Origin of the sequence: Lentzea sp. NPDC051208 (assembly GCF_040682435.1) — a bacterium.
In the GTDB taxonomy this organism is placed as follows: Bacteria; Actinomycetota; Actinomycetes; order Mycobacteriales; family Pseudonocardiaceae; genus Lentzea; species Lentzea kristufekii.
The window spans coordinates 203,725-258,948 of record NZ_JBFBAW010000004.1 but is presented as its reverse complement, the minus strand read 5'-3'; the positions used below and the strand labels follow the sequence as shown (position 1 = coordinate 258,948).

General features: G+C 67.8%; 62 protein-coding genes and 1 pseudogene (1 of these 63 only partly in view). 30 read left to right on the top strand and 33 right to left on the bottom strand.

Annotation, left to right across the window (positions count from 1 at the left end):
- On the top strand, positions 1-621 hold the 3' portion of the coding sequence (locus tag AB0M48_RS11570) for a PIG-L family deacetylase (protein ID WP_363839230.1). 9 nt of this gene lie to the left of the window's left edge; only the last 621 of its 630 coding nucleotides appear in the window; the start codon falls outside the window, past its left edge; its stop codon occupies positions 619-621.
- Positions 622-1,313: 692 nt separating this feature from the next.
- Complete coding sequence (locus tag AB0M48_RS11565) at positions 1,314-1,922, top strand: hypothetical protein (protein ID WP_363839227.1); 609 nt, start codon at positions 1,314-1,316, stop codon at positions 1,920-1,922.
- Positions 1,923-1,977: 55 nt separating this feature from the next.
- Here the strand turns inward: AB0M48_RS11565 and AB0M48_RS11560 are convergent, their stop codons facing one another.
- The 7 genes from AB0M48_RS11560 to AB0M48_RS11530 form a co-directional block, all read right to left on the bottom strand.
- Positions 1,978-3,369, bottom strand: coding sequence for a helix-turn-helix transcriptional regulator (locus AB0M48_RS11560; protein ID WP_363839224.1), 1,392 nt, complete (start codon positions 3,367-3,369; stop codon positions 1,978-1,980).
- Positions 3,370-3,589: 220 nt separating this feature from the next.
- Positions 3,590-3,841 (bottom strand): hypothetical protein, encoded by a 252-nt coding sequence (locus AB0M48_RS11555; RefSeq protein WP_363839958.1) that lies wholly within the window; start codon positions 3,839-3,841, stop codon positions 3,590-3,592.
- Positions 3,757-4,401, bottom strand: a complete 645-nt coding sequence (locus tag AB0M48_RS11550) for a phosphotransferase (RefSeq protein WP_363839221.1) — start codon at positions 4,399-4,401, stop codon at positions 3,757-3,759. Before AB0M48_RS11550 ends, AB0M48_RS11555 begins: the two co-directional genes overlap by 85 nt.
- A 71-nt stretch (positions 4,402-4,472) precedes the next feature.
- On the bottom strand, positions 4,473-4,832 hold the full coding sequence (locus AB0M48_RS11545; RefSeq protein WP_363839218.1) for a hypothetical protein: 360 nt from the start codon (positions 4,830-4,832) through the stop codon (positions 4,473-4,475).
- 14 nt (positions 4,833-4,846) lie between these two features.
- Positions 4,847-6,130: a helix-turn-helix transcriptional regulator gene (locus AB0M48_RS11540; protein ID WP_363839215.1), complete on the bottom strand. Its 1,284-nt coding sequence runs from the start codon at positions 6,128-6,130 to the stop codon at positions 4,847-4,849.
- A 470-nt stretch (positions 6,131-6,600) separates the two neighbouring features.
- A complete protein-coding gene (locus AB0M48_RS11535) occupies positions 6,601-7,329 on the bottom strand; it encodes a GntR family transcriptional regulator (RefSeq protein WP_363839212.1) in 729 nt (242 codons plus the stop codon).
- 30 nt (positions 7,330-7,359) lie between these two features.
- Complete coding sequence (locus AB0M48_RS11530; RefSeq protein WP_363839209.1) at positions 7,360-7,893, bottom strand: UTRA domain-containing protein; 534 nt, start codon at positions 7,891-7,893, stop codon at positions 7,360-7,362.
- Between the two features lie 271 nt (positions 7,894-8,164).
- Between AB0M48_RS11530 and AB0M48_RS11525 the strand changes: the two genes are divergently transcribed.
- The 9 genes from AB0M48_RS11525 to AB0M48_RS11485 all read left to right on the top strand — a co-directional run bounded on the left by AB0M48_RS11525 (position 8,165) and on the right by AB0M48_RS11485 (position 15,344).
- Positions 8,165-8,854: a 6-carboxytetrahydropterin synthase gene (locus AB0M48_RS11525; protein WP_363839205.1), complete on the top strand. Its 690-nt coding sequence runs from the start codon at positions 8,165-8,167 to the stop codon at positions 8,852-8,854.
- On the top strand, positions 8,851-9,555 hold the full coding sequence (locus tag AB0M48_RS11520) for a 7-carboxy-7-deazaguanine synthase QueE (protein ID WP_363839202.1): 705 nt from the start codon (positions 8,851-8,853) through the stop codon (positions 9,553-9,555). Before AB0M48_RS11525 ends, AB0M48_RS11520 begins: the two co-directional genes overlap by 4 nt.
- Positions 9,556-9,712: 157 nt before the next feature.
- The gene (gene folE, locus AB0M48_RS11515) at positions 9,713-10,339 is read left to right on the top strand and encodes a GTP cyclohydrolase I (protein ID WP_363839198.1); all 627 of its coding nucleotides are present in this window, start codon (positions 9,713-9,715) and stop codon (positions 10,337-10,339) included.
- Positions 10,339-11,154 carry a hypothetical protein gene (locus AB0M48_RS11510; protein WP_363839195.1) on the top strand — a complete coding sequence of 272 codons (816 nt, stop codon included), beginning with the start codon at positions 10,339-10,341 and terminating at the stop codon, positions 11,152-11,154. Before folE ends, AB0M48_RS11510 begins: the two co-directional genes overlap by 1 nt.
- Positions 11,154-12,221, top strand: a complete 1,068-nt coding sequence (locus AB0M48_RS11505; RefSeq protein ID WP_363839192.1) for a hypothetical protein — start codon at positions 11,154-11,156, stop codon at positions 12,219-12,221. The genes AB0M48_RS11510 and AB0M48_RS11505 overlap by 1 nt, the downstream gene beginning before the upstream one ends.
- A gap of 18 nt (positions 12,222-12,239) precedes the next feature.
- Positions 12,240-12,935, top strand: coding sequence for an AAA family ATPase (locus AB0M48_RS11500; protein ID WP_363839189.1), 696 nt, complete (start codon positions 12,240-12,242; stop codon positions 12,933-12,935).
- Positions 12,936-12,964: 29 nt separating this feature from the next.
- The gene (locus AB0M48_RS11495; RefSeq protein ID WP_363839186.1) at positions 12,965-13,885 is read left to right on the top strand and encodes a DUF2797 domain-containing protein; all 921 of its coding nucleotides are present in this window, start codon (positions 12,965-12,967) and stop codon (positions 13,883-13,885) included.
- Between the two features lie 71 nt (positions 13,886-13,956).
- Entirely contained in the window at positions 13,957-14,796 is an 840-nt protein-coding gene (locus AB0M48_RS11490; protein ID WP_363839183.1) for a class I SAM-dependent methyltransferase, read from the top strand.
- A complete protein-coding gene (locus AB0M48_RS11485) occupies positions 14,793-15,344 on the top strand; it encodes an NUDIX hydrolase (RefSeq protein ID WP_363839179.1) in 552 nt (183 codons plus the stop codon). Before AB0M48_RS11490 ends, AB0M48_RS11485 begins: the two co-directional genes overlap by 4 nt.
- A 20-nt stretch (positions 15,345-15,364) precedes the next feature.
- Here AB0M48_RS11485 and AB0M48_RS11480 read toward each other — a convergent pair whose 3' ends face one another.
- Positions 15,365-15,880, bottom strand: a complete 516-nt coding sequence (locus tag AB0M48_RS11480; protein ID WP_363839176.1) for an NUDIX domain-containing protein — start codon at positions 15,878-15,880, stop codon at positions 15,365-15,367.
- A 340-nt stretch (positions 15,881-16,220) separates the two neighbouring features.
- Here AB0M48_RS11480 and AB0M48_RS11475 point away from each other — a divergent pair, with 340 nt between their 5' ends.
- Positions 16,221-17,153 (top strand): aminoglycoside phosphotransferase family protein, encoded by a 933-nt coding sequence (locus tag AB0M48_RS11475; protein WP_363839173.1) that lies wholly within the window; start codon positions 16,221-16,223, stop codon positions 17,151-17,153.
- A 62-nt stretch (positions 17,154-17,215) separates the two neighbouring features.
- A complete protein-coding gene (gene fxlM / locus AB0M48_RS11470; protein ID WP_363839170.1) occupies positions 17,216-18,439 on the top strand; it encodes a methyltransferase, FxLD system in 1,224 nt (407 codons plus the stop codon).
- 76 nt (positions 18,440-18,515) lie between these two features.
- On the opposite strand, the gene AB0M48_RS11465 is transcribed toward fxlM, so the two are convergent.
- Entirely contained in the window at positions 18,516-19,379 is an 864-nt protein-coding gene (locus AB0M48_RS11465; RefSeq protein WP_363839167.1) for a hypothetical protein, read from the bottom strand.
- A gap of 172 nt (positions 19,380-19,551) precedes the next feature.
- On the opposite strand from AB0M48_RS11465, the gene AB0M48_RS11460 reads away from it, so the two are divergent.
- Entirely contained in the window at positions 19,552-20,196 is a 645-nt protein-coding gene (locus tag AB0M48_RS11460; protein WP_363839164.1) for an HAD family hydrolase, read from the top strand.
- 15 nt (positions 20,197-20,211) lie between these two features.
- On the opposite strand, the gene AB0M48_RS11455 is transcribed toward AB0M48_RS11460, so the two are convergent.
- Positions 20,212-21,492: a helix-turn-helix transcriptional regulator gene (locus AB0M48_RS11455; RefSeq protein ID WP_363839161.1), complete on the bottom strand. Its 1,281-nt coding sequence runs from the start codon at positions 21,490-21,492 to the stop codon at positions 20,212-20,214.
- A gap of 439 nt (positions 21,493-21,931) precedes the next feature.
- Between AB0M48_RS11455 and AB0M48_RS11450 the strand changes: the two genes are divergently transcribed.
- The 6 genes and pseudogenes from AB0M48_RS11450 to AB0M48_RS11425 all read left to right on the top strand — a co-directional run.
- On the top strand, positions 21,932-22,417 hold the full coding sequence (locus tag AB0M48_RS11450) for a 6-carboxytetrahydropterin synthase (RefSeq protein ID WP_363839158.1): 486 nt from the start codon (positions 21,932-21,934) through the stop codon (positions 22,415-22,417).
- 112 nt (positions 22,418-22,529) lie between these two features.
- Positions 22,530-22,979: an NUDIX domain-containing protein gene (locus tag AB0M48_RS11445; RefSeq protein ID WP_363839155.1), complete on the top strand. Its 450-nt coding sequence runs from the start codon at positions 22,530-22,532 to the stop codon at positions 22,977-22,979.
- A gap of 60 nt (positions 22,980-23,039) precedes the next feature.
- On the top strand, positions 23,040-23,918 hold the full coding sequence (locus AB0M48_RS11440) for an inositol monophosphatase family protein (protein ID WP_363839151.1): 879 nt from the start codon (positions 23,040-23,042) through the stop codon (positions 23,916-23,918).
- On the top strand, positions 23,915-24,208 hold the full coding sequence (locus tag AB0M48_RS11435; protein WP_363839149.1) for a hypothetical protein: 294 nt from the start codon (positions 23,915-23,917) through the stop codon (positions 24,206-24,208). The genes AB0M48_RS11440 and AB0M48_RS11435 overlap by 4 nt, the downstream gene beginning before the upstream one ends.
- Positions 24,209-24,224: 16 nt before the next feature.
- Positions 24,225-25,493 (top strand): hypothetical protein, encoded by a 1,269-nt coding sequence (locus AB0M48_RS11430; RefSeq protein ID WP_363839147.1) that lies wholly within the window; start codon positions 24,225-24,227, stop codon positions 25,491-25,493.
- 150 nt (positions 25,494-25,643) lie between these two features.
- Positions 25,644-25,913: pseudogene (locus AB0M48_RS11425) on the top strand (transposase); the annotation flags it as partial.
- Positions 25,914-25,916: 3 nt separating this feature from the next.
- Here AB0M48_RS11425 and AB0M48_RS11420 read toward each other — a convergent pair.
- Positions 25,917-27,041 (bottom strand): IS30 family transposase, encoded by a 1,125-nt coding sequence (locus tag AB0M48_RS11420; protein WP_363839144.1) that lies wholly within the window; start codon positions 27,039-27,041, stop codon positions 25,917-25,919.
- Between the two features lie 117 nt (positions 27,042-27,158).
- Here AB0M48_RS11420 and AB0M48_RS11415 point away from each other — a divergent pair, with 117 nt between their 5' ends.
- Positions 27,159-28,076: an IS3 family transposase gene (locus AB0M48_RS11415; RefSeq protein WP_363839141.1), complete on the top strand. Its 918-nt coding sequence runs from the start codon at positions 27,159-27,161 to the stop codon at positions 28,074-28,076.
- A 978-nt stretch (positions 28,077-29,054) separates the two neighbouring features.
- On the opposite strand, the gene AB0M48_RS11410 is transcribed toward AB0M48_RS11415, so the two are convergent.
- Positions 29,055-29,864, bottom strand: a complete 810-nt coding sequence (locus AB0M48_RS11410; protein ID WP_363839138.1) for an NYN domain-containing protein — start codon at positions 29,862-29,864, stop codon at positions 29,055-29,057.
- 1,038 nt (positions 29,865-30,902) lie between these two features.
- On the opposite strand from AB0M48_RS11410, the gene AB0M48_RS11405 reads away from it, so the two are divergent.
- Together AB0M48_RS11405 and AB0M48_RS11400 are read left to right on the top strand one after the other, a co-directional pair.
- Positions 30,903-31,133, top strand: a complete 231-nt coding sequence (locus AB0M48_RS11405) for a hypothetical protein (RefSeq protein ID WP_363839135.1) — start codon at positions 30,903-30,905, stop codon at positions 31,131-31,133.
- Complete coding sequence (locus AB0M48_RS11400) at positions 31,130-31,936, top strand: hypothetical protein (RefSeq protein WP_363839132.1); 807 nt, start codon at positions 31,130-31,132, stop codon at positions 31,934-31,936. The genes AB0M48_RS11405 and AB0M48_RS11400 overlap by 4 nt, the downstream gene beginning before the upstream one ends.
- Before the next feature lie 120 nt (positions 31,937-32,056).
- On the opposite strand, the gene AB0M48_RS11395 is transcribed toward AB0M48_RS11400, so the two are convergent.
- The 6 genes from AB0M48_RS11395 to AB0M48_RS11370 all read right to left on the bottom strand — a co-directional run bounded on the left by AB0M48_RS11395 (position 32,057) and on the right by AB0M48_RS11370 (position 37,256).
- Positions 32,057-32,455, bottom strand: a complete 399-nt coding sequence (locus AB0M48_RS11395) for an RNA polymerase-binding protein RbpA (RefSeq protein WP_363839129.1) — start codon at positions 32,453-32,455, stop codon at positions 32,057-32,059.
- 67 nt (positions 32,456-32,522) lie between these two features.
- Entirely contained in the window at positions 32,523-32,744 is a 222-nt protein-coding gene (locus AB0M48_RS11390) for a helix-turn-helix domain-containing protein (protein ID WP_363839126.1), read from the bottom strand.
- A 22-nt stretch (positions 32,745-32,766) separates the two neighbouring features.
- Positions 32,767-34,881 carry a helix-turn-helix domain-containing protein gene (locus tag AB0M48_RS11385; protein ID WP_363839123.1) on the bottom strand — a complete coding sequence of 705 codons (2,115 nt, stop codon included), beginning with the start codon at positions 34,879-34,881 and terminating at the stop codon, positions 32,767-32,769.
- The gene (locus tag AB0M48_RS11380; RefSeq protein ID WP_363839120.1) at positions 34,878-35,711 is read right to left on the bottom strand and encodes an SAM-dependent methyltransferase; all 834 of its coding nucleotides are present in this window, start codon (positions 35,709-35,711) and stop codon (positions 34,878-34,880) included. The genes AB0M48_RS11385 and AB0M48_RS11380 overlap by 4 nt, the downstream gene beginning before the upstream one ends.
- Before the next feature lie 276 nt (positions 35,712-35,987).
- The gene (locus AB0M48_RS11375; RefSeq protein WP_363839117.1) at positions 35,988-36,575 is read right to left on the bottom strand and encodes a hypothetical protein; all 588 of its coding nucleotides are present in this window, start codon (positions 36,573-36,575) and stop codon (positions 35,988-35,990) included.
- Complete coding sequence (locus AB0M48_RS11370) at positions 36,576-37,256, bottom strand: hypothetical protein (protein WP_363839115.1); 681 nt, start codon at positions 37,254-37,256, stop codon at positions 36,576-36,578.
- 500 nt (positions 37,257-37,756) lie between these two features.
- Between AB0M48_RS11370 and AB0M48_RS11365 the strand changes: the two genes are divergently transcribed.
- Positions 37,757-38,065, top strand: a complete 309-nt coding sequence (locus AB0M48_RS11365; protein WP_363839112.1) for a hypothetical protein — start codon at positions 37,757-37,759, stop codon at positions 38,063-38,065.
- Here the strand turns inward: AB0M48_RS11365 and AB0M48_RS11360 are convergent.
- Together AB0M48_RS11360 and arsM are read right to left on the bottom strand one after the other, a co-directional pair.
- Entirely contained in the window at positions 38,040-38,525 is a 486-nt protein-coding gene (locus tag AB0M48_RS11360; protein WP_363839107.1) for a hypothetical protein, read from the bottom strand. The genes AB0M48_RS11365 and AB0M48_RS11360 overlap by 26 nt on opposite strands.
- Positions 38,526-39,049: 524 nt before the next feature.
- Positions 39,050-40,036, bottom strand: a complete 987-nt coding sequence (gene arsM / locus AB0M48_RS11355) for an arsenite methyltransferase (protein WP_363839104.1) — start codon at positions 40,034-40,036, stop codon at positions 39,050-39,052.
- Between arsM and AB0M48_RS11350 the strand changes: the two genes are divergently transcribed.
- Together AB0M48_RS11350 and AB0M48_RS11345 are read left to right on the top strand one after the other, a co-directional pair.
- Complete coding sequence (locus AB0M48_RS11350; RefSeq protein WP_363839100.1) at positions 40,025-40,378, top strand: metalloregulator ArsR/SmtB family transcription factor; 354 nt, start codon at positions 40,025-40,027, stop codon at positions 40,376-40,378. The two genes, arsM and AB0M48_RS11350, sit on opposite strands and share 12 nt — an antisense overlap.
- A 135-nt stretch (positions 40,379-40,513) precedes the next feature.
- Positions 40,514-42,583 carry a PhoX family phosphatase gene (locus tag AB0M48_RS11345; protein WP_363839098.1) on the top strand — a complete coding sequence of 690 codons (2,070 nt, stop codon included), beginning with the start codon at positions 40,514-40,516 and terminating at the stop codon, positions 42,581-42,583.
- Positions 42,584-42,668: 85 nt separating this feature from the next.
- Here the strand turns inward: AB0M48_RS11345 and AB0M48_RS11340 are convergent, their stop codons facing one another.
- Both AB0M48_RS11340 and AB0M48_RS11335 read right to left on the bottom strand, forming a co-directional pair.
- Entirely contained in the window at positions 42,669-43,304 is a 636-nt protein-coding gene (locus tag AB0M48_RS11340) for an arsenate reductase ArsC (protein WP_363839095.1), read from the bottom strand.
- On the bottom strand, positions 43,301-44,026 hold the full coding sequence (locus tag AB0M48_RS11335; protein WP_363839092.1) for a helix-turn-helix domain-containing protein: 726 nt from the start codon (positions 44,024-44,026) through the stop codon (positions 43,301-43,303). Before AB0M48_RS11335 ends, AB0M48_RS11340 begins: the two co-directional genes overlap by 4 nt.
- Before the next feature lie 22 nt (positions 44,027-44,048).
- On the opposite strand from AB0M48_RS11335, the gene AB0M48_RS11330 reads away from it, so the two are divergent.
- Positions 44,049-44,747 carry a DUF5677 domain-containing protein gene (locus tag AB0M48_RS11330; protein ID WP_363839089.1) on the top strand — a complete coding sequence of 233 codons (699 nt, stop codon included), beginning with the start codon at positions 44,049-44,051 and terminating at the stop codon, positions 44,745-44,747.
- Here the strand turns inward: AB0M48_RS11330 and AB0M48_RS11325 are convergent, their stop codons facing one another.
- The 10 genes from AB0M48_RS11325 to AB0M48_RS11280 form a co-directional block, all read right to left on the bottom strand.
- On the bottom strand, positions 44,748-45,704 hold the full coding sequence (locus AB0M48_RS11325) for an ArsO family NAD(P)H-dependent flavin-containing monooxygenase (protein WP_363839086.1): 957 nt from the start codon (positions 45,702-45,704) through the stop codon (positions 44,748-44,750).
- 4 nt (positions 45,705-45,708) lie between these two features.
- Positions 45,709-46,785 carry an ACR3 family arsenite efflux transporter gene (arsB, locus tag AB0M48_RS11320; RefSeq protein ID WP_363839082.1) on the bottom strand — a complete coding sequence of 359 codons (1,077 nt, stop codon included), beginning with the start codon at positions 46,783-46,785 and terminating at the stop codon, positions 45,709-45,711.
- The gene (locus AB0M48_RS11315; RefSeq protein ID WP_363839079.1) at positions 46,782-47,075 is read right to left on the bottom strand and encodes a metalloregulator ArsR/SmtB family transcription factor; all 294 of its coding nucleotides are present in this window, start codon (positions 47,073-47,075) and stop codon (positions 46,782-46,784) included. Before AB0M48_RS11315 ends, arsB begins: the two co-directional genes overlap by 4 nt.
- A 54-nt stretch (positions 47,076-47,129) precedes the next feature.
- Positions 47,130-47,480, bottom strand: coding sequence for a metalloregulator ArsR/SmtB family transcription factor (locus AB0M48_RS11310; RefSeq protein WP_363839076.1), 351 nt, complete (start codon positions 47,478-47,480; stop codon positions 47,130-47,132).
- A 22-nt stretch (positions 47,481-47,502) separates the two neighbouring features.
- Positions 47,503-48,318: a response regulator transcription factor gene (locus tag AB0M48_RS11305; protein WP_363839073.1), complete on the bottom strand. Its 816-nt coding sequence runs from the start codon at positions 48,316-48,318 to the stop codon at positions 47,503-47,505.
- Positions 48,319-48,321: 3 nt separating this feature from the next.
- Entirely contained in the window at positions 48,322-49,221 is a 900-nt protein-coding gene (gene pstB, locus AB0M48_RS11300) for a phosphate ABC transporter ATP-binding protein PstB (RefSeq protein WP_363839068.1), read from the bottom strand.
- 25 nt (positions 49,222-49,246) lie between these two features.
- Positions 49,247-50,140: a phosphate ABC transporter permease PstA gene (gene pstA, locus AB0M48_RS11295; RefSeq protein WP_363839065.1), complete on the bottom strand. Its 894-nt coding sequence runs from the start codon at positions 50,138-50,140 to the stop codon at positions 49,247-49,249.
- A complete protein-coding gene (pstC, locus tag AB0M48_RS11290) occupies positions 50,140-51,123 on the bottom strand; it encodes a phosphate ABC transporter permease subunit PstC (RefSeq protein ID WP_363839062.1) in 984 nt (327 codons plus the stop codon). Before pstC ends, pstA begins: the two co-directional genes overlap by 1 nt.
- Entirely contained in the window at positions 51,120-52,082 is a 963-nt protein-coding gene (locus AB0M48_RS11285; protein WP_363839059.1) for a PstS family phosphate ABC transporter substrate-binding protein, read from the bottom strand. The genes pstC and AB0M48_RS11285 overlap by 4 nt, the downstream gene beginning before the upstream one ends.
- Before the next feature lie 171 nt (positions 52,083-52,253).
- Entirely contained in the window at positions 52,254-52,619 is a 366-nt protein-coding gene (locus AB0M48_RS11280; RefSeq protein ID WP_363839056.1) for a metalloregulator ArsR/SmtB family transcription factor, read from the bottom strand.
- A gap of 85 nt (positions 52,620-52,704) precedes the next feature.
- Here AB0M48_RS11280 and AB0M48_RS11275 point away from each other — a divergent pair, with 85 nt between their 5' ends.
- From AB0M48_RS11275 to AB0M48_RS11265, 3 genes are all read left to right on the top strand, one after another.
- Complete coding sequence (locus tag AB0M48_RS11275) at positions 52,705-53,346, top strand: arsenate reductase ArsC (protein ID WP_363839053.1); 642 nt, start codon at positions 52,705-52,707, stop codon at positions 53,344-53,346.
- The gene (locus tag AB0M48_RS11270; RefSeq protein WP_363839050.1) at positions 53,346-53,483 is read left to right on the top strand and encodes a hypothetical protein; all 138 of its coding nucleotides are present in this window, start codon (positions 53,346-53,348) and stop codon (positions 53,481-53,483) included. The genes AB0M48_RS11275 and AB0M48_RS11270 overlap by 1 nt, the downstream gene beginning before the upstream one ends.
- Before the next feature lie 102 nt (positions 53,484-53,585).
- Positions 53,586-53,987 carry an arsenate reductase ArsC gene (locus tag AB0M48_RS11265; protein ID WP_363839047.1) on the top strand — a complete coding sequence of 134 codons (402 nt, stop codon included), beginning with the start codon at positions 53,586-53,588 and terminating at the stop codon, positions 53,985-53,987.
- Here AB0M48_RS11265 and AB0M48_RS11260 read toward each other — a convergent pair.
- On the bottom strand, positions 53,984-55,120 hold the full coding sequence (locus tag AB0M48_RS11260) for an MFS transporter (RefSeq protein ID WP_363839044.1): 1,137 nt from the start codon (positions 55,118-55,120) through the stop codon (positions 53,984-53,986). The genes AB0M48_RS11265 and AB0M48_RS11260 overlap by 4 nt on opposite strands.
- Positions 55,121-55,224 lie beyond the last annotated feature (104 nt).

The window sequence follows — 55,224 nt, the reverse complement described above, 5'->3', positions numbered from 1 at the left end:
ACGGCGTTCATCCCGCCCGGCTCGGTGTTGACCGTGATGGCGCATCCCGACGACGCCGAACTCTGGGCAGGCGGCACGCTCGCCCTCTGCACCGCCGCTGGAACCGACGTCACCATCGCCGTCCCACGCCACCCCGAGCCCCGCGCCAGCGAGGCCGCCGCCGGGGCCGCCGCACTCGGCGCCGGACTCCACCAGATCAACGAGCCCACCGTGGCGGCCGTACGCGAACTGCTGCTGGATACCCGCCCCGAGGTCGTCCTCACCCACCCGCTGCGCGATGTGCACCCCGACCACCGACGCATCGCCGAAGCCGTGCTGGAGGCACTTCCCGAGGTCGTCATCGCCACCGGACACCCTCGCCGGGTCTACACCACCGACACCTACAACAGCCTCACCCTCGACGGCCCCGTTCCCGCCCACACCACCGTCGACATCACCACCACCTGGGCCACCAAGCAACACGCGCTGGCCGCGCACGCCTCCCAGCCCATCGCCGAACACTTCGCGCCGATGGCCGAGAACCTCGCCCGGCTGTGGGGCGCACGCATCGGCGTTTCGCACGCCGAGAACTTCGTCCCACTACCCGTCCTCGGACGCCTCCCCGCAGCCATCGCTCTGTAGGGCAGCTCGCCGCGTAAACGGCCTCGCCAAGGGGAGGATCCTGCGAGCCCCCGGTACTGTGAGCCGGACGGCGCGGGTCTTGCGTCACGCCGCCAGCAACGACCGGTGACCAGTTCGAGGTGTTTGTTCGGGTGACGGCAACAAGGGGTGGATCACGCATCTCTGCGGCGGTGCTTGCGTGCGAAACGCAGAGTGAGCACCTCCGAGTCAAAGACGCTCAAGCGGCGGCCGAAAAGGAGGCCGCCGCGGAGCAGGCCAGGCAGGATGCTCGCTCCTGGCCACGATTCCTGCCTGCCCGCCGCCCTCGAACGCCGTACGTGCCGTCCGAGCTCCCCGTCGAGTACGGTCGTCGGAGCTACTCACCAGTCTCAAAGTACGCTGACGGTATTCGAGCTGGCGACTACGTCACTTTTTTCGACTCGGCGAAAGCGATTCAACACCACCGCGACCCATGCAAGCCGAGCTACGACTACGCGTACGCGCAGACCCTTTCCCGGCAAGGACCGCCTCCCGGAGTAAACGTCGGTCATGTCGTCGCAACGTTTCAACATTTCGGACGTGACGGCGCTCCAGTCCAGATAGCGCTGCATACCGGCGTCGTGCTCGATAAGCGCTCCTCAGACAAGCTCTGGATTGAGGAAAATTCTGGACGTGGGTGCGACTTCGACGGGGACTGCAAAGCTGGCCGAGCCTTGGTCGACCTGATCTCGCTGCTCATGGAGCAGGACACCGGTTGTCACTACCGCCGCCCGGCTGTCGACTTCGCTCGAAAGCTCTTGACGATCGGCCATGACGACGAGGCGGCTAAGCTTGCCTGGGACACCGCCGCCAGGTGGGGCCTCATGTCCAACGGCCGCATCAGCGGCGCTGGCAGGACGTGGTGGTACGCAGAGCGGCGCCACCAAGGGGTCGAGGTGTTGAAGGATGCGATGCCGGTCGAACAAGCTTCAAGCCGTCAGGTGATCAATATTTCGCGATCCACTGTGAACGGTTCATCCTTCGCGGCCGGTCCTCACGCGCAGGCCACCACAACCGTCGCTGCGCCCGGTGATATTTCGGAGGTCGTCGCCAAGGTAGTCGAGATGGTCAAAGCAGGACGTGAGGACCTCGACCTGTCGGTCGAGCAATCCCGCGAACTGGACGATTCGCTTGAAGTCTTGGAGGAGGCAGTCACGTCTCCGGAAGGTAGAGGGGCCGGTTTCCGAGTGGCTGTCCGGTCCGTTCTTAAACTGGCTGGCGCTCTTGCCATTGGCGCTTCAGGCAATGCAGTGTGGGAAGCATTCAAGACACTCGCGGGCTGAGTTCGCAAAGTAAAGCTGCGTTACTTTGTGAGCCCTCGAAGCGGACTTGCTCGCTTCATGGTCCGAGTAGATGCTGACGATCCCGCCATGCGAGACGCAGCAATGTCAAAGAACTGGCTGACAGACGGGGTTCGAGCCGGTCGATCGCCTCACTGGTGAACGGCATGTCGGTCCGGCCGCCCTCACCGACGACGTGCCCCTCGTCGTTCGTCGCCACCAACCCGGTGAACAATCGGTCGAAGACTTCGTCGTCGACCACAGCGACGGTCCGCTGGCTCGCGCCCAGGGTGAGGGCGTCCATCACCAAGCCGTAGTGCCATAGCCGAAATCGGCCGTCGGCGCGAGCCCGCTCGAAAGAGCGGAACGGCTCCTGCTCGGCGTAGTTGATGGAGCCAGCTCCGGCCCCGTCGTGTTCGGGGTTGCCGAGGAACTCCTCGGAATATTCGCGCATGATGTTGCGCCACAGGGAGAAGTCATTGTGCACGTCGACCGCGGCGAGCGATGAGGGCTGGAACTCTCCGGAGGGCATGACGGTGCACATGCCGCCGCCGTCGGCGACGGCGCGGCCGTCGCGCTGGTGCATCATGAACCGGTGCTCACCCCGCCGGTCCTTGCGGATCGTCAGAGTGCTGATGCCAGGTGACATCAACATCCGGGAGGGGTCGAACGGGTCGCCAATCGTCGAGCGCAGCGGCAGTGCGCTCCAGTCTGGAACCGACCCACCCGATGCCAGCCAGGCGGCCTTGAACTCGTGAGCGAGACACTCCTTGATGTCGAACACCTCGAAGAACGTGGTGGTCCCAAACGTCAGCTCCAGCCCATCGCGCTGGGACACCTCCAGCAGCCGGTAGCTGAGTCGGTTCTCCAGCAGCCGAGGCCGTACGAGGTCCCGCACGGCCCGGCTGTAGCCGGCATAGCGCTCACCGCGAGCGGTGAGCGGCAAAACGTGGTCCACCGGCTCTAGCTTCGACACCGGACGCTCGGCCTCGGAGAACTTCAGCCGCACCGAGTCCAACTCCACGGGCGTGTCCAACAGCCAGCCCGGACCGGTCAATACATGGCCGCCGGGTGCACGTTTGCTGACCGGGTACAGCCACGCGGCCAGTTCCGCCAGTTCCCGCCCCCGCACGCCCGCAGCGCGACGGACCCGAAGCCACTCCGCCTGGCTCTGACGGACATGTTCGGCGATCTCAGGACCAAGTGCGTTGCTCGCATCAACCGGATCGGCAGACCGCAACGCCTCTCCGGACAGGAGGGCGGCGAGCTCGTCGACCGATACCTTCAGCGCCTTCGCGATCTTGGGGCGCATCCACGGTTGAGGATCCTGTGTCCCTCGTTCCCATCGACCGACCGTGGACAGCTCGACGCCGATCTCACGGGCGAACGACTCCTGGGTGAACCCCAACGCTTCCCGCCGCCCCGCAAGCCGCTCTCGCCGGTCCGCCATTCCAGTCACCCCCAGGTTGGATCATCACCATAGCGAGGACACGATCCGAGCAGGTCAGAGGCCATAATGCATCACCCAGACGGGGCCAAGCCTGTGGCGGTTCCGATCATGGTCAGGCACGGAAAAGGCACATCGCGATGTACTCGACCGTCCGGGGACCGTCGACCGGACGAGTCCTGCTCCGGTGAATGACGATCTTGGTGGGTCGGTTGGTTCGCACCTAGAAGGCTGACCACGACCAGGGCCGGTCGATCTCGCCCCGCAAGCAGGCGACTCGATGCTGTGCCTCTTCCGCCGCTTTTTGGTCGGTCGTGGCTTTGCCGAGAACGAAGGCGGTCCATCGCAGTTCTCTGGCTGTGGCCATTGTGCGGTAGCCGGACCAAGTGGTCATGTCGAAGCCTCCGTATGCGCGCACGAAAGCCTGATAGTCCGACTTCGTGATCCTGGCGAAGTCGGTGTAGTCGACGGCCAAGGAGACCAGTCCCATTCGCGAGGTCCGACTCCGATGTGGTCGAGGTCCAGCAAGATGGCATCGCCACCTGTATTCGGAACGACAACGTTGCCCTGCCAGGCATCACCGTGGATGACGCACCGAGTCAATCCAGGAACCAACTCCGCGTACTCGGTGCGCAAGCGGTCCAAGAGGTCTCGAAGCCACGTGCGGTCATTCTCGGATACCGCCGTTCCAAAGTCGATTGCCTCTCGCAAGCCTTCAAAGGGGTCGACAACCGTGCTGGGAAGTAATTCAGGAACGTCCAAGGCGTGAAGTCGTGCCAGTACCGTGCCCAGTTCAGCTGGCGTGGCATGGCGGTGATCAGGCAGCCTCGCCCACCAGGTGACTGGCCGATCCTCGACCATCGTAGGCTGGTTGATGTGGTCGAGCGCGCGCACGACGGGGATTCCGCCCTCGGCCAGCCACTGTGACGCCTGGACCTGGCGAGCAGCGACGACCCAAGACCCCGGCGGACCGACCCGAGCGACGACATCGCCCGCCAGCTGGTAGAGGACGTTCGCGCCATCACGGATCAGCACGGCCCCTGCGGTTGATACACCTGCCCTCTTACCCGCTGCCTCCAACACCCTGCGCGGATATGTCCGCACCTTTAGAGGTCTTGTTCGATGCGCTCGAAAATGTCGGTATCCGTCGCCTTCTGCCAGTCCGGCAATGCGTCCCAGTCCGCGACGTAGGACGGCTTCGGGTCGGGGAAGTGCTTGTAGATCTGGCCGATCCAGCACAGCGCGACGAAGCGGCCTTTCTGGTCCGAAGTGAGCTTGGCGGTGGCGCCGTCAGTGGCCTTGATGAAGGCGAGGACCTGGTCGTACACGGCGGTCGCGGCGTCGCGTTCCCAGTCCGGGGTCTCGTCCCACGGAGTGATGTAGCCGGGCTTGGGCTCTCCGGGGTAATGCTTGATGACACCTGCGATCCACGCCTCGCGGAACACGCGGCCACGGTCGTTCTGCATCCTGCTGTCCTCCATCATGCGGCGCGGTTGCCAGGGAGTTTGGTGATCTCCGCGTCGAGTCGCTGAATCTGCTGGTCGGTTAGCAACGGAGCCAGGTTCGGCTGTAGCCCGCGCAGCTTCCGTGCGATGACTCCGGAGCCGGTCTGGCGGGCGGTGGCCAGGGCGGCGTTGACGTAGGTCACGACCTGATCAGGATCGCGACGATGCACTCCGATCATCGCCAGGTCGGTGAGAACACCGGCTTTCCGGCGGGCCGTCAGGTCGCCGGCCAGCGCATCGGTCAGAGCAGCCTCAGCGAGGTCGTAGCGGCCCAGGGTGACGTAGCAGGTGCCGCGTTCCTCGGACAGGCGGGAACCATCGAACCGGAGCCAACCGCCGTTGTGAACCGGACCGCGGAGGTGTTGGACTTCGGCAGCCGTGTCGAGTGCACGCTGGCAAGCATCCAGGTCGCCGAGACCGGCGTAGGTCTCTGCCTGCACGGCGGCGATCCATTGCCGCGTGGAGAGGGCCGGGTCGCCTCGGCGGGCCAGGCTGGCGGCCAGTTCGAGCAGCGGTGCGGCCTCGTTAAACCGGCGCTCATACACGGCGATGAAGGCGTGCCTGGTCAACGCACAGGCCCAGAGGTCGGAGGCGGCGGCCTCCTTGCCCGCTGTCGCCGCCAGGGCGTAGCAGTGGGCTGCGTCGGTGTACTCGTCGCCGTCGAAGAAGATCTCGCCAGCCAGCTGGTACAGGTCGGCGGTCAGCTTGCACAGCCGCCGTCGAATGTCTGATGTCTGCGGCCGGCGCAGGGAGCCGGTGAGTACCAGGAGCTGGGCCCGCACCAGTGGTAGTACCTGCGCCTTCGTCGGTGACAGGGCGAACACGCGCCACAGGTGGGAGTTGAGTTGGGCGAACTCCGCTGCCTCGGTCGAGGCAACCATGCCGGTGGGAGCCGCCGCAGCGAGCCGGTCGACAGCGCCGAGAGCTGGCTCGTCAGCAGGCAGCGCAAGCAGCGCGCCCGTCATGCTGAACAAGCGGAGCAGGTCTCGACGGTTCATGTCGTCGGCCTCCGCGGGGTCGGGTAGTACAACGGCAACGGTAGAGGTCTGCCGGGGTGGCGCGAGCAACGCACCCAACTCGTCGATGCTCACCCCAAGCGCATTAGCGATACGACGGCGGCGATACGGCTGTGGAGTCAGCTCACCCCGTTCCCATCGTCCGACGGTGGAGAACTCCACGCCCACTGCCGCCCCGAAGCTCTCCTGGGTGTAGCCCATCAGCTCCCGCCGCGCGGCGAACGCCTCTCGCCGATCGCCCATGAACATCACCTCGCTCCGTCGGTCCGATGCCACGATAACCAGCTAGCGGTCAAGGCTGATCACCCGCTCGGCGAGCAGCACCCGTTCGGACTACTGCCACGAAAAGTGTGTTTCCGCAGGTCAAGTAGGACGCCGCCTCATTGCCGCCTCATTGGCGCCGCGTCTCCGCTCTGGCCGTCGTTGATCATCGTGACTTGACTGAGGTCGCTGCGGTCTGGCGAGTTTCCGTCTTCGGCGGCAGCCCAAGTACCTAGAAGCGCCTTCACCAGAACGCACCACGGAGATGCCGGGTGACGAGACCACCCTCCATGTCGATGGGGAGTTCCCGTTCGCGTGGACGTGCTGGCGGGGACGTTCGACGCACCGCACTGAGGTCTCGGACCAAGTCGTAGTTCGAGGGCGTGACCGATGAGGAGATCGTCACCAATGCAGTTGTCGTGTTTGAAATCGAAACCCTTGGCATCGTGGCACTAGCCCAACTCGGTCTCTACGGTCTGGCGGTACAACAGCTCGTACAGGTGTGCGCCCTTGATGAGGACCGAGGCTTCAACGGGGCGTTCGTTGTCGCTGTAGATGACACGCAACTGCCGGATCACCGGAGTCCCATCTGGAAGGTCCAGCGTCTCGGCTTCCTCCACCGTCGGGGACCGTGCCGAAATCCGGTCTACGAAGGTCCGCTGAGGGAAGCCGAGCTCGGCAAGGGCTTGCGGCGCGCCGCCGCGGATCTTCGCGGCCTTCGCCAGGCTGCTGTTGTCGGCGATCTCGGCGGGGTAGTAGGACGCGGACAACTCCACGGGCTGGTCGTCGTGGAGGAGGATTCTGGTGCGGACGATCGCGGTAGCGCCCGGCGCCAGCTGCAATCCGGCGACGACGTCTGCCGGTGGAACGACGTTGTCGACCTTGAGCAGCTGGTAGCGGAACCGGCCTGGTTCGGGCGAGATGTAGGCGGAGGCGTCGATGACAAACGGCTGCCGGTCGCGGACGTAGACGCCTTTGCCGACACGGCTGTCGAGGAAGCCTTCGTCCTTCAGGGCCTTCAGCGCGTGCTGGATGGTGGCGTTCGCTGCGCCGTACCGCTCCACGAGCTGCGCAGTGGACGGCAGTTGTGTACCGGGGCTCAGCTCGCCACGCATGATGAGATCGCGCAGTTCCGCCGCGATCTGCTGGTGCCGGGGCCGGCTGTCACGCGCGCGAGGCAAGACCGTCTCCTACGGACGTCGTCAGAGCGGTCATGGCGTCAGCTCGTATCGCAGCCGCCGTCCGTCGGCCACCATCGTCATCACGCTGGCTTCGACAGGCCGTTCGTCTCCAGCGAGGAGCAGGCGGACGAGCAGCAGCACGCAGGACGGGTCGTTCAGTTCCAGCGTGGTCCGTTCGTGCGGCGTGGCAAGCCGCGCGCTGACGTCCTCACGTACGCGGCGCGGCCGATGTCCGAGGTCGGCCAGGAGAGCGACGGCACCGCCGGGGATCTTGCGGTGCTCGGCCAGCCTGGTGCCTCGAGCGATGTTCACCGGGTAGTAGGAGTCGACGAGTTCGACCGGGTGGTCGTTGAACAGCATGAGGCGGCGCCTCGCGACTACCGGCTCACCCGCAGCCAGGCCGAGCATGTCGGCCACCGCCGCCGAGGCGGCCACCTCGTCAACGCTCAGCAGCTTCTGCGTTCCCATGCCGCCGTGCTCTGCCGCCTCGGTGCCCCAGGTGTCGCCGCGGTGGCCGCTCACATACGGCATCGACACGCTCGTCCACGGGCCGGCGTCGGTCATCGCTCGCCCTCCTTGCGTCTCGTGGTGGGAGGTGCTCCCGCCGTTGACCTTAGTCGTAAGGCAGCAAGGCCACCCTCGACGCTCAGACACCAACCTTGTCGCCTTTCCGATATCGCAGTAAGGTTCACCGGCAGAGAAGGTACTACAGATCGTCACGACTCGGTTCAACTCCAGGACTTTCGCCACTGCGTCGTCCGGCCCGGCACGAGCAGTTCGCCGCCAGCGCACGTCGTCCGAGTGCTGTTCGGCATGACCGACGAAGGAGGGCTACATGAAGGCCGCTGACAAGAAGCGTGTGGCGGACGGCCAGATCACCATCTCGCAGTCGTTCGACTTCAGCGCCAGCCACGAGCTGAGGCTGCTGCCGACCAGCCACAAGTGCAGCCGCAACCACGGCCACAACTACACGGTGACCGCCTCGGCGCTCGTGCGCGATGACGCCCCCGGCGACCTGTCACCCCTTGGGGAGTATCTGACCGCGACGTTTGACCACCGGTTGCTCAACGAGCAGGTCACCTTCCACCCGACGAGCGAGCTTCTCGCTGCTCACCTTGCCGACTGGTTCCGAGACAACGTTGAATCCTCGACGTCGATCAGGCTGGTCGCGATGGTTGTTTCGGAGACCGCGACCACGTCGGCACGCTGTGACGGCGTCACCGGCGAGGTCACGATCTCGAAGACTTTCAAGACCAGCCACGGCGACGTCACGCTGGTGCTGGGGGCGGACGGACTCGACGAGGTTGGGTTCATCACCGATTTCGGTGACGTGAAGCCGTTCGGGGCTTACCTCCGGGCCCCTGCCGCCGACGCGGGGCTACGTGCCGCCGGGCCTGCGCTGGTCGCGCACCTGGCTGGTTGGTTCGTCGACAACGTCGAGCCGGAGATCCGCGGTCGACTCGTATCAGTTCGGGTCGACTCGGAGACCACCACCGGCCTGTGGGAACGAGGCGATGCCTCGTGAACACGCTGACCTTGGCTGCCGAACCGGTAGAGGGTTCCGCGATTCTCACGGAGAAGTTCGAGTCGTTCCAGGGCGAAGGCCCGTGGACCGGGCAGCGCTGCGTGTTCGTCCGGTTCTCCCGCTGCAACCTCCGGTGCGGCTTCTGCGACACCCCGGAGAGCTGGGACTGGAGCAAGTACAACCCGGCTGACGTCAGCGACAAAGTCCCCGTCGCCGAGCTGGTGACATGGGTGCGTGAGCGCGGCGTGGACATGATGGTGATCACCGGCGGGGAGCCGATGTTGCAGCAGCCCGCCATGACCGCCCTGGCCCGCGGCCTGGCCAACGTGCGGGTGCAGGTCGAAACCAACGGCACGGTCGCACCCACACCGGAACTCGCCTCTTTGGTCGACCTGTGGGTGGTGAGTCCGAAACTCGCGAACTCCGGCATGACCTACTCCACCCGAATCAAGCCCGAGGCCCTCTCGGCGTTGGTCGCGACAGGCCGCGCGGTGTTCAAGTTCGTTGTCACCGAGCCCGACCGCGACCTCGATGAGATCGCCCAGCTCGTCGAGGAACACCGCCTGGCTCCGGTGTGGGTGATGCCGGAAGGCACCACCCAGGAGAAGGTTCTGGCTGGCATGGACGCGCTCTACGGCCCGGCCACTGAACGTGGATGGAACGTCTCCACCCGCCTGCACATCCTGACCGGAGCGCGGTGACACCGATTCCCAGACCGAGCACTGGATCGCGGCGCTCACGGTCGCTGTCGCTGCGCCCGGCATGTCGCCCCCCGCGCCTGCGGGCAGTGGCGCTACCAGGAGCCGCCGCCGTTGACGTCCTTGACCCATTCACGCCCCCGGAAGCGAGGCGAAGTCCGTGACCAACACTCTCGACAGGCTTGCTCCCAGCGAAAGCCAGGACCTGGTGTCGTCGGGCCCGGTCGACACCGAGCGCGTTGCCGATCTTGTCGGCCAGCTCCTCGCCGCGATCGGCGAGGACCCCGAACGGGAGGGCCTGTCGGACACACCAGCCAGGGTCGCCGCGTGGTGGCGCGGTTTCTTCTCCCCGGAGCCGTCGGCCGCACCGACCTCCTTCCCCGAGCAACACCTGAGCGGCCAGTTGGTGGTGGTCGGCGGCATGAGCGTCTGGTCGCTGTGTGAGCACCACCTGCTGCCCATGAACCTCGACGTCGCCGTCGGCTACGTACCGGACGGCGAGGTGATCGGCCTGTCGAAGTTCGGTCGCATCGCACAGCAGTACGCGGGCCGCCTTCAGGTGCAGGAGCGCTTCACCCGGCAGGTAGCCGACGAGATCGCCGTCGTGCTCGGCAGTTCCGACGTGGCCGTCGCGGTCCGCGGCACGCACCTGTGCATGAGCGCGCGGGGCGTGCGGATGGAGGCAGCTCGTACCACCACACTGCAGGCCGGTGGCCGATTCGAGAGTGATCCTGTGCTCTCCCAACAGTTCCTCGCCCTCGCCACGGACAGGTGGAGGGTCGCCTGATGGCCAAGAGCATCGACTTCTCCGCGATCGCCCCGCCCGACTACCTGGACGCCTTCGTGGCGCAGGAGCCCGCCAGCGTCCACCACGTGGCGGCCCAGCGTGTTCTGACCGACGCTGCCTATCGCGCGTTCTTCCACCGCGAGGCGCAGCGGGGCGCGGAGATCATTGTCGACAACGGGGTCTTCGATCTCGGCCACGCCCTGCCGGCCGCCGACCTGATCGCGGCGGCCCGCATCGTGGACGCCCGCGAGATCATCCTCCCGGACGTCATGCGCGACGGGCTCGCCACCATCAAGGCCAGCGACGAAGCCGCCCGCGAGATCCTCGACCTCAGCGACGAGTTCCGCCTGTGCGTCGTGCTGCACGCAGCAGACGATCAAGAGTGGCTGCGCTGCTACGACTACTTCGCTTCCAGCGACTACGTCGGAGCGATCGCGCTACCGGCCTCCCGGCGCCCCGCGCCCGAAGACCTGCTCTGCCGCACCCGCTGGGCCGCCACCCGGTACCTGGAAGACCACGGCATGGTCGAGGACCGGATCGTCTATCGACTGCTCGGCCTCGGCCGGACCGGGCACCTCGAACTCGTCGAACAGCGCGAGCACGAATGGATCGCCTCGGTCGACGGCGCCGCCCCGGTCATCCTCGGCGCGATGGGCATCGAGATGCTGCCCGACGGTCCCTACGAGAAGCCCCCGACCCCGCGGATTGAGGACCTGGGGCCAATCCCCGAGGAGCGGTTCGGCCTGATACGCCGCAACATCGCCGTCGTCCGTGAGGCGGCCGGCAGCAGCGTGCGAATCCCGGAGGCGGCGTGATGAGCCTTCTCGCCAACACCGTTCCGGCTGCGTGCCCCGGCTCGGCGTCGCGCACGTCCCCCATCGTTGTGGACAGGCACACGATGGCTCCGGACCGCCTTTTGCGCTACCTGCAGATCAAGGTGCACCACCTGATCCAGGACCACGACTGGGAAACCATCCATGTTGTCGGCGGCTACGACCGCGGAGCCGTGATCTCCGCACATGAGAAGACGGGCAAGCTGTTCAACTTCGAGCGCCCCACCGCCGAGGCCCACGGCGGTGACCTCATCGTCAAGGCATTCCCCGGTGCCGACTACGTCCACCACTACGCGCTGATCATCGCCACCTACCTTTCCATGACAGGAAAACGGGCCGACACGGTCACCTACGAGTTGCCCGACCCGACGTTGTCCCGCGAGGCGGTGTCGAAGCTCGACCTCGAACTCGATGGCGACCTCGTGATCGTCGGCTGGGGCTTGGCGCACCTTGCCCCTGCCGACGGAGCGTGGACCTACGGGCACGGCTACGCCTGGCAACGCGCTCAGATCCACGGCCGCCGGGTGGTCTACCTCGGGTTCCTCCACAGCATCTGGGGCGACGTCGCCGGACGCGTGGTCACGCGCCTGGCCGAGCTCGGCGCCCGCGACGTCGTCTACGTCGGCAAGGTCGGCGCGCTTCGCCCCGACATCGAGCCCAACACGCGGCTGGCCACCGGAAACACAAGCCTCGTCGGCGGCAGCCTCGTCGCGTGGCCCGACTTCTTCGGCGACTTCGCCACCGCCCAACCAGGCGTGCACACCGGCATCCACGTCACCTCACCCTCGATCCTCCTGGAGAACCGGGACTGGCTGACCGAGCACGCCGAGCACGCATTCGTCGATCCCGAGATCGGCCCTATGGGAGTCGCAGCACGCGATGCCGGGATCGATTTCGGCTACCTGCATGTCATTTCCAACAACCTCGCCCGCCACTACCCCGCGGACTTGTCCAACGAACGTCACAGCGACGTTGTCCGGCGACGGACCGTCCTCATCAGACAGATCCAAGACATCATCGCCAACCGACTGGCCGCCCAGCCGATCTAATCCCTTGGAGCGCAACACATGACGAACGCAGCACCACTTTTGAACCCCGCACGCGGGCGCGAGATCACGGTCGTCGGCATCGACGGCGCGGGCAAGTCCACCCTCGCCACCCGCCTGCACCAGGCGCTCAACGAGGCCGGCCACGAAACGATCCTGATCGGAAAGCACAGCACCGAAGTCCCGATGGACGCGGAGTTGTCCGCCTATGTCGACCGGCTCAACGCCCTGGTCTATCGCCGCGAAGCACGCGTCGCCCAGGCGTGCGGCGATCACTACTGGCTGCTGGCGCTGGCCGCCTGGTACACCCTCCAGGACAAACTCGTCATCCAGCCCGCTCTCGCCGCCGGAACCCACGTGATCCTCGACAACGCCCACCACAAGATCCTCGCTCGCTACGCCGTGAATCCCGACGTCTCCACCAGCCTCGCCGAGCAGGTCTTCGCCCACCTCACCGAACCCGACCTGGTGTTCTTCCTGCGCATCAGCGCCCGCGACGCGCTCGCCCGCAAGGGCGAATTCAGCTCTTTGGAAACCGGCCACTCCGGCGGAGCGGACGAGGACTTCATCCGCTACCAGGACAGCGTTCTCGCGAAGCTGCGCGAACACGAGCAGCGCGGCGGATGGCTGTCGATGGACGTGACCGACATGGACCGCGACGCGGTCTTCAAGACCGCCGCCGACGCGCTCGCCGACCGCCTCCAGCTCGCCATCTGACCCCCACAGCCACCACGAGGAAACGCACCATGCCAGCGACCCGACCAACCGACGGCGAGTACGTGTGCCACGGCATCACCTGGGCAACAAGAGATCCCCGGCTGCTGCTGGCCCCGCTGCCCGACGGGCCGCTGGTCTACGCCGAGATCATGAACCAGCGACTCGGCTTTGCGGTTGGTACCGGCCGATGGTGCACCGGCCGGTACCGGTTCGCCGACACTGTGCGCGTCGAAGCCCTCGCGTGTCCCGACCGCGCGCCGACCGAGCAGGGCGACCAGTGCGCCCGGTGCTTGCGCCAGGACGAGTTCCGCTTTGCCCACCAGTTCCACCAGGACGGCAACGTCCCCGCGCCCCTGCGCCGGTACATGGACCAACCACACTGGCTCTACCTCGCCACCTTCGCCGACGGTGCCACCAAGGTCGGCACCGCAGCCGAACCACGCAAGCAATCCCGCCTCGACGAGCAGGGCGCCCTGATCGCGACCTACCTGACCAGGAGTCCCGACGGCCGCGCCGTACGCCACCTCGAAGACGCCATCACCCGCGGTCTGCAGGTGCCCCAGACCATCCGGGCCTCGACCAAGCTCAAGACTCTGGCCAATCTGACCGACCTGTCTACCGCGAGCGCGACCCACGACCGGCACGTCTCCCGCGCCGCAGACGCGCTCGCCGCGATGAACACTCCGGCAATGCTGGAGACGTGGACTCCTCCTGCCGAAGGCGACCGAATGCGCGTCGCCAACGGTGTACGGATGCTGTATCCACACGATCTGCGCGACGGTGAGCACGGCTTCACCGTCGTCTCGTGCGTCGGCACCCAGGTGCTGGCCGTTCTGGACGGTGACGACGAGGTGGACTACGTGCTCGACCTCGGCACCCTCAAGGGTCGCCGCATCGCGCTCGGCCCGTTCACCTCGCCCGCCGCCGCCTTCCAGAACTCCCTCTTCTAACTGACCCCGGCTGGCTCGTCGCGTCCGTCCGCCGCGAGCCTGGCCTGCCCCCTTGAAGCGAGGTACCCGCGATGGCACCCCTGGACGCCCTTCTCGGCTGGGACGAGGACACCACCGCAGAGGCGTACGCCGCCTTCACCCGTGCCTTCCCCATGTATTCGGCCACCAGCCGGGACCTTGCCCGCCGCGCTGAGCTCACCGACAGCCGGCTGGTGGTCGACCTCTGCGGCGGAGCCGGCGCGACCGCGGAGGCAATCCTCGAACTCGTCCCGATCGACGCCCATGTCATCTCCCTGGACAACGCCGCCGCCATGCAGCGCGTTGGCCGACGCACCCTGGCGGACCCGCGCCTGACCTGGGTCACCGCACCAGCCGAAGACCTGGCCGACCACGTTCCCGGCGCGGCGGACGCCGTGGTGTGCAACTCCGCGATCTGGAAGACCGACGTGCCACAGGTGTTCGCCGCCATCCACCAGGTCCTACGACCCGGCGGCCGGTTCGTGTTCAACGTCGGCGGCGGCTTTGCCGGCGTCCGCCACCCCGACGAGACCAATGTGCGCACCGGACCCTCGCTGAATACCTTGATCCGTCAGGTCGCGGTCCGTGACCACGGCTACGCCCCGCCGCCAGCCGCCGAGCCAGCTCCGAAGCTGCCGCTGGACACGATCGCCGACCACCTGTCGGTCTCCGGACTGACCATGCTCGACACCGAGGTCGTCGCCCAGCACAGCACGATGGCCGAGAAGAAGGCGTGGCTGTCGATTCCGGTCTTCGCTCGACCCGACGGGGACTTCACCCACGCTCAGCGGATGGACATCCTCGACAAGGCGTACTCGCTGACCACGCCCGACGCGCCTACCGTGACGAGCTGGCTCGTGGTGGTCGCACAGCGCCCCAGGGAACTACGTTGACCGCCCCGCCACCGACCAGTAGCCACGGCAGCCGGACCAAGTACTGCGACCACGCGGCCGTCGGCGTGCTCATCTCCTCACCGAACGGGCTGCTGGTCTTCGAACGCGCGAGGCCCCCCGCAGGGATCGCACCGGTCGCCGGTCATGTCGACCAGCACGGAGGCCCCGAGCAAGCCGCCCGCATTGAGGTCGCCGAGGAAGTCGGCCTGACCGTCACCTCGCTCGACCTGCTGCTGACCGCATGGCGACCTAACCACTGCCGCCGACCGACCAGCGACCGCGTGGGCCATCAGTGGTGGATCTATCGGGCCCAGACCTCTGGACCGATCCGACCCTCTGCCCAAGAGGTGCGTGCCCCACGATGGCTGCACGAAGACCAACTCCAGCAACAAGCGCGCCGCACCGCGGCCTACGCCGAAGGCCAGCTGAGCGAGGAGGAGTTCAGCGCGAAGCCCGGCTTGGAGCCGGTGTGGGTTCGATTCCTTCACGACCTCCAACTGGTGACGCTGCCCGACGACATCCTGAATCTGATCGACAAGGTCCTGTGACGGTCCACCGGCAACGGGCCTCAGCGCGCCCCCACAACCTTGCCCGCTGCCAATCGGCGCACGTACGCGCGGATACGTTCACGGTCCTCGGGGAACACGCTCTCCCACGTCTCGTCCAGGTCAACCCACCTCGAGGGCTGCCCAGTCTCCCCACCAAGCGGCACGTCACGACCGACGACGGCTCCGTAGGACAGGCTCAGCGTCGGCGCCCAGTCAGCACGGAAGGATCGGACAGCCACCGCGGCCGGCACAGGCAGCAGCTCGCCCGCCACACCGGCCTCCTCCACAAGTTCACGGGCTGCGGCTTCCCGCGGCGTCTCGCCCGGCTCGACCTTGCCACCAGGCGGCACCCATCCGCGCACACGGTGCCGTACGAGCAACACGTGGCTGTACGTCGGGTCGGTGACCCAAACCTCGGCCGCGAGCGGCTCCATCAGCGTCTGATGGGCGCGCAGCCACACCTGGGCGTCATCGAACTCCATCGCAGCAAGGCGAGCATCGGCGACCGCCGCGTCCACGGTCAACTGATCAATCACCTGACCCAGCCTAAGCCGACCTCGCAGCCGCCACGGACATTGCGCAGAGCACCGCCCGTCGTGTCCCAGTCCGCGAATGAACAGCCTGAAGGCAGGATGGCCCCGAATGACGGAATCGCCAGCGCCCAGTCGCCATGTTCATGCAGGTCAAGCCAGGTGACACCTCGTTCACACATGCACGGCATTGCCCCGACACGCCGCCTTGCGTTAGGTCAGCCGGACGGGCGACATCGGCCTCAGCCAGTGCGCGGGGCACCACGAAAGCGCCGAGCCCCTCTCCTAGGCTGGCCACGCTAGAGCCCGTCCGTCCGTGTCGAGTCGAAGCCGAGAGTCCGAACCGATGACCACGTTGGCCGGCCACCGCGAGCACACCGCTCCCATCGACCTGCTCAGCGCCCTGCGCACCTCGCGTGCGGCCGGAGGCGACGCGCTGGCCACCACGCTCGACAAACACGGGTTGCACGCACTCGACGGTGCCCGCAACAACGACGTCTTCGCCTGGACCGCAGCCCCCACCCCGACCTGCATCAAGCTCTACAAGAAGACCGACCGGCAACGCGTCGAGCGCGAGTGGCACGGCCTCGCCCACGCCGCCGGCCTGGGCATCGCGCCGGAACCGCTGTGGCTCGACGAGGACCCCGAACAGCCTGCCCTCGGCATGACGCTGCTGCCCGGCTCCCCGATCCTCGACGTTCTCGACCCGGCGTCGGCCATCAAGTCGATGGCAAAGACCACCCGCGCCTTGCAGAGCGTTCCGCTGAAAGAGCCGCTGGCCAGCCTGGAGCGCGTCGACTCCATCGGCCACTACATCGCCCGGCTCACCGATGTCTGGCCCGGCCAGCTCGCCGACGCCGCCGACGATTCCCAGACCGCGGAGATGCTGGCTCTCCTGCACCGCTGGGAGAACAGCGGCGACGCCGAACTGCTCGCGCAGCCTGCCACCCGCGTCTACTCCCGCGGCGACGCGAATCTGCTCAACTGGCTCCATGACGGCGAGTCCACCCACGTGGCGGACTTCGAGTTCAGCGGCTTCTCCGACATCGCCGTCGACGCCGCCGACCACATCGAGCACATCAGCGCACGCGTCGTTCCTGACGACGTCTGGACCAGCGCCGAAGCCGAGCTCGGCGTTACGCCGGGCAACCGTGCCCGGTTCGAGGCCGCGCGGCGCACCATCGCGCTGCGGTGGCTCGCTGTGTTGTGGAAGCAGCGCACCGAGCGCGTCGAGGAGTTCACCGCCCTGCACGAGCGGGTGCGCGCCCTCCAGGGCTGAACGACGACTGCCCATCGCCCGCCAGACAGCCGACTAGATGATCCATAAGGAGCAGGGAAGCGATGGACACCGATACCGCCACCGTGTCGCCGGAGACGCTGCGCGCGGAGATGGTCGCCAAGGTCCGGAAGGTGGGATATGCGGAACTAAGCGAGGTCGAGCGAGTTCTGCTGGACACGCCACGCCACGAGTTTGTGCCGGAAGCTGATCTGGCGGTCGCCTACGACCCGTGGCAGGCGGTGATCACTCACCGATTCGAGGACGGCCGGTCGTTGTCCTGCGCCTCGGCGCCGTGGCTGGTCGCGGCGATGCTCGACCAGCTGCACGTCCAACCCGGCAACCGCATCCTGGAGATCGGCGCGGGCACTGGGTACAACGCCTGCCTGCTCGCCCAGTTGACCGGCCGCGCGGACCTGGTGACCACGATCGACATCGACCCGGACGTGACCGCGAAAGCCGCACAAGCACTGACCGCGACCGGCTACGGCGACGTGCACGTCGTCACCGGCGATGGTGGGCTCGGCTATCCCGATCACGCACCGTACGACCGCATGATCGCCACCGTCTCGCCGTGGGACATCCCCGCCCAGTGGTGGCACCAGCTCGCTCCCGGAGGACGGCTGGTTGCCCCGCTGCGCTGGCGCGGTCAAGGCCGCAGCGTCGCCTTCACCTACACCGACGGCCGCCTGGTGTCCGATTCGCTGCACCTGTGCGGCTTCGTGTACCTGGTCGGTGACGGCGAGGGCGAACTCAGCGGCGCGATCACCGCCGACGAACTGGTCACGCTCCACTGGGACCGCGACCAGCCCGTAGACCTCGATGCGCTGCGCGGGGTGCTCGACCAGCCGCGTGTCACCGCCTGGTCCGGAACGACGATCGGCAGGAACGAGTCGCATGACGGGCTCTGGCTCCGCCTGACCGTGACCGATCCGCGCGTGTGCCGGATCAAGGTCCACGCCGACGTCCCACCCGAGGTGTGCGACCCGGTAAGGGGATGGTGGCGCATGGCGCTGGTCGACGGGGACACGCTGGTCTACCTCACCGCCCGCCGACTGGAATCCGACGACGAGGTGCGATGGGAGTTGGGCGCGATCGGCCACGGCCCGGCCGCCGACGAGCTGACCGAGTACCTCTGCGACGAGATCCGATCCTGGGCGCCCGAGCGGAACCAGCACACGCCATCGCTCATCGTCTACCCGGCTGATACCCCGGACAGCGAACTGGCGGGCCCTGCCATCGACAAGACCCACAGCAGGTTCGTCCTCACCTACGACCCCGCCGGATGATCTCGTCGCCGCTCTACGACCTCGGTGTCAGGCAGTGGCTCGGCCTGACCGTTGCCGTGGAGCGCGGCGAGGTGGGTCATCCGTGGAGTGGAAGTCCCGCCGTCCGCCAAGGGCCGGCCAACAGCGCGCTGGTGTCGGAGTCGAGTCGTCCGGCGAACGCCTGCGAGATCGCCGCGCCCCACAGTGCGTTGACGACCGACGTGTCTGTGGGTGACTCGCCGACGGCGTCCTCGGCGGCTGGAACGGTCTCCCAGTACAGGGAGCGCGCCCGGAGCGGGAATCCCCACGCGATCGACGCCTCGGTGACCGCGACACAAGCCGCTTCCCAGCGTTGCTCGTCGATTTCCGCGCACACCCGACCCATCCGGCGCACAACCCCTGCCGGCGTGGCTTCGGCATGGCGCAGGACTCGCAGCGCGGCTTGGGTGTGCGGGCCGTAGGCGCCAGTCGCGGTGTGTCGCGAGGGCAGACAGGTCTGCCGCCACGGAGCGGTGAGCAATTCGTAGTCGGCGATTCCCTCGTCGTCCTGGCCTGCCGCTGCGATCGCCAGTCCGGCGTCGAACACGGGCAGGACCACCTTGTGCCATCCGGAGTGGTCCGGTGAAGCCTGCCGGGCCAGCAGGTAGGGGTGGTGCAGCACGGCGATCGGGTCGTCGAGTTCGGCGGGCATCGGCAGGCCGAAGGTGTCCTTCCATCGGATCCACCGTGAGGCGAGCCGTCCGGCCAACTCGGGGTCGGTGATCCGCGCGATGATCCTGTCCCGGACGGCCTGGCGATCGGAGGCGCGCTCCTCGCCGAGTGAGCCCATGCGAGTGATCTGCTCGAAGGTCAGGTTGGCGATGGTCACGTCAAGCTGTCGCCATTGCTCGCCACGAGGGTGCTGGGCCAGCAGCGCGCGTCCCAAGTCGTCACGACCGCGGTCCGGACCGGAGGTGCTCATCGGTTCAGGATGGCAGCCCCGATCTGCGCACTTCGGTGCAGGCTGCGTGTCCGGCGTGGCGGCAGACGACGCGTCGGCCTGACCGGCTTCCTCAGTTGCGAGGGCGGCGGGACTGTGCTGGCCGCAGGGCCCTCTGTCGCGCGGTGTTCGTGAGTGACGTAGGAGTAGAAGCATGGTGAGCGCGGTGGTGTTCGACGTGGGCGAGACGTTGCTGGACGACTCGCGCGAGTGGGGTGCGTGGGCCGAGTGGATCGGCGTGTCCCGTCATACCTTCTCGACCGTGCTGGGTGCGGTCACCGCTGCCGGCCGAGACAATGCCGAGACGTTCCAGTACTTCAAGCCCGGCTTTGACCTCGCCCGCGAACGGCGGCTACGGGAAGAGGCCGGACTGGGTGAGCACATAGAGGACGGCGACCTTTATCCCGACGTCCGGCCCGGCTTGGCGCGGCTGCGGGAGCTCGGCTTGTGGGTGGGAGTGGCCGGGAACCAGACCGCCCGCGCGGCCGAGCTACTGCGTGTGCTGGGCCTGCCGGTGGACCAGATCGCGACCTCGGGCGAGTGGGGTGTCGCCAAACCTTCGCTCGAGTTCTTCGCCCGCGTCGCGGAGATGGTGCCCGACGGACCCGCCGAGACGGTGTACGTGGGTGACCACCGGGACAACGATGTGGTGGCGGCGAAGGCGGCGGGGTTCCGCACGGCGTTGATCAGGCGTGGCCCGTGGGGCTACCTCTGGGCTGACGACCCGTTGGTGCGTCGCGACGCCGATTGGGTGATCGACTCCCTGCACGACTTGCCCGATCTGCTGGCGCCGTACTAGGCGGCCAGCAGGGAATCAGCGAGCACGGGCCCACGCGGCGAGGTCGAGCAGGCCCGTGCTCGGGGCGCTGTGAGTACGCAGCAAGGTCGACAGCGAATGGCGGACCTGGGGATGGGTGCGGGTGTGTTCGGGCGCGGCCTGGCGGGCGGCTTGCAGGCACAGGTAGGCGTCCTCGTGACGGCCGAGCGTGAGCTGGGCGCGGGCGAGGTCGATGAAGTAGTGGGAGCGACGTTCGGCGGGCAGGTTGTCGGGCGGGTGCCAGGCAGCCGCTCGTTCGATGCCCAGGGGATCGCGCAGTTCGACGGCGACGGCGAGTTCGTGGATGCGTAGGGAGGCCGGGCCGAACGCGGTGCCCTGGTAGACGCCTTCAGGGACGGTAGTTGCGGCGCGGCGGGCTTCGCGCAGGTGGTCTGCGGCACGGTCGGGCTTGCCAGCCCGGCCCGCGACGACCGCGGCGCGCATGTGCAGGGCGCCGAAGGCGGCCGAGGCCGAGGCGGTGTCGAGGACGGGTACGTGGTCGGCGGCGAGTTCGAGGGCGCGGGCGGCGGTGTCCAAGTCACCGTTGGCGAAGAACGTCTCGGTGCGCACGTACGCCACCGCGGCCAGGAGCAGCGGGTCCTCGGCGAGCTGGGCGGCCGAGCGCATCAGGTCGATCAGCCGCGCGGACAGGTCCAGGTAGCCGAACTTGAAGGCCACGCCGTCGGCGGCGCGCAGCGCCAGGGTGAGCAGGGCTGCGGCGTGGCGGCGGTCGGTGGTGTCGCCGAGCTGGCCGGCGCGGGCGAGTTCGGTGATGAGGTCGGGTAGGCGGCGGGCGAGGCTGCCGTAGCGGGATTGCAGCCGGTCGTCGCTGGCGCGGGCGATGTCGCCGTACAAGCCAGCCGGGGTCCTGGTAGGTCCGTCGTCGGGCAGGTCCAGTCGGTCGAGGGCGCGGCGCAGGCGCGGGATCGCGGCGTGGATGACGTCAACCTCGGCGACGGGTTCGCGCTCGTGGCGGTCGCTGGTGGATGGTTCTGGCGGGACCAACTCGACGCCGATCGGTGCTGAGGCAAGGACCGCAGTCGAGGTGGGCTTGCTGGAGCGTCGGGCAGTGCGGCGCAGCAGGTCGTCCAACTCGTCGAGGGAGACCTGCAGAGCACGGGCGAGGCCGGGCCGCTGCCACGGCTGGGGCGACTGGACGCCGCGTTCCCATCGGCCGATGGTGGTGCGCTCGACCTTCAGCGTGACGGCGAGGCTTTCCTGGGTGTAGCCGGCGGCTTCGCGAGCAGCGGCCAGCGGAGTGAGTGGCCGTGCCGCCATCGCGCGTCCCCTTCCTCCGGTCCCTCCATAGCGCACAGTACTCGCCCGTTTCCGCAGCGTACGGCCGGTGTCGCCCCATGAGTGCCTCACCGTCGCCCTGCGGCCGACCACCGACCACACACGGTCGGATGCCGAACACCTGTTCCGCGTACTCGTTCGGATGACACAGCCGACCTCGCCAGGGAAAACCCTGATCAGGCCGGGTGCCGCCCCGTGGACGCCTCGCAGCCGCCGCACGGTCGCTCTGGTGATCGCGGTGGGGGACGCCGTTGACTGGCCTTGGGCCTGCGGTGGCCGACCCCCGACCGGTCACCGCAGGCCGTTCTCGATCCCGGCCGCCTGACTTAGCGGAAAGTGAGCTTGGTTCAGTGCAGATGCACGAGGTGATGCTGCCGCAATCGCCCCTGTCGATTGACGGGTCGAGCACGGTGGTCCGCTGATGCCGCACAAGATCACCGTCGAGCATTCGTTCGAGTCCGGGCACCGACTGCCACACCTGGGTGGCAAGTGCGTGAGCCTGCACGGCCACTCTTGGTCGGTCGCAGTGACCGTGAGCGCCCCGGAGTTGAGTCCCGAGGTGACCGTGGTGGAGTTCGGCGCGCTCAAGGTCGGGCTGCGGCGGTGGATCGACGAGCACCTCGACCACGCCACGATGCTCGGCGCGCGCGACCGGCTGATCGAGCCGCTGATCGCGGAGGGCAGCCGGGTGTTCTGCTTCGGGGTCGAGCGCCCGGCGGACGTCGCCGAGCAGTTCGCCTACGGACTGCCGTGGCCAACGGTGGAGGCTGTCGCGGTCCTGCTGGGCCGGGTCGCCGAGAGTGTCTTGGCCGGGCTTCCCCGCGCCGACGGTGCGCGGGTCGAGCGGGTCTTGGTCCGTGAGACCCGGCTCAACACCGCCGTTTACGAGCCCCCGATGCCCCGATGAGCGCCGCCGCGTCGGACGCAGCCGTGACGCTGGCGGTCAACGAACTGTTCGGCCCGGCACCACCCGACGTGCGCCTTCGACATCGCCCCTGTCCGTCAATCGTGAGAGCACCATGACCACCACCTCACCCGCCCTCGGCCCGCTCGTCGCCGTGTACGGCCTCGTCGGACACAACGAGCGTCTCTTGGTCATCCGCGACTCAGACACCACCACGCACCGGCTGCCCGGCGGTCTCGTGCCAGCCGGTGAACCCGTCGAGTACGCACTGCGGCGCATCCTGTGGGATCAAGTCGACGCCCACGTTGCCCACCTGGACTTCTGCGCCGCCGTGGAGCTGCCCGGCCATCACGCGGCAGGCGGGGAGCCCGCAGTCTACGAGCTGGCGCTGCTGTTCGACGTGACCCTCACCGACCCCAGCGATGTCCGGGCTGGTCACGACAAAGCGCGCTGGGCCACCGACACCGAACTCGGCCACCTCGACCTGCGTCCCACACCGCTGGCGGACAGGTTGCGTGCCGGTGGACTGACCGGTGAGCAGCCGTGGTGGCCTGCCCAGTCCTGACCGGGACATTCGCCGCCGTTCATCCGGCGCCGTGCCGCCAAGAAGTAACCCGAAGGAAGCATGTCGTTGGCCCTCAACCTCGCCGCCGCCCTGCCGGCGGCCCACGTCGCGATCGACCTCGCGGTCGAGCACGTGCTCAGCCATCGTCCACGCAAGATCCGGTACAAGGGTGACCGCAACCCGGTCTCCGAAGTGGACGAGACCATCGAACACCTCGTGCGCCAACGGCTGACCACCCGCGGTCACGCCGAGATTGGATTCGTGGGGGAAGAGACCGGAGCGGTCGGCAACCCGGACACCTACTGGGTGCTCGACCCCATCGACGGCACGATCAACCACCAGCACGCCAACCCGCTGTGCGCCATCGCGCTCGGCCTCGTCCACCACGACCAGCCGGTCCTCGGCGTCACCGCGCTGCCTTTCCTCGGCCACCGCTACTGGGCGGCCGACGGCCACGGCGCCTACCGCGACGGCGACCCGATCAGCACCTCCGCCACCGACGACCTGAACAAGGCCCTGGTCGGGTTCAGCGACTATGGCAGCGGTGCCGACGAAGGGCTGCGCGACGTGCTGTGCGCCGCCGTGGACCGCGAACTCACCGCCCGAGCGCAAGGGCTGCGCCGGTACGGCTCCTCCGCCCTGGATTTGGTCTGGGTCGCCGACGGCACCCTGGACGCCTGCGTGCTGCTCGGCAACCACACCTGGGACACCGCGGCCGGCGCCGTCATCGCCCGCGAGGCCGGTGCCCTCGTGCTCGACGCCGACGGCAGTCCGCACTCGACCCGGTCGCGCTGCGCGATCGCGATGACGCCGGGGCTACGGGACGAGTTGTTGCCGTTCATGCGGGTGCTGCGCGGTAGCCGCTTCTGGCCCGATCACAACGCACCCGACGGCTTCGACCACCTGGCCGCTCCTCCCGGAACCGAAGTCCTGCCGTGAACGGGGAGTTCGCCGTGGTGATCCTGCCGACTCAGCGCCGCTCGCCCGAGGTGCCGGTGCCAATCGCGGCCCAAGCTGCCGACGCTCCAGCGCCCAGCGTCGACCACAGCGCGTTGACGCAGTACCTGCCCACCTTCGGGGATCTCGACACAGCCGGGCTTCCGGCTCACCCGCTGGACGTCGACCAGGAACGCGCCGCCGCGCTCAGGGCCGCTCTGCAAGGGCACCGCCCCGACGACGAGCATCTCGCGCTTCTGGACCGCGTCCTGCGGGCTCTGCGCCGCATCTGACGAGAACGGGCCCCTTATGACTGCCGACCGCACCGCACGTCCGAGCCGTGAGGTGACCACTTCCGCCCATCTGGGGGCGTGGGTCGCGCCGCATCCCTCCGAACTGCCCGACCTGCGCATTCAGATGTGCGAGCAGGTGCTCCAGCCGCCCCATAGCCGGGAATTCATGATGCGCGTCGTCGGCGGAAGCAGCCCGCTGATCCCGACGATCTCCGGCCCGCCCGAGGAGACGGCCGCCATCGACATCATGGGCGGGATGCTGATGGCGCGCAGCGAGCAGCGACGGCTGCGCCAGGCGCAGCTGTATTGGGTCGACGAGGACATGACCTCGCTGGCGCTCGCGGCAGCGGCGAGTCCGTCCCTCGAGCCGGTCCGGGCCCGTCGAATGCCGGCCGAATCGGGGCTGATGCTCTTCGCCCACCCGATCGGCAGCCACGATGTCGACCTCGCCGCAGCGTTGACCAGCCCGTGGACCACCGCGGTCCCCGACCTGGACAAGGACCTGCGGCTGGCCTTTCCCGTCGTGGGCGTCTCCTGGTCGCGATGGAGCCCGGCCGACCTCGACCTGGACGGAGCACCCGGCAAGATCCGTTGGACGCCCCGCACGCCGCAGGGCGCAGCGCCGTTGACGCCCGAGTTCGACGGCGTCTGGTTGACCTTCTGGACCACGGGCAGCAAGGGTTGGGACAGCCTTCCCTTGGACCGGCCTCTGGCCATCGACAATCAGAGCGGCGGGACGCTCACCGCTGTAGACCTGGTCGCACGAGAAGCTCTCGCGGGGTTCGCCCGGCTGCAGACCTACGACGAACTCCTCCTGCGATTCGACCAGCCGCTGCCCCGCCCCGATCCGGACAACGGAAGCCAGTGGGCACACGTGGTTTACACCGCCTGGCAACTGATGGGACAGACCGGCAACGCCCAGCTCACCGAGACCGAATCCGTGCCCCGACCACGTCACGGCCTCAAACGCGACAAGCGAGCCGACATCCTCGGGCCCGGCACCGTGCAGCTGGTTCGAGTGCACACCCGCCACCGGCCCCCGGCGCAGGCCAGCGCCGAGGACACGGCAGCCTCCCACGGCCGCCGAGCACCGCAATGGACCCGCCGCTGGCCGGTCCGCCCCTACCGGCGCAACACCTGCCTCAACCCCCGCGCCCACGCTGAAGGCGGATGCGAACACGAGGAGCGAGTCGTGCCCGCCCACATCAAGGGGCCTGCCGACAAGCCCCTCGTCACGACGGACAGGGTGCACATCTGGGACACCCCGCCGCCACCGCAACCGTGACGGTCCACGACCTCCCGAACCCTCGAACGTCCGCCCGCCCAGTTCTTGGAAGCATGATGCGCAAGCCCTTGCCTTACGGCCCCGATGAGGTTCCCCCGATAACTCGGAGACTTTCAAGCATGGTCCGATAGGGCCTGAAGGGAGTCGTCCGTGGCAGCACCGAAGAAGTACCCCGACGAGCTGAGGGCTCGTGCGGTCCGGCTGTATCGGGAGTCGGACCCCAAGCCGGTGATTCGGCGGCTGGCCGAGCAGCTCGGGGTTCATCACGAAGCACTGCGTAACTGGATCCGGCAGGACGAGGCCGACCGCGGCGAGCGCGGCGACCGGCCCACGACCTCTGAGTCGGAGGAGTTGCGCCGGTTGCGGCGGGAGAACGCGGAACTCAAGCGGGCCAACGAGATCCTCAAGGCCGCGAGCTTAGATTCAACCGGTCAAGGCAACACTCTCGGCCGGTGTACGGAATCCCAGGCACTTGCGGGGGCGGTTGTTGAGCTTCGCGGCGATGGCATCGAGGTCGTCCTGGCTGAACGTCGACAGGTTCGTCCCCTTGGGCAGATACTGCCGTAGGAGCTTGTTCGTGTTCTCGTTCGTGCCGCGTTGCCATGGACTACGCGGAGCGGCGAAGAACACGCCGACACCAGTCTCGGTGGTGAAACGCTTGTGGGCAGCCAATTCCATGCCGCGGTCCCAGGTCAGCGTGCCGTGAAGTTCGGGATTCATGCGGGTGTAGGCCTCGGCCAGGGCGGGGACGACCACGGTGGTGTGGCGGCTGGCGAGTTTCACGACCGTGAGGAACCGTGACTTCCGGTCCACCAGGGTGGCGACCTGGCTGTTGTTCGACCCGATCACCAGATCGCCTTCCAGGTGCCCGAACTCGCTGCGATCCTCCGCCGCCGGGGGCCGTTCATCGATCGGCCGGGCATCGGTGATCTGTGAACGCCACTGGCCCTTTACCGTGTGCCGCTTGTTCTTCCGGATCGGACGGCCCGTCCGCAGCCGCTTGCAAAGCTCGCGAGGGACCACCTTCCAGCGCGTGATGTAGACCGACCGGTAGATCGTCTCGTGGCTGATCTTCATCGCCGGATCGTCATCGTGGTTCAGGCGCAGGTGACCAACGATCTGCTCTGGCGACCACTCCTCCCTCAGCAGGGCCAGCACCGTCTCCCTCAACGCGTGCCTGCGGGCGAGCAGGCACTGCTTCGGCCGCCGGGCACGGTCAACCGTCCGTTCCTGTGCCACGGTCGCCCGGTAGGCGTCGCGGCCGCCGTTTTTGTTGACCTCGCGGCTGATCGTCGACACCGCACGACCAAGCTGTACGGCGATCGCGTTGTAGTAATCACCGGCGCAGAGCCGGCGTGAGATCTCCTCCCGCTCGGCCATGGTCAGACTTCCGGCGCGGGTCTTGCGTGGCTCGGGAGCGATTCCGCCGTGGTGTTTGAGGACGGTGAACACCGAACCCGGCGGCTTGCCGATCTGCCGGGAGATGACGCTGATCGATTCCCCGGCCTTCCACCGCCGCCACAGATCGGCCTTCATCTCGTCCGACATCCCCGGCCGACCCAATCTCGCCACGCACGCCCACCCTCAACCAGCATTGTTGCTTCGACCGGTTGAATCTAAGAGCGCTTTTTTCGCGTCGGAACTCGACCCGACCCGGCGACGGTCGTGAAGCTCGTCTCGCAGCTTCGCGACCGCTTCGGGGTCGAGCCCATCCTCCGGGTCCTCGGTATCGCCTCCTCCACCTACTACGGCTGGGTCCAGCGCCAGGCAGACCCGGCGCCGCGGCAGCGCCAGGACGAAGAGCTGGTGGCCGAGATCGTGGACATCCACACCACCTCCGGCGGCACCTACGGCAGCCCGAGGGTGCACGCCACCCTGCGCCGCCGCGGAATCCGGGTGTCGCGCAAGCGGGTCGAGCGGCTGATGCGCAGCCACGAGCTGCAGGGCGCGTTCCTGCGACGAAAGTGGCGAACACCCTCGACCCGGCATGATCCACGAGCGACGCCGGCACCGGACCTGGTCAACCGGGACTTCACCGCCCCGGCCCCGGACCGGCTGTGGGTGGCCGATGCCACCCGCATCCCCACCGGCGAAGGAGTGTTCTGGCTGGCCGCGGTCCGCGACGCCTTCTCCAACCGGATTGTGGGCTGGAAGACCAGCGACCGCTGCGACACCAGCCTCGTGCTCGGCGCCCTCGAGTACGGCATCTGGTCACGGAACGTTCGTGACGGGCAGCTGATCCACCACAGCGACCGCGGCTCGACCTACACCTCGATCCGCTTCGCGCAACGCCTGGCGGACAACGGAATCCTGCCCTCGATGGGCTCAGTCGGCGACTCCTACGACAACGCGCTGATGGAGAACTTCTTCTCCACGCTGAAGATCGAGCTCGTGTACCGCAACTCGTGGCGCACCCGCGACGTGGCCGAAAACGCGATCTTCAGCTACATCGACGGCTGGTACAACACCCAGCGCATCCAGAAAGAGCTCGGCTGGCTCAGCCCCGACGAGCACGAAGCCGCCTGGCACGCCGACCAACTCAAGCCATCTATCATCCCGGCATCCCCAACCGGAGCCAGGTAACCAACCCTCCGAGTTATCGGGGGAACCTCACGACGACGACACTGCGGCCGAAATCTACGTGCGCGAGGCGCTGCGTCGTTCCCAGCGCGGCAACTGGCCCGCGTTGCTGGCCAGTAATCGTGTCGTGCAGACCTACCGGGTGCTGCGACGTATCGAGTCTGGTGCGATCCAGACTCGTGTGCACCACTACGAGGCGATCAGGTCAGCTGAAGCAGACCGAGATGCGGGCCTGATTAGCGCGGCTGAATATGCCGAGAAGTACCGGGAGTACACGGAGTGGCGGCAACGGTCCGTGGGCTTCGACAGCGTCCTGCGGCAGTACCTCGACATGGCCGTCGACCAGGTCCGGGTGATCCGCCGAGACGCCGTCGAGGAGGTGCTGCGGCAGGTGTTGCTCACGTTGGCCGTCGCCGTCGAGGAGCATCGCGACGCACACGCCGGGGAGGAGTCGCTGGCCGACACCGCGTTGTGGGCGAGGCTGCGGTTGTTGCCTTGGCCGACCGCCGCGGGCGTTGAGCGGCGCGTTCTGGCCGATGCCGTGACCGCCGAACGCGCCCGCCGGGGACCTGCGCGTTGGGCGAGCGAGGACGCTGTCCAGTTCGAGGGCTTATCGGTTTTCGGGGAAACCGTCGACGTCGTCGATCTGCTCTTGGACGTCACCGACCACAGCCGACCAGGTTGCGCTCGGACCGAGTTGGCCGAGCTGTGGAAGCAGCGGACCCCGGACCTGCTGGATTGCGCGGCAGCGGAGGTCACCTCGGCCAGGCAAAAGGGCAGCTATTCCACGCAGCGCCTGCGCAAGTCCCTCCGATTGCTGGAAGGACTCGGCTTGATCAGCCGCTGTCGTACGAAACGAACGCCGAGGTTGTGGTCACCGACCGGGCACGACTCGTGGAACTGCGCCGGCAATGGGACGAGCAGCACTTCGGCCTCTACAACCTCGCGCCCTGATGGATCGGCGGCCGATTTCGCACGGGTTCAGGGGTGTTCCGGCTGGTCTACCAGGTTTGGGCTGCCTGTGAGCGCCAAGGTGATGTCGCCGCCCGAGGCGCCCACCACGGTGACGCGGTGCGCCACGCGGGCCAGGAAGTCGCGGAAGCTGCGACAGCCGTAGTTGCGTTCGTCGAACGCCGGGTCCAGGGACGTCATCTTGTTCTTGACCCACCCGGCGGTCGGGGTGGTGACGGTGGCCTGCTCCATCACCGTGACCAGCAGGTTCTCGGCGGTGGTGATGTCGAACTCGTCGGCGAGGTGGTCGCCCGGCTCGGGTTCGACCTGGGCGACCAGGGTGCCCCAGTACTTGTATTCCGAGCACACCGACACCAGCCGCGGGCTGGCGTTGGCCTCGGTGCCCACACCGACCACGTGCTTGCCGAACTCCCGCAGCCGCTGCACCAGCGGGGTGTAGTCGCCGTCGCCCGCGACCAGCACGAACACGCTGACCTCGGGGTGGGTGATCAGCGTTTCCATCGCGTCGACGGCCATGCGGATGTCGGCGGCGTTCTTGCGGGCGGCACCGAAGCGGACCACCTGGATCAGGTCGACGCCGTTCATCGCCAGGTCCTGCTGATAACGCCCGAACTGCGGGTTCGCCCAGTCGGCGTACGCGCGGCGGATGACCGCGTTGCCGTAGTCCCGGCACAGCCGGGTGATCGCCGCGTACGGCACCGGGTTGGCTCGGCCGGGCAGCCCTCGGCCCGCGCCGCAGACCAGGTTCTCGAAGTCCACGTAGACCCCGACCGAGGCGTCGAGCTGCTCGGCCCGGACTCCCGCCGCGAATGCTTCCACCTCCTGCCCATCGACGGCTCCGTACCGCGACTTGATGCCGCGCCCGGCTGAGCAGCGCGACTCGCTCGCCTTCAACGGGCCCGGCTGCCCTCGGTCCGGGGCCTTGCCGGTACCCGGATACCGGGGTTGAACAGCGGTTTTATCGGTCGTTCGTCCTCGGCGACGGGTTCTGTTGCCGTCGTGCGAGCCCCGATCGGCAAACCTTGAGAGCGCGAGAGCCAGCCAGGCTGTCGTGACCTGCGGAAACACCGGATTCCTTCCGGTGTCGCGATCGGGCCGCACGTGTCGAGCAAGGCGGCTGCACGCCGGTGATCAGCGGTTTCGGGGTGTCCGGAGGGGGCTGAGCGCGCAGTTTGGCACCTCGACATGCTCACCGGGAAAGGTGAACGGCTTGGACCAGGGCTTTCGCAGCGTTGCCAGGATCCGAGATGCGGCTTGACCAGCACCGATGCAGGCTCCAGACCGTCGCTTGTAGACGGACGCGATGCCTTGACCAGGCACTTCACTCGCGGTCCGGCTCGCTATAGGGCATCTGACCAGCGGAATGGGACAGGTTGGGCGTCCCTCGCGGCCACGAGGAACGCCCAGCCCTTGAGCCCGAATTCCACCCGACGTCCGTTGAGAAGAGTGCCTTCGGAACCTGTTCGCCCTGCATACGGCCAACGGCGTGCCCGGAGGGCGCCTCCACAGTAAGCCGTGCCGACAGCGTCAGCGGTCCTGGACGAGGGCACATGGGACAGACACTGCACACCGTCTGAACAGCGGTGATGGACAGCCGGTCAACGCCCACCACACGTTTTCCCAGGTAGAGACGCATTTTCGGAGCATCCGGCGCCCTCGTTGCCAGGCTCCGGAAAGTGTGAGGCAGCCCACCTTGATCTCGGCGCATCGAATTTCGGGCCAGGTCGGGGTTGTCGCCGGAAAGTCGGTGAAGATGGTGAAGCCCTCGCGGGGCGGTGGCGGCCACCACCAGTCGGTTTGCTCCCGCGATCGGGGCTTCACCGTTCACCCGACGTCCGACCCCTTGGAGACATCCTGATGTCCGTGCTTCCGGCACCCTTGGCGATCCTGCCTCGCACGAGCTGCGGCGCGACGCCCCTCGTCCAGATCGGCACCTTCACCATCGCCGCAGCGTTCGTCGTCGTCCTGGTGTTGCTCGGCCAACCACTCACAGGCGCGGCCGGTGTCGCGGCCTGGCTCATCACCACGGCGGTGCGACCGACGACCAACAAGCAGGCGCGCCCTGCGCGTGACGGTGCGCAGAGGTGACCACGATCGACATGCCCGAATCGAACTTCAACCCGCGCCGACCCGGAGGCTTCGGCGGTGGCAGACGGCCCGACGCATGGCCGTTGCAGGCCGTGCTGAACAGCCTGTACGAGCAGCCCAAGAGCGGGCAGACCTGGACCTACGTGCTGCTCGCCAATCGCACCGGCCTTCCGCTCGAAGACGTGCGAGCCGCTTTCGCTGCCGCCCCGCCGCTGGTCGAGTGGGAGGTCTACGCCACGATCCTGCGCGAGCTGTGGGCCGACGACGATGACGTCGCCGTCTGCCAGCGCACATATGGACACCTGGCAGAGCATCTTCCGCTGCGGAACGCGCTGCCGCCAGATATCGCCGCTCTCACCACCAAAGCGCTGTTCAGGGACGCGCTGAGGTCGATGAAGGGCAAGCTGACCTTCCGGGAGCTCTCGGACAGGATGCGGAAGCACAATCCGAAACACACCTGGGAACGAACGACTCTGAGCAGGTACCTAGGTGCGAACAACGCGGACGAGCCATCCTTGCCGGCGAACGAAGATCGCGTGCGGGTTTTGCTTGCTGTGTTGTGCGAACACGCCGGACGCCCCAACGACGTCGGGCACTTCCTGATGGTGTGGGAACGTCTGCGTTCCGAGCGCAACCGCCCGGTCCGCACCGGCATCCCCTCACCGGTGATCGATCGACCGGCGCGGGCCGAAGAGACGGGCAGGACGAGTGCGCGAACAACGTCTTCGGTGAACGCCACGCTGCTCGCGGCGCTTCTGGTAGCGGTCGTCGCGCTCATCGTCGTGGTTGTGGTGCTCGGGTAAGCCCAGCTAGCCAGCGAGCACGTGCCGTACGACGCGCACAGCGGCAACCAGCGGGCATGTCGACTGCGGCGGCAACTTCGCGACTCGCGCTGCCCGAGCGACGCCTCGGGCAGCGCGGGGTCATGGCTCGAAGCGGAAGCCGTAGGTGCGGTCGCCGATGGGAACGCGACCGTAGGGCGAGTTGCGCTGTCGGCGGATGCCCGCAAGGGCTTGATCGACGAGGACCTCGAGTTCGGCGACGCTGCGTCGTTCCAACAGCATGACGTAGTGCGTGCGTGGAGGCTTGCCTTTGGGTGGTTGCCAGTCGGAGTCGTCGTCGATCCGGAGGCAGTGCTCGATGCCGTGGCGCGGGCACGTCCAGACGGCAGGGATCTCGGCGTCGGTCGAGAACGGCACCGTGAACTCGTGCCCTCGGCGGCACTCGAAGCGGACCGGCACCCGCGGTGCCGGCCGCGCGGAGCGGTCCGGTTCGCCGGTGGGCGTTCCCAGGCGGTAGCCCCGCAAGACCCGTCTGGGCATCATGTTCTCCGCTCGCGTATCGGACGGGCTGGTGTCGCGAGCCGTTCTCGTGCCCGCTGTCGCTGGGCTAGGAGGGTTTGGTTTTGGTCCGGGTAGCGCCGCCGCGTCCACGCAGCACGACGCCGGACTCGGACAGGATCCGGTGTACGAAGCCGTACGAGCGGTCGGTGGCTTCGGCCAGGGCGCGGATGCTGGCACCCTTTTCGTACTTCTTCTTCAGGTCAGCGGCCATCTTGACGCGGGCTTCCCCGGTGATCCGCTTCCCCTTGATCGTGGTGCGTGCTGTCATGCCGTTCGCTCCTCTTCGCGGTTCAGGCGGTCGGTTGGCCGAGGGCGGCGCGCCGGTCGAGGACGGCGGCCTTGCTCTTGTCGGCGCCGGGACCAGCGGCGGTGTAGTAGTCGATGGCCTCGCCGTAGCGGCGGTGGGCCTCGGCGGTGTCGCCGAGCGCGGCGTGGACCTCGCCGAGCACGGTGCACAGGTCGGCCAGGTAGCCGACCGAGCCGTAGTCGTGCACGGCCTGTTCGATCGCGGCCAGCTCGGACAGCGCCTCGGCGGCTTGCCCGTTCAGGGTCAGGGCCCGCGCCAGGTGCTGGACGGTGCGGGCGTGGCCGATGCCGTCGTCGATGCCGGCGAACATGCTCGCCGCCAGCCGCAGGTGGTGGGCCGCGAGCCGGGCGTCGGCGATCTTGGGGTGCAGGGCGGTTTCGCCGAGGCGGCGGTGCCGTAGCGCGATGCTGCGGGCGTCGTTCATCTCCTCGGCGATGTCCAGAGCCCGTTGCAGGTCCGGCAGGGCAGCGTGCGGGTCGTCGGCCTTGAGGTGGGCGCGGGCGCGGGTGGACAGTGCGCCGGATTGCAGCCACGGGTCGCCGACTTCGGCGGCGCGCTCGACGGCGATGGTGCAGCTGGCGACGGCGGCCTCGTGGTGGCCGAGGTTGGTCTCGCCGAAGCCCTGCCGGGTGCGGCAGACGACCTCCAGGATGTGTCCGGCGTCGGCGGCGGCGTTGGCGCCGAGGAACTGCGAGCTCACCAGCTCACCGGCGGTGTAGTTGGGGCGCAGCGGGTTCCACAGGACCTCGCCGAACTGGTACACCAGCTCCGTCCAGCCCTGGTCGGCGGCGACCTGTTGAGCGGCGAGGAGGTTGGGGCGTTCGGTGTCGGCCCAGTCCAAGGCGGCCTTCGCGTCGTCGAACACGCCCGTGTCGAGGTCGGCGTAGACGTCGCTAAACCGGCGGGGGAAGGGATTGATGACCTTGTCGGCCGCCGCCGCGCGTCGCAGGTACCACTCGATCATCCGGCGACGGACCGTCAGTCGCTCGGTCTGGTCGTCCTGGTCGGCGAGGGCTTGCACGTGCTCGCGCAGGACGTCGTGCAGCCGGTAGCGCTCGTCGCCGGTCTCCGTGACGAGGTTGGCCTCCACCAGCCGTCCGAGTCTGCGGTCGACCGCGCTGATCGGCACGTCGAGCCCGGTGGCGAGCGGCTCGGCGGTGAACTCGGCGCCGGGGTGTTCGGCCAGGCTGCGGTAGAGCCGGGCGGTGGTGGCGTCAAGGTCCTCGTAGCTCATCTGAAGTACTCCTTCGACGGACAGCTCGTGCGGGTCCAGGGCGGCGGACGCTTCGGCGAGGTGGGTCAGGCGGGTGATCAGGCGCGCTGGGTCGCGTCGGGGATGCGCGGCGAGGTGGGCCCCGGCGATGGTCAAGGCCAGCGGGTGCCCGTGACAGCGCGTGGCCAGGGCGTGGAGCAGGTCCTCGCCGAGAGGTTGCCGGTCCTCGTCGAGCAGGCCGGCCAGGAGCGCGGCGCCGGTGGCGGCAGGGAAGCAGTCGAGGTCGAGGTGGCGAAAGCCCGCGATGGCCAGTCCTGCGAGGCGGTGGCGGCTGGTGACCAGGATCGTGCCGCGCGCTGTGGCCGGTACCAGGGGCTGCACCTGCTCGGCGGAGCGGGCGTTGTCGACCAGCACGGCCACTGCCTTGTCGGCGGTGACCGTCCGGTAGAGCGCGACCAGTTCGGCTGCCTCGCCTGGCAGGTCGTCAACGGCGACGCCGAGCGCACGCAGCCATCCGGCGAGGACCTGCGGTGTGGCCGGTGGCGGATGGCCACTCCAGCCGTTGAGGTCGACGTACAGCACCCCGTCGGGGTGGCGGTCGTGGTGCGCGTCGAGCCAGCGCACCGCCAAGCCGGTCTTGCCAATTCCACCCAGGCCGGTCACCACGACGCGGGTCGGGCCCGCTGTGATGAGCAGACGGTCCAGCCGCGCCAGTTCCTCTGCGCGGTCGACCCAGGTGCGCGCGGGCGGCGGAAGCTGCCGAGGCACCGGCACCCGGTGCTCGGGAGCGTGCAGGACGATGGTGTCAGCGGTGACCGTGCGGGCTTGCAGGACCTGGCCGTGGACCGGGCCGGACACGGTGTTGATGTGCTCGGCCTCGTTCACGCTTGCTCCGCCGGCACGGGACGACGGCCGGCGAGCACGGCGTTGCCCCACAGGCACTCGCGCCGGACGAGGGTCAGGCCGTCCGGTCGCCACAAGCCGACCGGCGCCACGCCGTCCGGGTGCGGCTGCCACGGTCCCAGCAGATCGGCGAACTCCCGCCGGCTCCGGTGGACGAATGTGATCCCGGCCCTGGCGAGACAGTCCTCGACCGCGGCGGCCGACTGCAGCCCCAGGACGATGCCGTCGGCGTGCGAAGCGGCCAACAGCGAGCCGGGTGCCAGCCGCTCGTGGTACCCGGCCAAGGCGGCGGCCGGGTCCTCGGCGTCGGGCAGGCAATGCAGCACCGACCCGGCCACCACGCCCACTGGGCGAGTCAGATCGAGCAGCCGAGTCGTCACGGCATGGTCGAGCACCTCGTCGACGTGCCGCAGGTCGGCCTCGATCACCCCGGTGCTCGGATCGTCCCAGACGACCAGACCGAGACGGGCGACGGCAACGGGGTCGCGGTCGACGTAGACAACACGGGCCTGGGGCTGCTCGGCCTGGGCGAGTTCGTGCACGTGGCGAATGCCGCCCAGGCCCGCGCCCAGGTCGAGGAACTGTTCGATCCCGGCGGTGAGCATGTGCAGCACAGCGCGACGCACGAAGGCACGGCTCTCGCGGACGAACACGTCGTAGCGCGGCACCAAGGCCGAAATCGCCTCCGCCACCGCACGGTCGGAAGCGAAATTGTGCCCGCCGCCCAGCAGGTGATCATAGATCCGGGACAGCGACGGCACGTTGACATCAACCGATACGCCCGACTCGTGCGGGGCCTCCTGCGTCGCCATCACCGTTGCCGTTCTCCCCGCCCCGGCTCGTCATCACGAGCCCGACTCGCTGCGCACCCTGGCCGACTCAGGCAGGTCGACGGGTAGCGGTTCGCCCGCTTTGCTCGAAGTCAGCCGGGTCGATTGGTGCCGGCGATTAGACCGGCGGCAGGAAGATCTGAACCAGAGCGCAACCGAGGCGCTCGTGAGGCGTAGGTGGGGCGGCACGTCGTCTGAGCACGCCTTCTGTCACGGCCATGATCACTCGCATGGGTGGCGCCGAGCGTGCTGGACGAGTCAGTTCTGGTCGAAGTACGCCTCGGCGGTGCGGCGGATCTGTGCGAGTCGCTTCGACACGGCGCTGTGGTTGGCGTAGCCGAGGACGTCGGCGATCTCGGTCTTGCTGGTGACGCCGCTGTTGAGCAGCACGACGATCTGCCGGTTCCGGGCATCCAGGAGCGTGAGGAAGTCGTTGGTGATCAGGTTGCCCAGCACCTCGCTCTCCGGTCCCTGGACGGGGACGGTGTCGGTCAACTCGACGAACTTCACCGTCACCTTGCGCCGCTTCCCGTGCAGCTTGTGTTCGAAGTCTTCGAGGACATAGGACCAGTGGCTGGAGAAGTCGTCTTCGATCCGGTGGGAGCGGACCGCGTCGAGGATGCCGCGCAGTCGGCCGGTCCGGTCGGCGGCCTCCACGGTCTCGACTACGGCGTCGCGGGCGTCGTCCTCGCCGAACCAGACCTGTCCGCCCATCCGCGGGTTGCCGGCCACGGCCCCGGCGAGCACGCTGCCGTCCTCCAAGGTGACCGGGCCGGGCGTCTTGCCCTTGTCGATCTCGGGGAAGTCCCGCAGGCGCTCCTGGATGGTGGCGGTGACGGCGGGCACTCAGAAGTCCAGGTTGTGAGCGAGCAGCCGGATCGGGTCGTCGGCCGAGAACGCCTTCATCTTCGACCCCGAGACCAGGTGCGGCCACACCGTCCACGCCCAGGCGCGAGCAAGCCGGGCCTCGAAATCGGGTGGCAGGAAGTCGTCGATGCCCGACCAGTCGGCCATAAACGGCCACTGGCCGCCTCGCAGCAACGGAAGCTCGAACATGTCCAGGACACGCTTGGGCAGCAGGTGGAACAGCGGCGCGTACTCGAAGTACCGCGCCCGTGTCCGCGGTACGAAGGTGACGTTGACGTCGCCGAGGTCGGCGATCCTGGCCATCGGTTTCGGCAGGTCGTCCAGGTCGAAGAAGCGCCGCCGGAACTGCGCTGTCTCCCACAGCATGTTCCACTGCGCGATCGCGAGGAACTCGTCGGGCGAGGTGTAGGCGGCCGGGAGCGTCACGTACTCCGGCGGAGCCGGTTCGAGCGGCCGGACCACGCCGCCGAAGATGAACCCAGCCGAGATGTTCCGCAGGTGCGGGTACTCCTCCGGGTCAGCGTCCGCCTCGGGGAGGAACACGTCATCGCGGCGCCACTCCAGCACCTCGGCAGCGGTCGGCTCCTGCTCGTCGCGCACCCCACCGTCCGCCATCTGCTGCTCCACGCTGTGACCGGTCCGCTCGTCGATCTGAGTCATACCCCCATCACGACAGTCTCCGCCGGTTTCGTTCCGGACGCGCCCGGTCCGATTACGTCTTGCCTCCGGCGTGACCGACGAAGGTAGCCGGGCGCGCACGGTGCAGATGCCCTGCGGCGAGCCGCCGGATTCCAGGCGGGTCGAACATATGTGCGAGCGTGGTGGTAGTTTGCCGACGTGACTCCGCCGCCTTCAACCCCCGCGCCGGACGGCGCACTGCGCTACCGAGTCGATCAGACCGGCACGACGATCGCCGTCCTTCCCGCCACCTGCAAAGGCGGACGACACATCGTCGTTCCAGGAGTCAGCAGAGCTATCTCTGCCGGGGGCGAGGTCCGCGTGGACTGCCCCGCCTGCGCAGCGACGCCCGGCGTCGACGCGAGCTGGCGGTTGACCAGCAGCCACGCCAGCCCCGACCGGGCCGAGCTGGACGACCAACCGTACGGCGACCTCATCCTCCGCGTGCGGGCGGCGACCGGCGCGAGGTAAGCAGGTGCGTCGTGATCAACAGCCCGTTCACGCGCTGGGAAGGCGATGACGTCCACGGACGCAGGCCGGTCCTCACGTCGGTGTGGGTCGACCTGGACATCCTCTTCTCCCGGCCAGCGGACGCACCACGGCACGTCATCGTGACCGGGCTGGATCTCACCGGCGTGGTACCCGGACGGCTTCACGGCCGCTTCCCCAGCGTGGAGGGCGACTGGTACGGGATCGTCAACTACGAGATCGGCTACGCCGACGGCCGCCGCGACAAGCTTTCCCTGGTCGACCAGTTCGTGCCGTTCACGGCGTTGCGGAAACGCGAGTGAAGCCAACGACTGACTGGACGGAGGCGGCGGCGAGCTTGCGGTCGCCCGGCTTGAGAGGGAACGCCCGAGGCGGGGACGGGTCCGAGCAACCCGTCCCCAGGCCGCTACTCGGGCGCCGATAGGCCGAACGATGACTCCACCACCAGACTGCCGGTATAAAACCGCTGGTCAGCCCTGTTCCCATCCTTTGGTACTCCCGCCCGAAGTCCGGCCCTGTGCAGACGATCTCGCGCAGGTTGGTGCCCCGCCCGAAGTCCGGCCCTGTGCAGATGATCTCGCGCAGGTTGGTGCCCCGCCCGAAGTCCGGCCCTGTGCAGATGATCTCGCGCAGGTTGGTGCCCCGCCCGAAGTCCGGCCCTGTGCAGATGATCTCGCGCAGGTTGGTGCCCCGCCCGAAGTCCGGCCAGGGCGGCGGCGCGTTATCGAGTTCATCAGCCGACAGAGGGACTGCCGCCGCCACTGGCCTCCAGTTGAGGCCCCGATGTGAAAAAGGTGGCCCGGCATCCGTATCTGACTGGCATATCGGTCCGCCGGCACCGGCCAGGTCACCGCCCGACTCGTCGACCGAGACCGCCCGCGCATGCCCGCGTTCTCCCAACCGAGGACTGGCGTTGCAAATGGTCGACCACCTGCGGGTGGCTCATGACGAGCACGGGATTAGCGACACAGTGACCCACCGCCTGAGCCGACCAGTCCGCCTGCTCACCACGGCGCACTGACCTGGACCCGGACACCGCCTGTACGCACCGAACTACCGCTGATGCTGGAACAGCCCTCAGTGCCGCAAACCCCGTATCCGCATCGACGGCTCGGTAGACGTCGCCACTGAGCTGCGCCTGCACACCCTCGCAGAACCCACAGGCCTCGTGGCCGCGCTGTGTTTGATTGGCGCCGATTTCAAAGCTGCTGGCTCGCCGAGAACACCTATCGAGTCACGAAGCCGTTGGCGACATGGGCGAGGCGAGTTCGAGTACCGCTGAACCCTCATGGATGGCTCTGGCAGCCACAACCCGACGCTGTCTTCGCCTCAACGACTGTCCGGTCCGGGTCGACGGCTTCTTCGTCGGAGGTACAGCAGGCATTGACGCCACAGCAGGAGTCTTCGCGCTGCGTGGAAGCCGTCGAGCGGACGAGGTCGAGCGGCTTCACCGCGCGAACGATGGCGCTGTGCATGCCGTCGGCCGCTTCGAACGTCGGAGTGATCTCGATGCCGACGAACCCGGCCGCTTCCAGGCCTTCGCGGTATTCGGTAAAAGTGAGGGCTCCGGCGATGCAGCTGACGTAGGAGCCGCGCTCGGCTCGCTCGGTGGGCGTCAGGTGGTCGTCGGCGATGACGTCCGAGATGCCGATGCGGCCGCCGGGACGCAGCACGCGGAACGTCTCGGCGAACACCGCGGGCTTGTCGACGGAGAGGTTGATGACGCAGTTGGAGATGACGTCGATGGTGTTGCCAGGCAGTGGGATGGCTTCAATGTTGCCCTTGAGGAGCTCCACGTTCGTGGCACCGGCCTTCTCGGCGTTGGACAAGGCCAGCGCGAGCATCTCGTCGGTCATGTCCAGGCCGTATGCCTTGCCGGTCGAGCCGACACGGCGTGCGGAGAGCAGGACGTCGATGCCCCCACCGGACCCGAGGTCCAAAACCCGCTCGCCCTCGCGGAGTTCGGCGACCGCGATGGGATTGCCGCATCCGAGCGATGCTGCGACCGCCTCGGCGGGCAGCTCGTCGTGCTGAGCCGCCGGGTACAGCGTGGCGCCGAAGTTCTCGTCGACCTCCACTGCGTCCGGACCGCAGCACCCGCCTCCACCTTGGGTTACAGCGGTCGCGGCTGCGGCATAGCGGGCGCGAACCGTCTCGCGCAACTCGGTCTGCTCGCTCATGAGCGACACCCCTTCCAGCTTGTATTGAAGTCCGTCTATGTCATGTTTGCACCGGCGGCGAAGACGAGTCAATATTGAAAGATGTCGAAGCAAGAGGCGGGCTGCTGCGAGCCGCTGCCCGAGGAGCCGCTCGCCAAAGAACAGGCAGCGGAACTGGCGACGGTGTTCAAGGCACTCGGTGATCCGGTGCGGTTGCGACTGCTGTCGCTGATCGCCTCGCGCCCGTCCGGTGAGGTGTGCGTCTGCGAGCTCACGCCGGCGTTCGACCTTTCCCAGCCGACGATCTCGCACCACCTGAAGCTGCTCCGGCAGGCAGGCCTGGTCGACTCCGAACGCAGGGGCACGTGGGTGTACTACCGCGTGCGCCCGGAAACCACCGACCGGATGGCCGCGATGTTGGCCAGCGTCAGCCGAGACCACGCTCCCGCCGTGTAGGTCGGGCAGGGTTCGCCTGCTGTTCACGTTCGCGTCGCCAGCCGACCGGCACGACCACCTACTGTCCTGGATCGACATAAACCGATCTACGCGTTCGGCTCATGTCGTTCCCGAACGGACTCGCATGGAGGTGCCGTGCCGCCGCGTCCCACCACGGACCAGCGGATCATCCCGCTGCCCCTGGCGTCGACCAACCACGCCGGGCGTTCTGCCCTGACCTGCCGCTACCGCTGCGGCGACGCCTGCTTCCACGAGGCGCCCAACACCTCTGACAACCCCTACCTCGGCGACGTGATCACCGGCGTGCTGTCACGCCGTTCGCTGTTGCGCTCCACGGCAGTCCTGTCGGCGGCCGCAGCCGGAGCAGCGGCAGTCTCCACGCCCGCTGCGGCGGAGGTCGAGCCGGACCTGCGTCTCGGTGGTGGGCGTGGTGCTCGTGGACTGCGCTTCGATCCCGTGGCGCACAACAAGCTCGATGCCGTGGTCGTGCCGCCCGGCTACGCGCAGGACGTCGTGATCCGCTGGGGCGACCCGGTCCTGCCGGGTGCACCGGCGTTCGACCCCGCCAAGCAGACCGCGGCGGCGCAGGCGAAGCAGTTCGGCTTCAACGTCGATTACCTCGCGTTGCTGGAACTCGACCACGACCGGCTCGTGCTCGTCGCCAACCACGAGTACACCAGCGAGCAGGTGATGTTCGTCGGGTACAGCTCCGCCAACCCGACGCGTGAGCAGGTGGAGATCGCCTGGGCCGCGCACGGGCTGAGCGTCGTGGTGCTCGAGGAGCGCCGTGACGGCAAGCTCTCGCCGACCAGGCACCGGCTCAACCGCAGGATCACCGCAACCAGCAAGCTGGCGTTCAGCGGTCCGGCGGCGGGCGGCGCGCTGCTCAAGACGTCGGCGGATCCGACCGGGCGCACGGTGCTTGGCACGCTCAACAACTGCGGTGGCGGCGTGACGCCGTGGGGCACGGTGCTGTCCGGCGAGGAGAATTTCAACCAGTACTTCGGCAACGCCGACCTCGTCACCGACCCGACCACCAAGACGCGCCTGGCGCGTTACGGATTGCGCGGCACGGCGAGCGAGCGCAAGTGGGAGCGGTTCGACAAGCGCTTCGACGTCGCGCAGGAGCCCAACGAGGTCAACCGGCACGGCTGGGTCGTGGAGATCGACCCGTTCGACCCCGACTTCGTGCCGCGCAAGCGAACCGCGTTGGGCCGGTTCAAGCACGAGGCCGCCGAGCCGCGGCTCACCCCGGACGGCCGCGTCGTCCTCTACATGGGTGACGACGAGCGCTTCGACTACTTCTACAAGTACGTCTCGAAGAACCGGATGAAGCGCGGGCACAGCGAGTCCGCGCGCCGGCACAACCTCATGCTGCTCGACGAGGGGACGCTCTACGTCGCGAAGTTCAGCGGTGACAGCCCGGCCGCGGAGATCGACGGCACGGGCAAGCTGCCTTCGGACGGCGCGTTCGACGGCTCCGGCGAGTGGATTGCGCTGGCGAGCGGCACCACGTCGTTCGTGCCGGGCATGACGGCCGAGGAGGTGTACGTCTTCACACGCCTGGCCGCGGACAAGGTGGGCGCGACGAAGATGGACCGGCCCGAGGATGTCGAGCCGCACCCGGACAACGGGACCGTCTACATCGCACTGACCAACAACTCCGACCGCGGTGCGGCGGGCAAGGCGGCGCCGGACGAGGCCAACCCGCGCACGCGCAACAGGCATGGCCAGGTCATGGAAGTGATGGAGTCGCGGAACAACGCCGCGGCGACCAGCTTCCGGTGGCGGCTGTTCCTGGTGTGCGGTGACCCCGCGGACCCGAGCACGTACTTCGCCGGTTTCCCGAAGGACCAGGTGTCGGCGGTGTCCTGCCCGGACAACCTCGCCTTCGACTGCCACGGCAACCTGTGGATCGCGACCGACGGCAGCGCGCTCGGCTCCAACGACGGCCTGTTTGGCGTCGCAGTCGACGGCCGGTACCGCGGTCAGGTCAAGCAGTTCCTCACCGTGCCGATCGGCGCCGAGACCTGCGGGCCGATCATCCAGGAGCGGCGGATCATCGTCGCCGTGCAGCACCCCGGTGAGCTCGACGGCGCGACGGTGGAGAAGCCGGGATCGACCTGGCCCGGTGGACCCGGCACGATCGCGCGCCCGTCCGTCGTCGCGGTGCGCCGATCCGATCGAGGCAGGATCGGCGATTAGGACTCGGCTACCGATGGCCGAGATCGGTTAGTGGGAACGACTAACCAAGCGGGGACCGTCCGGTTCGGACGGTCCCCGCCCTCGTTCAGACGCGAGCCGCGACGTCGAGCTCGGCGAGCAGACCGCGGACCTGGCGTTCGATCTCGTCGCGCACAGGACGGACGTCCGCGACGTCCTTGCCGGCCGGGTCGTCGAGCGTCCAGTTGAGGTAGCGCTTGCCGGGGAACACCGGGCACGCGTCACCACAGCCCATCGTCACGACGACGTCGGCCGCACGGACGATCTCATCGGTCCACGGCTTGGGAAACTCGCGCGAGATGTCGATGCCGCGCTCGCTCATCGCCGCGACAGCCGCCGGGTTGATCTCGTAGCCCGGCTCGGAGCCGCCGGACCAGGCCACCGCGCGGTCCTCGGCGAGGTGCTCGAAGAAGCCCAGCGCCATCTGGCTGCGGCCGGCGTTGTGCACGCACAGGAATAGCACGACCGGCTTGCCGTCGGTCACGTGTCCCTCGACCTTCGCCAGCGCGTGCAGCCTCTGCCGGGCGAACCGCTCAGCCAGCAGCGGCAGGAAGTTCGGGACGGTGCTGTGCGAGGCGAACTGGTCATAGCTGGTGTGCAGGAACCGTTCGATGGTCTCGGTGCCGAAAACACCGTCGAACTGCGTCTGCAGGCGGGTGGCGGAAGTCTTGAGGGCGACCTGCTGGTCGATGCTCAGGGTCATCGGTCTTCTCCAGACTGGTGAACAACAGGAGCCAGCCGGTCGACCCGGTCGGCGATGTCACGAAAGGCGTGCTCGAAGGCCTGCTCGGTGCCGACACGGGCCGGGTCGGGAACCGACCAGTGCAGGCGGTCGAGATGGCTGCCGAGCTGCTCGTGGGCGTTGTCGCAGACGGCGACCACGAGGTCATCGGGCCGCAGGACGTCTTCGACGCGTGCGGTACGAACACCGCCGAGCGGCAAGCCGTGCACCTCAGCCGTCGCGACGGCGAGCGGGTGCACTCCGTCGGCGGGCATGGTGCCTGCGGAGGCGGCGGGCACGGTGCTGTTCTGCCTCCACAAAGCCGCGGCGAGCTGCGAGCGCGCCGAGTTGTAGGTGCAGACGAACACCACGCGCGGCGCGGTCCGCTGCCCGGCCGGACCGAGCCCGGTCAGCGCTTCGGTCCGCAGCCGCAGGTAGTTGCGGCGCTGGTCGCCTTCCGAACGGCTTCGCTCGATCACACCCGCCTGTTCGAGCAGCTTCACGTGGTGCGCCAGCAGGTTGCTGGGCAAGTCGAGTTCGCGGCCTACCTCGCTGGGCGAAGCATCGCCGAGGAGCAGCCGGTCGACGATCGCCAGACGCGCGGGTTCACCGAGCACCGCGTGCAGCCGCGCCCGCTCCGCCACTGAGGAAGACCACTCAACGTTCATTGACTCAATGATGGTTGAGTATTTCTTCGGCGTCAAGATGCGCTGGACACTCTGTGACATGAGCGAGGGAGCCGCAGGCGCGATCGAGGTTCTGGTCGGGGCGTTCGACGACATCGCGGACGCGGGGCAAGTGACCTTGCCACGAGAGCACGAGCAGACCTTCACCGCGATCTTCGGTTGGTGGGCCTGGATCAACCGCAGCTGCAAGCTCGTTCTGCTCGCCCGCGCCGCAGGACTCGGCCACGAGTGCACGCCCAACCTGCGCTCCGTAGTCGAGCACAGCTTGATCCTGCAATGGGTCGTGGACGTCGGCGTCGATGCGTTGGCCGCCGTCGACTCCTTCGACGAGGAACGGCGGCGCAAGCTGTTCGACGAGCTGCTGGCAGCCGGGTGGGCAACACCGGAAGGCGCCACACGCCCTGACGGCACGGCGCACCCGCTACGAGGCTACGTCGCGAACTTCGCTCAGCTGTGCATCGCTTACAGCGCCAGGGATCTGTACGTCCCGTATCGGCTGATGTCGACGCACATACACCCCACTACGAAGGGCGCCGAGGCGTACATGCGCGCAGACGGCGGCCTCGCCGGCCAGCCCGTGATCGACATGTTCGAAAGCTTCAGCGCGGTCGTCGCGGTGTGCGTGATCCAGGTAGCGCTCGCGATCAACAGCCTGCTGGGCAACGAGACGCTGACCGCGGCGATCGCGGAAGCACAGGGGCGTCTTGGCGTCGCGATCGATCGTCCGACGCTGAAGTGATCAGCTCAGCGAGCTGGCGATCTTCGCCACCGTCGCCTTCGCGGTGGGCCCGACGCCGATCAAGGTCGCCGACGCAGCCCCGGTCCAACCGCCGTACCCGAGCATGTGCAGACGCGGCTCACCCACGGCTGTCGTTCCGTCCACGGCGACACGACCGTGTTCATCACGCAGCTGCAGCGGCGCGAGGTGGCCGAGCACGGGCCGGAACCCGGTGCACCAGATGACGGCGTCGGCGTCCGCGAGCAGGCCCGTGTCCATCGGAGTGGCGACGAGCAATCCGCTGTCACGCGCCTCCCGGACCGGCGGCACCGCGACGATGTCGCCGAGCTCCCCGACTCCCCCGGCGCGACGGCTGGCGATGTCGAACAGCGCCTTGCCGTCGATCTCGTCGGGCAGGTACCGCGGCGGCCGTCGGGTCATCCACGTCAACGACGCGTGCGGGACCAGGTCGGCCGCGATCTGCGCGCCGGAGTTACCCCCACCGACCACGACCACCTTCTGCCCCGCGAGCTCCAGCGGGCCCCGGTAGTCGACGGTGTGCAGCTGGCGGCCGGGCAGGTCCATCAGCGGCCGGAAGGGCCGCCACCACGTACCGGTCGCGCTGATCACGTGCCGCGCAGACCAAACCCCGGAGTCGGTGTGCACCAGAAGCTCGTCGTCGTCACGGCTCACCGAGGTCACCGCAACCGGCCGCTGCACGGGAACGTCGTAGCGCTTCTCGTACGCGGTCAGGTAGTCGACGACGTGCGCAGCCGTTGGGTAACCGTCCGAGAAGGCCGGCATCGGCCAGCCGGGCAAGGAGCTGTGGCGCGCGATCGAGAACAGCCGTAGTGAGTTCCACCCGTGCGGCCATGCCCCACCGGGAGTCGGCTGCGCGTCGAGCACCACATAGGACAGTCCTGCGCGGCGCAGGTAGTAGGCGGCGGCCAGACCAGCCTGGCCGCCGCCGATCACCACGACATCAGACTTCAGAGCGGGCCACCCAACGACGCCGCAGCCACAGGCTCACGTACACGAGCCCGACCAGCACCGGCACCTCGATCAGCGGCCCGACCACACCGGCCAGCGCCTGCCCCGAGGTCACGCCGAACACGCCGATCGCGACGGCGATGGCGAGCTCGAAGTTGTTGCCCGCCGCGGTGAACGCCAGCGTGGTGGTCCGCTCGTACGACAGCCCCGACGCCTTGCCCAGCGCGTACGAACCCGCCCACATGATGGCGAAGTAAACCAGCAGCGGCAGCGCGATCCGGACGACGTCCAGCGGCCGGTTGGTGATGGTCTCGCCCTGCAGCGCGAACAGGATGACGATCGTGAACAGCAAGCCGTACAACGCGATCGGGCCGACGCGCGGCAGGTACTTCGACTCGTACCACTCCCGGCCCTTTGTCCGCTCCCCCAGCTTGCGGCTGAGGTAGCCGGCCAGCAGCGGAATGCCGAGGAAGATCAGCACGGACTTGGCGATCTCCCACGCGGAGAAGTCGACCGAGGCGGTGTCGAGGCCGAGCCAGCCGGGCAGCAGGTCGAGATAGAACCAGCCGAGCACGCCGAACATGATCACCTGGAATACGGAGTTGAGCGCGACCAGCACGGCGGCGGCCTCGCGGTCGCCGCAGGCGAGGTCGTTCCAGATGATGACCATGGCGATGCACCGCGCCAGGCCGACGATGATCAGGCCGGTGCGGTACTCGGGCAGGTCGGCCAGGAAGATCCAGGCCAGGGCGAACATCAGTGCCGGGCCGAGCACCCAGTTCAGCACCAGCGACAGCACCATCGTGCGCTTGTCACGGGTGACGGTGTCGAGCTTGTCGTAGCGGACCTTCGCGAGCACCGGGTACATCATCAGCAGCAGACCGAGAGCGATCGGCAACGACACCCCGTCGATCTTCACCGCGTCGAGGACACCCTGCAGGCCGGGCACGAAGCTGCCGAGTGCGAGGCCGGCGACCATGGCGAGGCCGATCCACGCGGGCAGCCAGCGGTCCAGGAAGGACAGCCGGTGCAGGACGTCCTGCTCCGCCGTCGGGTTGGTGGTGCTCAACAGGGCCTCCTGGCATCGGAGTTGGCGCGGTCGGCCAGCTCGGTCAAACTGCCCGCGATCCGACGCAGGGCGTCGGGGCGAAGCCGGTAGTACGTGAAACGCCCGCACGGCTCGGTGTCGACGAGTCCGGCCTCGCGCAGCACTTTGAGGTGGTTCGACACGTTTGTCTGCTTGGCGCCGGTTTCCTCGACGAGGTGGCACGTGCACAGCGCCTCGCCGGCCAGCAGCTCCAGGATCTGGGCGCGCAGCGGGTCGGCGAGAACCTTCAACACATCAGCATCGAGTGACATCAGTCGGGAATGATACATCAGCCCGGCCTGATGAGATGTACGGCAGGAGGCAGGTCAGTCGCAGTCGGAGGCAGGCTCGTCGCGCAGCGGGCCACCGGGCCGCAGGAGCTGTTCCATGGTGTCGAACACGTCGTGGTCCAGGCGGTACCAGCTCCACGTGCCACGTCGTTCGCGCTGCAGCACACCGGCGTTGACCAGGATTTTCAGGTGATGGCTCAGCGAGGACTGAGGCATCTCGAACTGGTCGGCAAGGTCGCAGAAGCACGCCTCACCGCTCGCTGCATGCCTCACGAGCACCACAAGCTGAACCCGGATGGGGTCCGCGAGAGCCTTGAAGAGACGTGCGGCGGAGGCCGAGTCGTCAGGCACCGCCACCAGCGCCTCCCTTCGCGCATCCAGGTCCATCGTCGACATGGTGACATGTTCATCAATCGGAATGAACGTCCGGTGAACGTGACCCTACCGGCGGCACGTTGAACTGGTATCCGAGGCCGCGGAGGACACGAATCCACGTTGGATTGTGGTCGTCGTCACCCAGCCGCTTGCGCAGCCGCATGATGTGGACGTTGAGCGTGTTGCTCTTGGCCGACGGTCGGTCCGCCCACAGTGCGGCGACGAGCTCGTTGCGGCTGACCACCGCGCCGGGTCTCTCGGCGAAGTAGCGCAGCATGAGGAACTCCATCGGGGGCAATTGCGTGAGCACGCCGTCGAGCCAGAACTGCGGCACGGCCCCGTCCACGCGCAGCCGGCCGAGGTCGATGACCATCGGCCGGATCTCGACCGTGTCGGTCTTCGGCGCGACCGATCCGAGGAACGCCAGCAGCTGCTGGGTGCGGTACGGGCGCGGCACCACCGCTGTCGCGCCCGCCTCGGCCGCCCGCGCGGCGAAGTCGCCCGAACCAGGCCCGGCGCCGACCACGATCGGGACATCTGGGTCGTCCGCGCGCACGATCGTGAGGAAGTCGATCGGGTCGAGCTTGCCCACCGCGGGCCCGAGCAGCACGGCGTCCGGACACGTCCGGCCGAGCACCAGCAACGCCTCTGCCGGGTCAGGGCAGACGCGCGGCTCCACCGGCTGGCCGGTGAAGCCGTCGAGCAACTGGTGCACGACATCGGCGTCGTGATCCACCACGAGGACGGCGAGCCGGTTCTGGACCCGGCCCTTGTTCGCCAGACAGGCTCGCCGCCGCGTGTGGAACTGTGAGCTGTCGGACTCCCAAGCCCCCAACGCAGAGCCCGTCATGGCTTAACCGAATCGTCCGGTGATGTACGCCTCGGTCCGGGCGTCGGAGGGGTTGCCGAAGATGTGCTCGGTGGTGTCGAACTCGACCAGCCGGCCGGTGCGCTGCCCCTTCTCGTCGGCTTCGGCGGTGAAGAACCCGGTGCGCTGAGAGACGCGGGCCGCCTGCTGCATGTTGTGGGTGACGATGATGATCGTGTAGGTCGAGGCGAGCTCCACCATCAGATCCTCGATCTTGGCGGTGGCGATCGGGTCGAGCGCCGAACACGGCTCGTCCATCAGGATCACCTCGGGTGAGGTGGCGATGGCGCGGGCGATGCACAGCCGCTGCTGCTGACCGCCGGACAGGCCGAAAGCGTTCTGCTTGAGCTTGTCCTTCACCTCATCCCACAACGCGGCACCACGCAACGCGCGTTCCACGACGTTGTCCATGTCGGACACCTTCATGCCGGTGACGCGAGGGCCGTAGGCGACGTTGTCGTAGATGGACTTCGGGAACGGGTTCGGCTTCTGGAACACCATGCCGATGCGCCGGCGCACCTCGATGACGTCCACGTCCTCGCCGTAGATGTCGACACCGTGGTAGGCGACAGCACCCTCGACGCGGGCACCGGGCACGAGATCGTTCATCCGGTTCAGACACCGCAGCACGGTGGACTTGCCACATCCGGAGGGACCGATCAGCGCGGTGATCTCCCTGCTGCCGAACGACATGTTCACGTTGGTGACCGCGCGGAAGTCGCTGTAGAAGACTTCGAGGTCCTTCAGGGTGATCACGCCGTCGGGTGCTCCCTCCACAGGTGGCACCGTGTTCGAGCGCTCGATGGTCACCTGGCTCTCCGACGCGGAGTCACCCTTGGTCGTGCGCTGCTCGGTGGACACGGTTCGCTGCTCCGATCTGGTCATGAGTTCTCGCTCCTTCATTCGCGTGTCACCACTGGCGCTGATAGCGGTTGCGCAACCAGATCGCGAGCGCGTTCATCACGAGCAGCACGATGATCAGCAGGAGGATCGTGGAGTAGGCCAGGTCCCGGAACTCGACGCGGTCCAGCGGCACCAGGCTGAAGATCTGGGTGGGCAGCACGGTGTAGCGGGAGAACACGCCGTCCGGATTGAACGTCAAGAACGTCGTGGCACCGACAAGAAGCAGCGGCGCCGCTTCACCGATCGCCCGCGACAACGCGAGGATCGAGCCGGTCGCGATACCGGGCACAGCCGCGGGCAGCACCTGCTTCCACGTGGTCTGCCACTGCGTCGCGCCGAGCGCGAGCGAGCCGGAGCGGATCTCCGACGGCACTGAGCGCAACGCCTCACGACAGGTGATGATCACGACCGGCAAGATCAGCAACGCCAGCGCGATCGCGCCCGCGAGCAGGACCGCGCCGATCGACAACGGGCCACGGACGACGAACCCGAGCGCGAGGATGCCGTAGATCACCGACGGCACCGCGGCGAGGTTCTGGATGTTGAGCTCGATCAGCCGGTTCCACCAGCGGGTGCCGTCCGCGTACTCCTCCAGGTACACCGCCGCCGCGATGCCGAGCGGCAAGGCGATGAGCGCGGTCAGCACCATGATCCAGATCGTGCCGAACAGCGCGGACTTCACGCCCGAGGTGTCGGGCCGAAGCCGTGAGGGGTGCTCGGTGACGAGGTTCAGGTCGAACCGCGCCAGTCCTTTCTGGACGATCACCGCGAGCACGAAGAACAGGAACGCGCAGATGATCGCCAGGCACGCCCACAGTGCGATGGCGAACACGGTCGACCCCACGCCTTTGCGGCGGCCGGACTTCAGGCTCTGGTCAACAACCAGTGTCGTCGCGGTCATCAGTAGGCCTGCCTGTACTTGCGGACCAGCCGGATGCTGATCATGTTGATCAGGAGGGTCATCACGAACAGCAGCGCGCCGATCGCGAACAGCGCGTAGTAGGACGGGCTGCCCTGCGGGGTGTCACCGCTCGCGGCCTGAGCGATGAACCCGGTCATCGTCTGCGCGCCCTTGAGCGGGTCCGCGGTGAACAGCGGCATGTTGCCTGCGGCGATAGCGACGATCATGGTCTCGCCGATCGCGCGCGAGATGCCGAGCACGACTGCGGCGACGATGCCCGACAACGCGGCTGGGAACACCACGCGGACCGTAGTCTGCATCCTGTTGGCACCCAACGCGTACGAGCCCTGCCGCAACGCCAGCGGAACCGCGGACATCGCGTCCTCGCTGAGCGAGGCGACCGTGGGCACGATCATGAAGCCCATCACGATGCCGGGCGAGATCATGCTGTAGATGCCCTCGATGCCCAGGATCGGCTTGAGGATCGGCGTGATCACCGTCAGGGCGAGGAAGCCGTAGACCACGGTCGGCACGCCGGCAAGGATCTCGAGGATCGGCTTGAAGATCTTCCGCACCCGCTGCGAGGCGTACTCGCTGAGGTAGATCGCGGCACCGAGGCCGAACGGAACGGCGACCACCAGCGAGATCAGCGTGATCATCAAGGTCGCGGTGACCAGCGGCAGGACGCCCCAGGACTTGTCGTCCCAGTTGAACTTGTCGCCGAACAGCGCCGTCCACTCGGTGCCGAACAGGAACTCGCCGAGGCTGACGTGGGTGAAGAACTCGGCGACCGGCGCGAACAGCGACGCGACGATGCCGACCGTGACGAGAACTGACAACGCGGCCGCGCTCACCAGCACGGCCTTGATGATCTTCTCGCCGATGCGCGGGCTCTGCGCGGTCAGGTCGACCGGCGGCCCTTCCCATGCGACGGGGTGGCCGCCCGAGTCCGGGCGGCCACCGTCACGAGTTTTGGTGCTCACTTACCGGCGGCCTTCGCCTGCAGCGCGGCGAGCTCGTCCTTGGCCTTCTTCTTCTGGTCCTCGGTCAGCGGGACGAAGCGGGCGGCCTTGACGATCTCGTCGTTGTTCGCGAGGTAGAACTCGACGAATTTCTCGACCTGGGCCTTCTTCAGGCCGGCGTCGGAGGGGTAGATGAACAGCGGGCGGGCGAGCGGCGCGTAGCTGCCGTCCTGCGCGGCCTTCACCGACGGCTCGACGCAGCCCTTGCCGCCGTCGATCTTCACGGCCTTGAGCTTGTCGGCGTTTTCCTCGAAGTAGGAGAAGCCGAAGTAGCCAAGGCCACCCTTGGAGCCGCTCACACCCTGGACGGTGATGTTGTCGTTCTCGGTCGGGTTGTAGTCCTTGCGGCTGGCGCCTTCCTTGCCGTTGATGGCGCCGGTGAAGTAATCGAACGTGCCGGAGTCAGCGCCGGCGCCGTAGAGGTCGAGCTTCTGGTCCGGGAAGGACGGGTCGACCTCTTTCCAGTTGGCGACCTTGGAGTCCGGCTCCCAGATCTTCTTCAGCTGGGCGACCGTGAGGCACTCGGCCCAGGTGTTCTCCTTGTTCACCACCACAGTCAGCGCGTCGTTGGCGACCTGCAGCTCGGAGTAGTTGACGCCCTTCTCCGTGCAGACCTTGCCCTCCTCGGCCTTGATCGGACGAGAGGCACCGGAGATGTCGGTCTCACCGACGCAGAACTTCTTGAAGCCACCGCCGGTACCTGAGGCGCTGACCGACACCTGGACGCCGCTGTTCTTCTCCATGAACAGCTCGGCCGCGGCGATCGACAGCGGCTCCACGGTGCTCGAACCGTCGATGACGACGGGGCCGGAGAGCTGCTCACCCCCGCTCTCGGAGCCACTGCCGTTGTTCTGCCCACCACAGGCGGACAGGGTCAGCGCGGCGACAGCCACGACGGACAACACGTGCGCACGCTTCACCTGGCGGATGGTCACTGACGTGCCTCCTGCTCGAGACCCGGATCGGGGCCGGGGGATCTTCGACAAGCCCTCGTTCGAGGACCCCTGCATCGAAGTTTCTCGTTCTAAACAGAAGGTGAACACCGGGTGACATCGAAAACTATCGTTGAAAAATCTCGATCCAACGTGGGGTCACGGTACGGCAACGGGCTGACCGAGCAGCCTCCGGATCTCGTCGAGACCTTCGGGTACGGCGACGTACCAACCCCACGTTCCGCGACGTTCGCCGCGGACGAGGCCGGCTTCGGCGAGCACGCGCAGGTGATGGCTGACCGTGCCCTGGCTCAGGCCGAGACGGTCGACGAGGTCACAGACGCAGGATTCGCCGCCCGGCGCGTCCTGCAGGAGGCGGAGCAGTTCGAGGCGGGGCGGGCTGGCCAGCGCCTTGAACACCTCGGCGACGCGACGCGCGTCGGTGAGTTCCATGCCCTGACCGAGTGACACGCAGCGCTTGTGGCCGCCGTTGTCCACCTGGAGTTCACTGCGGGGCTCCACCATGACCCCGAGGGTACGACCTAGATTGACAAAAGTCGATGCAACCGGTCTGCTTTGCATCGACAATCTTCGGTCCAAGGAGATCTTGATGACCCGCCTTGAGGGCCTGCCCCAGCACGAGCTCACCGCCCAACTTCTCCGCATCACCGACGAGCTGGCCGACAAGTTCCACGGTGTGTTCAGCCGGGAGACCGTCGAGCAGTTCGTCGAGGAGACCTACCAGCTGCTCAACGCCAACGCCACGGTCAAGACGCACCTCGCCACGTTGACCGCGCGGTTCGCCAAGCAGCGCCTCACCGACCACGGCCGGGCACAGGGTCTGACCAAGGTCGAGGTGCCGCAGGTGCTGTTCATCTGCGTGCACAACGTGGGCCGGTCGCAGATGGCGTCCGCTCTGCTGGAGCACCACGCGTTCGGCAAGGTGGCGGTGCGCTCCGCCGGCAGCCAGCCGAGCGGTTCCATTCCCTCGGTGATCACTGAGGCGTTGGCCGAGCTGAACATCCCGCTCACGCAGGCGTTCCCGAAGCCCCTGACAGATGAGGTCGTGCGGGCCGCGGACGTCGTGGTCACGATGGGCTGCGGCGACTCGTGCCCAATCTATCCCGGCAAGCGCTACCTGGACTGGGAGGTGGCCGACCCGGTAGGCGCACCGCTCAACCGCGTCCGCGAGGTGCGCGACGACATCGACCGCCGGGTCAGAAGCCTGCTGTCCGAACTGCTGGGCGACTGATGCCGCAGGTCCTGCTGGTCACCCTGATCGGGACGGTCAGGATCGTCGCGACGTTCGCGCTCGGTGTCTCGAACCTCTCCCAGGCCCGCAAGACCTTCGCCTGCATTGGTTCACCGCCTGCGGCGCACTCGTCGTAGGCGGCCTGTACCTGTACGTGACGTGAGGAAGTCGCGTCACCAACCGTTCACCTGGATCGGGCATTATCGAACCAAGGAAACGCCCGCCAGGAGGAGATCGACGTGTCCAAGACCCCCGAAGTGCTGTTCGTCTGCGTGCACAACGCCGGCCGCTCCCAGATGGCCGCGGCACTGCTGCAGCACTACGGCATGGGCAGGATCGCGGTCCGCTCGGCCGGCTCGGCACCAGCCGAGAAGGTCAACCCCGCCGCTGCCGACGCGCTCGCCGAGTGGGGCCTCGACATCACCGCCGAGGTCCCCTCGAAGCTCACCACCGAGGACGTCGAAGCCTCTGACGTCGTGATCACCATGGGCTGTGGCGACACCTGCCCGGTGTTCCCCGGCAAGCGCTACCTCGACTGGCAGCTCGAAGACCCGGCAGGCCAGGGCATCGACTCCGTGCGCCCGATCCGCGACGACATCGACCGCCGCGTACGCGGCCTGGTCGCCGAACTGCTCGACTAACGCGGAACGCTGGCGGTCGACAACGCGGCCGCCAGCACCCCTATCACTCCCAGCACGACGAACACCGCCGGATAACCACCGAGCCACCCCGCCATCGCACTACCCGCCCACGGCGCGATCGCCGCCGTCAGCATCACCGGCACCGCAAGCAGCCCGCTCAGCTGTCCGTAGTGAACCGCACCCCACCGGTCGGTGATCGCTGTCGCCTTCACCAACGTCAAGATCCCGCGTGCGACACCCGCGAGCACAGCTCCCGCGATTAGCAGCGAAGCCGGACCGGGGATCATTCCCAGCAGCGTGGTGACCACCGCGCTCGTCAGCAGGACGAGCGCCGTTCTCGTGCGCACCGTCGTCCTCGCGGTCAACCTGGCATAGCCGAGCCGTCCGAGGACCTGCCCCACTCCACCGAGACCCAGGGCCACCGCGGCTGCCGTTGTCGACATCCCGCGTTCGGTCAGCAGCGGCACGAGATTGACCACGACCGCATAGGCGCTGAACGCCGCCAGGCTCATCGCCACCGTCAGCGCGACGAAGGGCCTGCTCCGCGCCACGGCGGACGGATGGTGCTCCGTCTCGTCCTCCATCTCCGGCCACGGCAACCGCAAGCCGAACAGGTGCAGCGGAACCGTGGTGACAGCAAGGATGCCGGCCAGCACCAGATACGTTCCGCGCCAGTCCAAATGCGCGTTCAGCACGGCGGTCAGCGGCGCGAACACCGTGCTCGCCAGCCCTGCCACCAACGTGAGCGCGGTCAGCGCCGACACCCGCCTCGGCCCGTACCAGCGGGTGAGTGCGGCGAACGCGGGAGCGTAGAAGACTCCGGCCATGGCGACACCGGTCAGCAACCACGCTGCCGTGAACCACGCCAGCGACTGCGCGGTCGCCAGCATGATGAGCGCTGGTACCGCGATGATCGAACCAGTGGTCATGATGGCGCGCGGGCCGTGCCGATCGAGCAGCTTGCCCGCCGGCACGCCGACGAGTCCCGCCACGATCTGGCTCGCGGAGAAGCCCGCTGTGATCGCGGCCAGCGACCACCCTGTCCGTGCGCTGATCGTCGGCAACAGCACCGGGAACGCGTAGTAGAGAATCCCCCAGCTGATGATCTCGGTGGTGTACAACACGATCAGCACGCGGCGGGGGGGGGGGGCAGATGGCGGGGGGCGACGGGGGGGTAGCGAGACCTTGCGAGGGTCCAGAGGGGTATGGGGAGGGATGGGGGGGCCAGGGGAAACGA

Coding starts and splice junctions, on each gene's coding strand:
- AB0M48_RS11495 (WP_363839186.1), top strand. CDS start 12,965: ATGCCAGCGACCCGACCAACCGACGGCGAGTACGTGTGCCACGGCATC.
- AB0M48_RS11340 (WP_363839095.1), bottom strand. CDS start 43,304: ATGACCCTGAGCATCGACCAGCAGGTCGCCCTCAAGACTTCCGCCACC.
- AB0M48_RS11445 (WP_363839155.1), top strand. CDS start 22,530: ATGACCACCACCTCACCCGCCCTCGGCCCGCTCGTCGCCGTGTACGGC.
- fxlM (WP_363839170.1), top strand. CDS start 17,216: ATGGACACCGATACCGCCACCGTGTCGCCGGAGACGCTGCGCGCGGAG.
- AB0M48_RS11450 (WP_363839158.1), top strand. CDS start 21,932: ATGCCGCACAAGATCACCGTCGAGCATTCGTTCGAGTCCGGGCACCGA.
- AB0M48_RS11465 (WP_363839167.1), bottom strand. CDS start 19,379: ATGAGCACCTCCGGTCCGGACCGCGGTCGTGACGACTTGGGACGCGCG.
- AB0M48_RS11475 (WP_363839173.1), top strand. CDS start 16,221: ATGACCACGTTGGCCGGCCACCGCGAGCACACCGCTCCCATCGACCTG.
- pstB (WP_363839068.1), bottom strand. CDS start 49,221: ATGACCAGATCGGAGCAGCGAACCGTGTCCACCGAGCAGCGCACGACC.
- AB0M48_RS11505 (WP_363839192.1), top strand. CDS start 11,154: ATGAGCCTTCTCGCCAACACCGTTCCGGCTGCGTGCCCCGGCTCGGCG.
- AB0M48_RS11490 (WP_363839183.1), top strand. CDS start 13,957: ATGGCACCCCTGGACGCCCTTCTCGGCTGGGACGAGGACACCACCGCA.
- AB0M48_RS11420 (WP_363839144.1), bottom strand. CDS start 27,041: ATGTCGGACGAGATGAAGGCCGATCTGTGGCGGCGGTGGAAGGCCGGG.
- AB0M48_RS11540 (WP_363839215.1), bottom strand. CDS start 6,130: ATGGGCGATCGGCGAGAGGCGTTCGCCGCGCGGCGGGAGCTGATGGGC.
- AB0M48_RS11510 (WP_363839195.1), top strand. CDS start 10,339: ATGGCCAAGAGCATCGACTTCTCCGCGATCGCCCCGCCCGACTACCTG.
- AB0M48_RS11525 (WP_363839205.1), top strand. CDS start 8,165: ATGAAGGCCGCTGACAAGAAGCGTGTGGCGGACGGCCAGATCACCATC.
- AB0M48_RS11270 (WP_363839050.1), top strand. CDS start 53,346: ATGCCGCAGGTCCTGCTGGTCACCCTGATCGGGACGGTCAGGATCGTC.
- AB0M48_RS11350 (WP_363839100.1), top strand. CDS start 40,025: ATGTCGAAGCAAGAGGCGGGCTGCTGCGAGCCGCTGCCCGAGGAGCCG.
- AB0M48_RS11315 (WP_363839079.1), bottom strand. CDS start 47,075: ATGTCACTCGATGCTGATGTGTTGAAGGTTCTCGCCGACCCGCTGCGC.
- AB0M48_RS11500 (WP_363839189.1), top strand. CDS start 12,240: ATGACGAACGCAGCACCACTTTTGAACCCCGCACGCGGGCGCGAGATC.
- AB0M48_RS11460 (WP_363839164.1), top strand. CDS start 19,552: ATGGTGAGCGCGGTGGTGTTCGACGTGGGCGAGACGTTGCTGGACGAC.
- pstA (WP_363839065.1), bottom strand. CDS start 50,140: ATGACCGCGACGACACTGGTTGTTGACCAGAGCCTGAAGTCCGGCCGC.
- AB0M48_RS11380 (WP_363839120.1), bottom strand. CDS start 35,711: ATGGCGACGCAGGAGGCCCCGCACGAGTCGGGCGTATCGGTTGATGTC.
- AB0M48_RS11395 (WP_363839129.1), bottom strand. CDS start 32,455: ATGCCCAGACGGGTCTTGCGGGGCTACCGCCTGGGAACGCCCACCGGC.
- AB0M48_RS11280 (WP_363839056.1), bottom strand. CDS start 52,619: ATGGTGGAGCCCCGCAGTGAACTCCAGGTGGACAACGGCGGCCACAAG.
- AB0M48_RS11390 (WP_363839126.1), bottom strand. CDS start 32,744: ATGACAGCACGCACCACGATCAAGGGGAAGCGGATCACCGGGGAAGCC.
- AB0M48_RS11405 (WP_363839135.1), top strand. CDS start 30,903: ATGTCCGTGCTTCCGGCACCCTTGGCGATCCTGCCTCGCACGAGCTGC.
- AB0M48_RS11545 (WP_363839218.1), bottom strand. CDS start 4,832: ATGCAGAACGACCGTGGCCGCGTGTTCCGCGAGGCGTGGATCGCAGGT.
- AB0M48_RS11455 (WP_363839161.1), bottom strand. CDS start 21,492: ATGGCGGCACGGCCACTCACTCCGCTGGCCGCTGCTCGCGAAGCCGCC.
- AB0M48_RS11310 (WP_363839076.1), bottom strand. CDS start 47,480: ATGGACCTGGATGCGCGAAGGGAGGCGCTGGTGGCGGTGCCTGACGAC.
- AB0M48_RS11330 (WP_363839089.1), top strand. CDS start 44,049: ATGAGCGAGGGAGCCGCAGGCGCGATCGAGGTTCTGGTCGGGGCGTTC.
- AB0M48_RS11275 (WP_363839053.1), top strand. CDS start 52,705: ATGACCCGCCTTGAGGGCCTGCCCCAGCACGAGCTCACCGCCCAACTT.
- AB0M48_RS11370 (WP_363839115.1), bottom strand. CDS start 37,256: ATGACTCAGATCGACGAGCGGACCGGTCACAGCGTGGAGCAGCAGATG.
- AB0M48_RS11440 (WP_363839151.1), top strand. CDS start 23,040: ATGTCGTTGGCCCTCAACCTCGCCGCCGCCCTGCCGGCGGCCCACGTC.
- AB0M48_RS11305 (WP_363839073.1), bottom strand. CDS start 48,318: ATGACGGGCTCTGCGTTGGGGGCTTGGGAGTCCGACAGCTCACAGTTC.
- AB0M48_RS11430 (WP_363839147.1), top strand. CDS start 24,225: ATGACTGCCGACCGCACCGCACGTCCGAGCCGTGAGGTGACCACTTCC.
- AB0M48_RS11560 (WP_363839224.1), bottom strand. CDS start 3,369: ATGGCGGACCGGCGAGAGCGGCTTGCGGGGCGGCGGGAAGCGTTGGGG.
- AB0M48_RS11530 (WP_363839209.1), bottom strand. CDS start 7,893: ATGACCGACGCCGGCCCGTGGACGAGCGTGTCGATGCCGTATGTGAGC.